The 48,202-nt window shown below is 72.4% G+C and carries 44 protein-coding genes and 1 pseudogene; 33 read left to right on the forward strand and 12 right to left on the reverse strand.

The genetic code is table 11. The features are described 5' to 3' along the window. The 10 genes and pseudogenes from CCS38_RS28415 to der all read left to right on the forward strand — a co-directional run. Window positions 1-266, forward strand: a pseudogene (locus CCS38_RS28415) (hypothetical protein); the annotation flags it as partial. Window positions 267-426: 160 nt separating this feature from the next. Continuing rightward, the gene (locus CCS38_RS28420; protein ID WP_223736195.1) at window positions 427-1,416 is read left to right on the forward strand and encodes a segregation and condensation protein A; all 990 of its coding nucleotides are present in this window, start codon (window positions 427-429) and stop codon (window positions 1,414-1,416) included. Further along, entirely contained in the window at window positions 1,413-2,108 is a 696-nt protein-coding gene (gene scpB / locus CCS38_RS28425) for an SMC-Scp complex subunit ScpB (RefSeq protein ID WP_037961689.1), read from the forward strand. Before CCS38_RS28420 ends, scpB begins: the two co-directional genes overlap by 4 nt. An 11-nt stretch (window positions 2,109-2,119) precedes the next feature. Continuing rightward, complete coding sequence (locus CCS38_RS28430; protein ID WP_223736196.1) at window positions 2,120-3,211, forward strand: pseudouridine synthase; 1,092 nt, start codon at window positions 2,120-2,122, stop codon at window positions 3,209-3,211. Between the two features lie 73 nt (window positions 3,212-3,284). After that, window positions 3,285-4,298: an ADP-ribosylglycohydrolase family protein gene (locus CCS38_RS28435; protein ID WP_223736197.1), complete on the forward strand. Its 1,014-nt coding sequence runs from the start codon at window positions 3,285-3,287 to the stop codon at window positions 4,296-4,298. Between the two features lie 131 nt (window positions 4,299-4,429). Continuing rightward, window positions 4,430-4,792, forward strand: coding sequence for a chorismate mutase (gene aroH / locus CCS38_RS28440; protein WP_031064329.1), 363 nt, complete (start codon window positions 4,430-4,432; stop codon window positions 4,790-4,792). Continuing rightward, complete coding sequence (locus tag CCS38_RS28445; protein ID WP_223736198.1) at window positions 4,789-5,874, forward strand: prephenate dehydrogenase; 1,086 nt, start codon at window positions 4,789-4,791, stop codon at window positions 5,872-5,874. Before aroH ends, CCS38_RS28445 begins: the two co-directional genes overlap by 4 nt. A 163-nt stretch (window positions 5,875-6,037) precedes the next feature. Next, entirely contained in the window at window positions 6,038-6,763 is a 726-nt protein-coding gene (gene cmk / locus CCS38_RS28450; protein ID WP_223736199.1) for a (d)CMP kinase, read from the forward strand. Continuing rightward, window positions 6,760-7,416 carry a lysophospholipid acyltransferase family protein gene (locus CCS38_RS28455; protein WP_223736200.1) on the forward strand — a complete coding sequence of 219 codons (657 nt, stop codon included), beginning with the start codon at window positions 6,760-6,762 and terminating at the stop codon, window positions 7,414-7,416. The genes cmk and CCS38_RS28455 overlap by 4 nt, the downstream gene beginning before the upstream one ends. A gap of 79 nt (window positions 7,417-7,495) precedes the next feature. Continuing rightward, entirely contained in the window at window positions 7,496-8,965 is a 1,470-nt protein-coding gene (der, locus tag CCS38_RS28460; RefSeq protein WP_223736201.1) for a ribosome biogenesis GTPase Der, read from the forward strand. A gap of 64 nt (window positions 8,966-9,029) precedes the next feature. On the opposite strand, the gene CCS38_RS28465 is transcribed toward der, so the two are convergent. Both CCS38_RS28465 and CCS38_RS28470 read right to left on the reverse strand, forming a co-directional pair. Further along, a complete protein-coding gene (locus tag CCS38_RS28465; RefSeq protein ID WP_223736202.1) occupies window positions 9,030-9,314 on the reverse strand; it encodes a hypothetical protein in 285 nt (94 codons plus the stop codon). A gap of 259 nt (window positions 9,315-9,573) precedes the next feature. Further along, window positions 9,574-10,386, reverse strand: a complete 813-nt coding sequence (locus CCS38_RS28470; protein WP_504740353.1) for a DUF8842 C-terminal domain-containing protein — start codon at window positions 10,384-10,386, stop codon at window positions 9,574-9,576. Between the two features lie 576 nt (window positions 10,387-10,962). Between CCS38_RS28470 and CCS38_RS28475 the strand changes: the two genes are divergently transcribed. From CCS38_RS28475 to CCS38_RS28500, 6 genes are all read left to right on the forward strand, one after another. Then, window positions 10,963-11,577: a LysM peptidoglycan-binding domain-containing protein gene (locus CCS38_RS28475; RefSeq protein WP_223736203.1), complete on the forward strand. Its 615-nt coding sequence runs from the start codon at window positions 10,963-10,965 to the stop codon at window positions 11,575-11,577. A gap of 146 nt (window positions 11,578-11,723) precedes the next feature. Continuing rightward, complete coding sequence (locus CCS38_RS28480) at window positions 11,724-12,275, forward strand: transglycosylase family protein (protein WP_308050887.1); 552 nt, start codon at window positions 11,724-11,726, stop codon at window positions 12,273-12,275. A 164-nt stretch (window positions 12,276-12,439) separates the two neighbouring features. After that, entirely contained in the window at window positions 12,440-13,705 is a 1,266-nt protein-coding gene (locus CCS38_RS28485; protein WP_223736204.1) for a glycosyltransferase family 4 protein, read from the forward strand. Further along, window positions 13,702-14,583, forward strand: coding sequence for a hypothetical protein (locus CCS38_RS28490; protein WP_223736205.1), 882 nt, complete (start codon window positions 13,702-13,704; stop codon window positions 14,581-14,583). The genes CCS38_RS28485 and CCS38_RS28490 overlap by 4 nt, the downstream gene beginning before the upstream one ends. A gap of 91 nt (window positions 14,584-14,674) precedes the next feature. After that, window positions 14,675-14,845, forward strand: coding sequence for a hypothetical protein (locus tag CCS38_RS28495; RefSeq protein ID WP_030624574.1), 171 nt, complete (start codon window positions 14,675-14,677; stop codon window positions 14,843-14,845). Between the two features lie 86 nt (window positions 14,846-14,931). Next, window positions 14,932-15,888, forward strand: coding sequence for a helix-turn-helix transcriptional regulator (locus CCS38_RS28500; protein ID WP_223736206.1), 957 nt, complete (start codon window positions 14,932-14,934; stop codon window positions 15,886-15,888). Here CCS38_RS28500 and ctaD read toward each other — a convergent pair. Then, the gene (gene ctaD, locus CCS38_RS28505; protein WP_223736207.1) at window positions 15,857-17,554 is read right to left on the reverse strand and encodes an aa3-type cytochrome oxidase subunit I; all 1,698 of its coding nucleotides are present in this window, start codon (window positions 17,552-17,554) and stop codon (window positions 15,857-15,859) included. The genes CCS38_RS28500 and ctaD overlap by 32 nt on opposite strands. 484 nt (window positions 17,555-18,038) lie before the next feature. Between ctaD and CCS38_RS28510 the strand changes: the two genes are divergently transcribed. Next, window positions 18,039-18,254 (forward strand): I78 family peptidase inhibitor, encoded by a 216-nt coding sequence (locus CCS38_RS28510; RefSeq protein WP_223736208.1) that lies wholly within the window; start codon window positions 18,039-18,041, stop codon window positions 18,252-18,254. Between the two features lie 125 nt (window positions 18,255-18,379). Here the strand turns inward: CCS38_RS28510 and CCS38_RS28515 are convergent, their stop codons facing one another. Both CCS38_RS28515 and CCS38_RS28520 read right to left on the reverse strand, forming a co-directional pair. Beyond that, entirely contained in the window at window positions 18,380-19,342 is a 963-nt protein-coding gene (locus tag CCS38_RS28515; RefSeq protein WP_223736209.1) for a phosphatase PAP2 family protein, read from the reverse strand. A gap of 337 nt (window positions 19,343-19,679) precedes the next feature. After that, window positions 19,680-20,864, reverse strand: a complete 1,185-nt coding sequence (locus tag CCS38_RS28520; RefSeq protein WP_223736210.1) for a glycosyltransferase family 39 protein — start codon at window positions 20,862-20,864, stop codon at window positions 19,680-19,682. Window positions 20,865-21,208: 344 nt separating this feature from the next. Here CCS38_RS28520 and CCS38_RS28525 point away from each other — a divergent pair, with 344 nt between their 5' ends. Next, window positions 21,209-22,834, forward strand: a complete 1,626-nt coding sequence (locus CCS38_RS28525; RefSeq protein ID WP_223736211.1) for an MFS transporter — start codon at window positions 21,209-21,211, stop codon at window positions 22,832-22,834. A 130-nt stretch (window positions 22,835-22,964) separates the two neighbouring features. Further along, a complete protein-coding gene (locus CCS38_RS28530; protein WP_223736212.1) occupies window positions 22,965-24,155 on the forward strand; it encodes an acyl-CoA dehydrogenase family protein in 1,191 nt (396 codons plus the stop codon). Window positions 24,156-24,206: 51 nt separating this feature from the next. Here the strand turns inward: CCS38_RS28530 and CCS38_RS28535 are convergent, their stop codons facing one another. From CCS38_RS28535 to CCS38_RS28545, 3 genes are all read right to left on the reverse strand, one after another. Further along, window positions 24,207-24,662: a cell division protein SepF gene (locus CCS38_RS28535; protein ID WP_223736213.1), complete on the reverse strand. Its 456-nt coding sequence runs from the start codon at window positions 24,660-24,662 to the stop codon at window positions 24,207-24,209. 295 nt (window positions 24,663-24,957) lie between these two features. After that, the gene (locus CCS38_RS28540) at window positions 24,958-25,884 is read right to left on the reverse strand and encodes an ABC transporter substrate-binding protein (protein ID WP_223736214.1); all 927 of its coding nucleotides are present in this window, start codon (window positions 25,882-25,884) and stop codon (window positions 24,958-24,960) included. After that, a complete protein-coding gene (locus tag CCS38_RS28545; RefSeq protein ID WP_223736215.1) occupies window positions 25,881-26,384 on the reverse strand; it encodes a GNAT family N-acetyltransferase in 504 nt (167 codons plus the stop codon). Before CCS38_RS28545 ends, CCS38_RS28540 begins: the two co-directional genes overlap by 4 nt. Window positions 26,385-26,845: 461 nt before the next feature. On the opposite strand from CCS38_RS28545, the gene CCS38_RS28550 reads away from it, so the two are divergent. The 11 genes from CCS38_RS28550 (at window position 26,846) to CCS38_RS28600 (ending at window position 39,325) form a co-directional block, all read left to right on the forward strand. Beyond that, window positions 26,846-27,724, forward strand: coding sequence for an amino acid ABC transporter permease (locus tag CCS38_RS28550; protein WP_223736216.1), 879 nt, complete (start codon window positions 26,846-26,848; stop codon window positions 27,722-27,724). Then, a complete protein-coding gene (locus CCS38_RS28555) occupies window positions 27,721-29,571 on the forward strand; it encodes an FAD/NAD(P)-binding protein (protein WP_223736217.1) in 1,851 nt (616 codons plus the stop codon). Before CCS38_RS28550 ends, CCS38_RS28555 begins: the two co-directional genes overlap by 4 nt. Continuing rightward, the gene (locus tag CCS38_RS28560) at window positions 29,555-30,448 is read left to right on the forward strand and encodes an amino acid ABC transporter permease (protein ID WP_223736218.1); all 894 of its coding nucleotides are present in this window, start codon (window positions 29,555-29,557) and stop codon (window positions 30,446-30,448) included. Before CCS38_RS28555 ends, CCS38_RS28560 begins: the two co-directional genes overlap by 17 nt. Then, complete coding sequence (locus CCS38_RS28565) at window positions 30,445-31,206, forward strand: amino acid ABC transporter ATP-binding protein (RefSeq protein WP_308050888.1); 762 nt, start codon at window positions 30,445-30,447, stop codon at window positions 31,204-31,206. Before CCS38_RS28560 ends, CCS38_RS28565 begins: the two co-directional genes overlap by 4 nt. A gap of 28 nt (window positions 31,207-31,234) precedes the next feature. After that, on the forward strand, window positions 31,235-32,215 hold the full coding sequence (locus tag CCS38_RS28570; RefSeq protein ID WP_223736219.1) for an ABC transporter substrate-binding protein: 981 nt from the start codon (window positions 31,235-31,237) through the stop codon (window positions 32,213-32,215). 41 nt (window positions 32,216-32,256) lie between these two features. Further along, window positions 32,257-33,291: an LLM class flavin-dependent oxidoreductase gene (locus tag CCS38_RS28575; RefSeq protein ID WP_223736220.1), complete on the forward strand. Its 1,035-nt coding sequence runs from the start codon at window positions 32,257-32,259 to the stop codon at window positions 33,289-33,291. Beyond that, window positions 33,291-34,616 carry an NtaA/DmoA family FMN-dependent monooxygenase gene (locus CCS38_RS28580; protein WP_223736221.1) on the forward strand — a complete coding sequence of 442 codons (1,326 nt, stop codon included), beginning with the start codon at window positions 33,291-33,293 and terminating at the stop codon, window positions 34,614-34,616. The genes CCS38_RS28575 and CCS38_RS28580 overlap by 1 nt, the downstream gene beginning before the upstream one ends. Before the next feature lie 5 nt (window positions 34,617-34,621). Beyond that, a complete protein-coding gene (locus CCS38_RS28585; RefSeq protein WP_223736222.1) occupies window positions 34,622-35,407 on the forward strand; it encodes a DUF1684 domain-containing protein in 786 nt (261 codons plus the stop codon). A 276-nt stretch (window positions 35,408-35,683) separates the two neighbouring features. Beyond that, window positions 35,684-36,583 carry a S1 family peptidase gene (locus CCS38_RS28590; protein ID WP_223736223.1) on the forward strand — a complete coding sequence of 300 codons (900 nt, stop codon included), beginning with the start codon at window positions 35,684-35,686 and terminating at the stop codon, window positions 36,581-36,583. 258 nt (window positions 36,584-36,841) lie between these two features. Further along, entirely contained in the window at window positions 36,842-37,897 is a 1,056-nt protein-coding gene (locus CCS38_RS28595) for a slipin family protein (RefSeq protein ID WP_223736224.1), read from the forward strand. Window positions 37,898-38,257: 360 nt separating this feature from the next. Beyond that, complete coding sequence (locus CCS38_RS28600) at window positions 38,258-39,325, forward strand: S1 family peptidase (protein WP_223736225.1); 1,068 nt, start codon at window positions 38,258-38,260, stop codon at window positions 39,323-39,325. A 60-nt stretch (window positions 39,326-39,385) separates the two neighbouring features. Here the strand turns inward: CCS38_RS28600 and CCS38_RS28605 are convergent, their stop codons facing one another. Together CCS38_RS28605 and CCS38_RS28610 are read right to left on the reverse strand one after the other, a co-directional pair. After that, on the reverse strand, window positions 39,386-40,171 hold the full coding sequence (locus CCS38_RS28605) for a metallophosphoesterase family protein (protein ID WP_223736226.1): 786 nt from the start codon (window positions 40,169-40,171) through the stop codon (window positions 39,386-39,388). Between the two features lie 104 nt (window positions 40,172-40,275). Then, on the reverse strand, window positions 40,276-40,869 hold the full coding sequence (locus CCS38_RS28610) for a TetR/AcrR family transcriptional regulator (RefSeq protein WP_308050889.1): 594 nt from the start codon (window positions 40,867-40,869) through the stop codon (window positions 40,276-40,278). Window positions 40,870-41,044: 175 nt separating this feature from the next. Here CCS38_RS28610 and CCS38_RS28615 point away from each other — a divergent pair, with 175 nt between their 5' ends. Continuing rightward, window positions 41,045-42,691, forward strand: coding sequence for an amidohydrolase (locus CCS38_RS28615; protein WP_223736227.1), 1,647 nt, complete (start codon window positions 41,045-41,047; stop codon window positions 42,689-42,691). A 22-nt stretch (window positions 42,692-42,713) separates the two neighbouring features. On the opposite strand, the gene CCS38_RS28620 is transcribed toward CCS38_RS28615, so the two are convergent. After that, window positions 42,714-43,352, reverse strand: coding sequence for a TetR family transcriptional regulator (locus CCS38_RS28620; protein WP_223736228.1), 639 nt, complete (start codon window positions 43,350-43,352; stop codon window positions 42,714-42,716). Window positions 43,353-43,485: 133 nt separating this feature from the next. Between CCS38_RS28620 and CCS38_RS28625 the strand changes: the two genes are divergently transcribed. Further along, window positions 43,486-44,256 (forward strand): SDR family NAD(P)-dependent oxidoreductase, encoded by a 771-nt coding sequence (locus tag CCS38_RS28625; protein ID WP_223736229.1) that lies wholly within the window; start codon window positions 43,486-43,488, stop codon window positions 44,254-44,256. A gap of 68 nt (window positions 44,257-44,324) precedes the next feature. On the opposite strand, the gene CCS38_RS28630 is transcribed toward CCS38_RS28625, so the two are convergent. Next, complete coding sequence (locus tag CCS38_RS28630; protein WP_223736230.1) at window positions 44,325-45,401, reverse strand: ABC transporter permease; 1,077 nt, start codon at window positions 45,399-45,401, stop codon at window positions 44,325-44,327. A 205-nt stretch (window positions 45,402-45,606) separates the two neighbouring features. On the opposite strand from CCS38_RS28630, the gene dnaE reads away from it, so the two are divergent. Further along, window positions 45,607-48,202 (forward strand): DNA polymerase III subunit alpha (dnaE, locus tag CCS38_RS28635; RefSeq protein ID WP_223736231.1); only part of this gene is annotated, 2,596 nt, incomplete at its 3' end.

Consider the following 48,202-nt stretch of genomic DNA (forward strand, 5'->3'; position numbering starts at 1 on the left):
AGGCCACCGGGGGCTCCGCGCGGCGGCGCGGCCGGGGCGCGAACCGCCGCCCCAGCGGCCGCGAGCGGCACGACGAGAAGATCACCGTGTACGTCTCCGCCGAGGAGCTGATGGACCTGGAGCACGCGCGCCTGGTCCTGCGCGGCGAGCACGGCCTCGCGGTGGACCGCGGCCGGATCGTCCGTGAGGCCGTCGCCGTCGTCCTGGCGGACCTGGAGTCCCGGGGGGACGCCAGCATCCTCGTGAGGCGTCTGAGGGGGCGCTGAGCGCCTTCTTGGGGCCATGCTGTGGAACTCCGGCCGCCCGGGCGGCCGGGTCCGCGCCGGGCGGGCCCCGGCGGGTTAGCCTTCCGGCACCGGTGGGCGCCGCCCGCCGGTGACCAGCCCGGCGCCGCGCGCGGCACGGGACCGCAGCGTATGGACCACGATGCCGACGACCCACGACGACCCCGCCCCGCGCACCGCGCGCCGCACCTTGGGCCATGGCCCGGGCACGGATCCGGAACCCGCTCCGGAACCCGCTCCGGAGGCCGCCGCGCCCGCCGAGCCTGCTGAGCCCGGGCCCGCGGAGCCCGCGGACGCCACCGTCACCGGTGACGGGAAGTTCACCCTCCACCTGGAGAACTTCGAGGGCCCCTTCGACCTCCTCCTGCAGCTGATCTCCAAGCACAAGCTGGACGTCACCGAGATCGCGCTCTCGCAGGTCACCGACGAGTTCATGGCGCACATCCGGGCCATGGGCCCGGACTGGGACCTGGACCAGACGACGGAGTTCCTGGTGGTCGCGGCGACCCTGCTGGACCTGAAGGCCGCGCGGCTGCTGCCCGCCGCCGAGGTCGAGGACGAGGCGGACCTCGCCCTCCTGGAGGCGCGCGACCTGCTCTTCGCACGGCTGCTCCAGTACCGCGCGTACAAGGAGGTCGCCGACATCTTCAGCCGCCGCCTGGCGGACGAGGCGCGCCGGCACCCGCGTACCGTCGGGCTCGAACCGCACCACGCCGAGCTGCTGCCCGAGGTCGTGATCAGCATCGGCGCCGAGGGGTTCGCCAGGCTCGCCGTGAAGGCGATGCAGCCCAAGGCCAAGCCGCAGGTGTACGTCGACCACATCCACGCGCCGCTGGTCAGCGTCCGGGAACAGGCCGAGGTGATGGTGGCGCGGCTGCGCGCGGCGGGCGAGGCGTCCTTCCAGGAGCTGACCGAGGACGCGCCGGACACGCTCACGGTCGTCGCCCGCTTCCTGGCGCTGCTGGAGCTGTACCGGGAGCGCGCGGTCACCCTCGATCAGCCCGAGGCGCTGGGGGAGCTGACCGTGCGCTGGGCCGGTACGGAGGACGGCGCGGAGCCGGTCGTCACGGACGAGTTCGACCGGCCGCCGGAGCCGCGGGCCGAGGGGAAGACCGAGAAGGAGACAGCGTGACCGAGCCCGGCACCGCCGAAGAGACGTACGACCTCCCCGAGGCGCAGGCCCCCGAGCCCCCCGAAGGGCCGGCCGGCGCCCTCGGGGTCGCGGCGCTCGACCTGAAGCCCGCGCTCGAAGCCGTCCTGATGGTCGTCGACGAGCCCGCCACCGAGGAGCACCTCGCCAAGGTGCTGCAGCGCCGCCGCCGCGACGTGGCGATCGCGCTGCGCGAACTGTCCGACGACTACACCCGTCAGGGCCGCGGCTTCGACCTGCGCCTCGTCGCGGGCGGCTGGCGGTTCTACACCCGCCCGGAGTACGCGGACGCCGTGGAGAGCTTCGTCCTGGACGGCCAGCAGGCCCGGCTGACACAGGCCGCATTGGAGACTCTGGCCGTGGTCGCGTACCGTCAACCGGTCAGCCGGTCCCGGGTCTCGGCCGTGCGCGGTGTCAACTGCGACGGCGTGATGCGCACCCTCTTGCAGCGCGGTCTGGTCGAGGAGGCGGGCACGGAAGGCGAAACAGGTGCGATCCTGTACAGGACGACGAACTACTTTCTGGAGCGGATGGGCCTGCGGGGCCTGGACGAGCTCCCCGAGCTCGCCCCGTTCCTCCCCGAGGCGGACGCGGTCGAGGGCGACTCCCGGGAAGGTGTGCCGTCGTTCGACGTAGACGACAACGGCGACTCCCACACGGGTCAGACGAACTAGACGGATCATTGATGCGAAGCAGCGGCAGGAACAGCAGCGGTAGGGGCAACTACCGGGGCGCGGGCAACCAACGCGACGACAAGCAGAAGCGCGCGGGGAAGCCCCGTCCCGAGGAGCGCCGCTACGACGTGGGCGGTTCCGGCTCCGGCTCGGGCGGCCCCGGTGACGGGCCCCGCAAGGGACGCGGCGCGGCGGCCCGCGGCGGCGCCAAGGGCGGCCCGAAGGCCAGCCCGCGCAGCCAGGACGGCAAGGGCGCCAAGGGGCCCCGCGGCCGCGGCTCCGCGCCGGCCCGCCCCCGCGAGTACGACGCGAAGATCGAGGAGCGCAACCGCGCGCGGTACGACAAGCCTCAGATCAAGACGCCCAAGACCTTCGGTGACCAGGAGGGCGAGCGGCTCCAGAAGGTGCTGGCCCGCGCGGGCATGGGCTCGCGGCGCGCCTGTGAGGAGCTGATCGACGACGCCCGCGTCGAGGTGAACGGCAAGATCGTCACCGAGCAGGGCGTCCGCGTCGACCCGGAGAAGGACGAGATCAAGGTGGACGGCCTGACCGTCGCCACCCAGTCCTACCTCTTCTTCGCGCTGAACAAGCCGGCCGGTGTCGTCTCCACCATGGAGGACCCCGACGGCCGCCAGTGCCTGGGCGACTACGTCACCAACCGTGAGACCCGGCTCTTCCACGTCGGCCGGCTGGACACGGAGACCGAGGGCATCATCCTGCTCACCAACCACGGTGAGCTGGCGCACCGCCTGACCCACCCCCGGTACGGCGTGCAGAAGACCTACCTCGCCGCCATCCAGGGCCCGCTGCCGCGCGAGATCGGCAAGATGCTCAAGGACGGCATCCAGCTGGAGGACGGGTACGCGCGCGCCGACCACTTCCGGGTCGTGCAGCAGACCGGCAAGAACTACCTCGTCGAGGTGACCCTCCACGAGGGCCGCAAGCACATCGTGCGCCGGATGCTCGCCGAGGCCGGCTTCCCGGTCGAGAAGCTCGTCCGGACCTCCTTCGGGCCGATCTCGCTCGGCGATCAGAAGTCCGGCTGGCTGCGCCGCCTCACCAACACCGAGGTCGGCATGCTGATGCGCGAGGTCGACCTCTGAGCAGGACCGTGAGCTTGCCACAGTGACGAGCCACCTCTTAATGTCACCATGACGATTAAGGGGTGGTTCTTCTATGGCATCCGTGGTGTCCACGGCCGCGACCGGCTCGCTCATCGGCCTCGCACTCGGTGACGCGCTCGGGTATCCGACCGAGTTCAAGAGCGTGCCGGCGATCGAGGCCGCGTACGGCCCGTGGCGCGGGCTCGACCTGCCCACGCCCGCGTACATCACCGACGACACCCAGATGACGCTGGCACTCGCCCGCGGCCTCCGTACGGCCATGGAGCGCGGCCCCCTCGATGCCGCGACCCTCGAACCGCCCGTACGCGGCGAGTACGTCACCTGGTGGCGCTCCCCGGACAACAACCGCGCCCCCGGCAACACCTGCCTGACCGCCTGCCGGCTGCTCAGCGAGCCGGGCAGCCCCTGGGCGGCCGCCAGCCGGACCGGATCCAAGGGGTGCGGCGCGAACATGCGGGTGGCGCCCATCGGCCTGGCGCCCGGCCTGACCGATCAGCAGCGGGCCGGCGCGGCCCAGCTCCAGTCGGCCCTCACCCACGGCCACCCCACGGCCCTGGCGGCGAGTGATCTCACGGCGTGGGCGGTGCGGCTCCTCGCCCAGGGCGCGGACCCCGCCGAGCTGCCCCGCCTGCTCCGGACGTACGTGCACGCCGAGCGCACGACGTACCACGCCGACTGGCTCGGCGACCTGTGGCAGCGCGCCGGTGCCGCGTCGCCCGAGGCGTTCATCGCGTACGGCTGGGACGAGTGCCGCGGCGCCCTGGACCGGCTGGACGCCGCCCTGCGCAACCCCGACCCGGAGGCCGACCCCTGCCTGGCCACCGGCGAGGGCTGGATCGCCGAGGAGGCCCTGGCCACCGCCCTCCTCTGCTTCCTCCTCTTCCCCGAGGAGCCCGTCACGGCCCTGCGCCGCGGCGCCGTCACCGCCGGCGACTCCGACTCCATCGCCTGCCTGGCGGGGGCCTTCGCCGGTGCCCACCTCGGCGCCGACGCCTGGCCCGCGGCCTGGGTGGACCGCATCGAGCACCGCGACGAACTGCTCTCCTTCGGCCGGCTCTGGGACTGAGGCGGCCGTCTCGCAGGGCGGGCGCGCACGGCGACTGTCGGTGGGTCTCGATACGCTGCGTACCGTAAAAGTGTTGCGCACGTACCTCTCGAACGGGACGTTGCGGGCGACGAGACGCAGGGAGCGAAGACGTGGCGGTACGTGCGGTCCGAGGGGCCGTTCAGCTGGAGCGGGACGAAGCGGAGCACATGCATGAGCAGGTGTCCGAGCTGCTGACCGCCATCCTGGAGCGCAACAGCCTCGTGCCGGACGACCTGATCAGCGTGTGGTTCACGGCCACGCCCGATCTGCACAGCGACTTCCCCGCCGTCGCGGCCCGCAAGCTGGGCATCACCGACGTCCCGCTGATCTGCGCGCAGGAGCTGGACATCGCCGGGGCCATGCCCCGCGTCGTGCGGATCCTGGCGCACGTGGAGAGCGACCTCCCCAAGGCGGAGATCGCGCACGTCTACCTCGGCGCGGCGGGCGCGCTGCGGAAGGACATCGCCCAGTGAGGACCGCGATCGTCATCGGCACGGGCCTGATCGGCACCTCCGCCGCGCTGGCCCTGAGCGCCCGCGGCGTGCGGGTGCACCTCGCCGACCACGACGCGGCGCAGGCCCGTACGGCGGCGGCGCTCGGCGCGGGGACCGTGGAGGAGCCCGAGGGCCCGGTCGACCTCGCGATCGTGGCCGTGCCGCCCGCGCATGTCGCGGCGGCGCTGGCGGACGCGATGCGGCGCGGCGTGGCCCGCGCTTACCTGGACGTGGCCAGCGTCAAGGCCGGCCCGCGGCGCGAGCTGGCCGCGCTCGGCCTGGACCTCACCCCGTACATCGGCACGCACCCCATGGCCGGCAAGGAGCGGTCCGGGCCGCTGGCCGCGACCGCCGACCTCTTCGAGGGCCGGCCGTGGGTGCTCACGCCGACCCGCGACGGCGACACCGAGGTGCTGAACCTCGCGCTGGAGCTGGTGGCGCTGTGCCGGGCCGTCCCGGTCGTCATGGACGCCGACGCGCACGACCGCGCGGTCGCCCTGGTCAGCCACACGCCCCAGCTGGTCTCCAGCCTGGTCGCGGCGCGGCTGCGGGGCGCCGACGAGACCGCCGTACGGCTGTGCGGCCAGGGCATCCGCGATGTGACCCGGATCGCCGCCTCGGACCCGGCCATGTGGATCGACATCCTCTCGGCGAATCCGGGACCGGTCGCGGACGTGCTCTCCGAGATCGCGGCGGACCTGGACGAGACCGTGCAGGCGCTGCGCGGGCTGCAGTCCGCCGACGAGGCCAAGCGCGAGTCCGGCGCCGGCGGCATCGCGGACGTGCTGCGGCGCGGCAACGCGGGCCGCGAGCGGGTGCCGGGCAAGCACGGCGCCGCTCCCGCCGCGTACGAGATCGTGGCCGTGCACATCGGTGACCAGCCGGGCGAGCTGGCGCGGATCTTCGCCGACGCCGGGCAGGCGGGCGTCAACATCGAGGACGTCCGCATCGAGCACGCGACCGGCCAGCAGGCGGGCTTCATCCAGCTCACGGTCGAGCCCACGGCGGCGCCCGCGCTCACCGCGGCGCTCCGCGAGCGCGGCTGGTCCATCCGCCAGTAGCCGGTCCATCCGCCGGCAGGGGCCGCGGGAAGCGTCACGGGCACCCGCGGCAAGCGTCACAAACCCCCCACTCCCCTGGGGGGAAAACGTGTCTGCGTGTACCCGGTAACCTTGTCCGAGGCCACATTCGGCCGCAGGATCCCCGCCCCGTGCACAAGGAAAGGTGTTCGTCACCGTGGAAACCGCCGCCCGGACCGCCCCGGCAGCAGTGATTGTCGCCATCGACGGCCCCTCCGGCACGGGCAAGTCCAGCACGTCCAAGGCGGTCGCCGCCAAGCTGGCGCTGAACTACCTGGACACCGGTGCCCAGTACCGCGCGATCACCTGGTGGATGCTGTCCAACGGCGTCGACATCCAGGACCCGACCGCCATCGCCACGGCCGCCGCCAAGCCCGTGATCGTCTCCGGCACCGACCCGTCGGCGCCGACGATCACCGTCGACGGCCAGGACGCCGCGGGCCCGATCCGTACGAAGGAGGTCACCTCCGCGGTCAGCGCCGTCAGCGCCGTCCCCGAGGTGCGCAGCCTGATCACGGACCTGCAGCGGACCATCGCCGGGTCCGCCGAGCGCGGCATCGTCGTCGAGGGCCGGGACATCGGTACGACCGTCCTGCCCGACGCCGACCTGAAGATCTTCCTCACCGCCTCGCCCGAGGCGCGTGCCGCCCGGCGCAGCGGTGAGCTCAAGGGCAAGGAGGCCACCGACCTGGCCGCCACCCGCGAGGCACTGATCAAGCGCGACGCCGCCGACTCCTCCCGCAAGACCTCGCCGCTGGCCAAGGCCGACGACGCGGTCGAGGTCGACACCACGGACCTGACCCTGGAGCAGGTCATCGAGTGCGTGGTCACCCTCATCGAGGCGAAGATCGCGGAGAAGAGCGCCGCGTGACCGACTCCGACCGGCTGCCGAGCGCCGGCGGTGCCGCGATCGGGCGGCGGATCGGCATCGGCCTGATGTACGGGCTGTGGCGGCCGCGGGTGCTGGGCTCCTGGCGGGTGCCGGCGGCGGGCCCGGTGATCCTCGCGGGCAACCACGCCCACAACATCGACGGCCCCATGATCATCGGCACCGCGCCCCGGCCGGTGCACTTCCTGGTCAAGAAGGAAGCCTTCGCCGGGCCGCTGGATCCCTTCCTGCGCGGCATCGGGCAGCTGAAGGTCGACCGGACGGGCGCCGACCGGACCGCGATCACGGACGCGCTGGGCGTCCTGAAGCGCGGTGGCGTCCTCGGGATCTTCCCGGAGGGCACCCGCGGCGAGGGCGACTTCGCGTCGCTCCGTGCCGGGCTGGCGTATTTCGCCGTACGCTCGGGGGCGCCGATCGTGCCGGTCGCGGTGCTCGGCAGCGCGGAGCGGGCGGGCCGGGCGATACCGGCGCTGCCGCCGCTGCGCGGCCGTGTCGATGTCGTCTTCGGCGATGCCTTCCAGGCCGGGGACGGGTCGGGGCGGCGGACGCGGAAGGCGCTGGACGAGGCGACCGTACGCATCCAGGAGCGGCTGACCGCCCACCTGACCGAGGCCAGGCGCCTGACCGGCCGCTGAGCCGCACCAACCGGTCGCCCGAGAGCCGCGCAGGCGGCCGGTGCGGCCCATCGACCACGCAGAACGAGGAACGGACTTCATGAACGACCAGATCCCCACCGGCGACGAGCACGTCGAGCACGGCGCGCTGGGCGACGCCGAGTACGCGGAGTTCATGGAGCTCGCCGCGCAGGAGGGCTTCGACCTGGCCGAGGTCGAGGGCGACATCGCGGCGGCCGGTCACGGCCCGCTGCCCGTCCTCGCCGTCGTCGGCCGCCCGAATGTCGGCAAGTCGACTCTCGTGAACCGCTTCATCGGCCGCCGCGAGGCCGTGGTCGAGGACAAGCCGGGCGTCACCCGCGACCGCGTCACCTACGAGGCGGACTGGAACGGCCGCCGCTTCAAGGTCGTCGACACCGGCGGCTGGGAGCAGGACGTGCTCGGCATCGACGCGTCCGTCGCGGCCCAGGCGGAGTTCGCGATCGAGGCCGCGGACGCCGTGGTCTTCGTCGTGGACGCCAAGGTCGGCGCGACCGACACCGACGAGGCCGTCGTGAAGCTGCTGCGCAGGGCCGGCAAGCCGGTCGTGCTGTGCGCCAACAAGGTCGACGGCCCCTCCGGCGAGGCGGACGCGGCCATGCTGTGGTCGCTCGGCCTGGGCGAGCCGTACCCGGTCTCGGCCCTGCACGGCCGCGGCACCGGTGACCTGCTGGACGCCGCGCTGGACGCGCTGCCCGAGGCGCCGCAGCAGACCTTCGGCTCCGCGATGGGCGGCCCGCGCCGCATCGCGCTCATCGGCCGCCCCAACGTCGGCAAGTCCTCCCTGCTGAACAAGGTCGCGGGCGAGGAGCGGGTGGTCGTCAACGAGATGGCCGGCACCACCCGCGACCCGGTCGACGAGCTGATCGAGCTGGGCGGCAAGACCTGGAAGTTCGTGGACACCGCGGGCATCCGCAAGCGCGTCCACCTCCAGGAGGGCGCCGACTACTACGCCTCGCTCCGCACGGCGGCCGCCGTGGAGAAGGCCGAGGTCGCGGTCGTCCTGATCGACGCGAGCGAGTCGATCAGCGTGCAGGACCAGCGGATCATCACCATGGCCGTCGAGGCGGGCCGCGCGCTGGTCATCGCGTACAACAAGTGGGACCAGCTGGACGAGGAGCGCCGCTTCTACCTGGAGCGGGAGATCGAGCGCGACCTCGTGCAGATCCCGTGGGCGATGCGGGTCAACGTCTCGGCGCGTACCGGACGGCACATGGAGAAGCTCGTCCCGGCGATCGAGACCGCGCTCGCCGGCTGGGAGACCCGGGTGCCGACCGGCCGCCTGAACGCCTTCCTCGGCGAGATCGTGGCCTCCCACCCGCACCCGGTCCGGGGCGGCAAGCAGCCGCGGATCCTCTTCGGCACGCAGGCCGGCACCAAGCCGCCGCGCTTCGTGCTCTTCGCCTCCGGCTTCCTGGAGGCCGGCTACCGCCGCTTCGTCGAGCGCCGGCTGCGCGAGGAGTTCGGCTTCGACGGAACGCCGATCCACATTTCGGTGCGGGTGCGCGAGAAGCGCGGCCGCAAGAAGTAAGCAGCAGTAACGGCGGGACGGGCCCGCTCGCACCGATGCGGTGCGGGCGGGCCCTTTCGCGCGCTCAGTGGCGGTACGGGCGGTTGTCGCGCGGCGCCGGAGGCAGCGCGGCGGGGGCGTGGCCCCGGGCGTGCTGCGGGGGCAGCGGCACCTCGCGGCGGCCGGTCGTCGCGGGCGTGGTGCGCCGCCAGATCCGCCGCAGCACCTCCGGACTCAGCTCGTCCTCGCCCGTACGGTCTCCGGGCAGGGCCCGGAAGGAGCGGCGGTACTCGGCGTAGAGCGCGTCGTAGATCGGCGTGGCCGAACCACGCTCGGTGTGGTGCGCGGCGGGCTCGTACGACGGGCGCATGCCGGGGATGGAGTGGAACGGGGCGCGGGGAGACGGGTCGTATGGGTGCACGTCTGTGCCAACGACCCGAGGCCCCGCGGGATGCGGCCTTTGGTGGCGAATCGGTTGATCGCGGGCATACGCGTACTTCCGCGGGGTCCGGAGGCCCGCAGCCGCAGGGGCCGCGCCGGCTGCGCGGTGACGCCTCGGACATCCGTACGCGGACGGGCGGCCGCCCCCCTGTGGGGAACGGCCGCCCGCGGGCCCGCCGGACGACGGCTCAGGTGCCGGCCAGCGGCATGCTCATGGCGACCAGCTGCCCGCGCGCAGCGGCCTTCTCCAGCGCCTCGCGCATCAGGTCCTCGCGCGGCTGCTGGCCGATCGAGCCGTGCGGCGCCGCGTACACCACCACCGTCCGGGACTTGTTGACCGCGGCGCGCCAGCCGTCCGAGACCGGGAGCGGCTGGTGGGCCTTCCACCAGGCGTTCTGACCGCCGCTCTCGGCGCTGTCCTGGAGCACGGCGTGCAGCTGGCCCATGGCGAGCAGCACGGACCAGCCCGTCCCGCCGGCCGGCAGCACGGCCACGTCCTCGACCGGGTGGAAGCCCTGCTCCCGCAGCAGCGGCAGGAAGTCGTCGTCGAGGCCGACCGAGCCGGGGCGGGCGATCGGGCCGCTCGGCTCCACCACGAGCGCGGGCCGCAGATCGCCCTCGACCAGGACCAGGCCGCAGGTCACACCGAGGGTCGCCTGGCGCGGGGCCGGCGTCGGCCCGCCGGAGCGCGGCGCGGGCGGGCCCGCCGGGGTCTCGGCGGGGGCCTCGCCGGTGATGGAGCGGACGGCGCCCTTGAGCTGCTCCTCGGCCACCGTGACGACCTGGGAGGGGATGCATGTGGCGTGGGCGAACGCCAGCACAGCGGTCTCCTCGCCGATGAACAGAACGGTGCTGGTGCGCTCCTGTTCGCTGTCGCCCGGGGTGCGGCAGGAGGTGCAGTCGTAAGCGCCGGGGGCGTTGTCACCGGCCAGCAGGCGGTCGGCCTCCTCGTCGCCGATCTCGGCGCGGACGTCGGAACTGACGTCGAGCATGCGGGGCACGGCTGACTCCTCGATCTGTGTGCGGCAGCCGGGCGGATCCCGGCGTGTAAAAAGACAACGGGCGATCTGTGGCAGGAGTCACGCGCGGGCGCGAACGTAATCGAACCGATCGGCGCACACCGTGAACGCCGCCGCGGAAGCCGTCACTCCCCGCCACCGCGTGTGCGAGCCACGTTTCGGATTCTGGTGAGGTGGCTCACAGGCCCGGAGATCGTCGGACCGATAAATACTGATATCGCGGAATCTAGAGGGTGACCGGAACTCGTCGGTACCTCTAGTAACGCCCGACTGGCCTGCCGCGACAGTGGATTGGTTGATGCCGGGCCCCCGGGGTTCCTACATTCAGCGGCCGTGTGCACCGAGCACCGCCCGGGGACGCCCGCCGTCCGTAACCGGCAGCACGGCAGTACCGCAGCACGGCAGTACGTACCAGCGCAGCGCCGCGCCCCACGAGGAGACGCGCGGAGCGGCGCGGCGCAGGACCCGCGGCGGGCGGGGCGGAGCGGCGCACGGGCGGGACACCCGCCCGGCGCGCGCCGCCCGGGGGAGGACCCGGGTTCTCCGAGAGGGAAATCCATGCCTTTTCCGAAGGGCTTCATGCGTCGTGAAACCGCTGCCCTGGCCGGGGCGGCGCTGGTCGCACCGCTCGCACTGCTGGCCGCCACCGCCTCCGAGGCGCGCGCCGCGGACGGCGGGGTCTGGGACCGCATCGCGGCCTGCGAAAGCGGTGGGAACTGGCACATCAGCACCGGCAACGGCTACTACGGCGGACTGCAGTTCTCCGCCTCCACCTGGCGGGCGTTCGGCGGCCACAAGTACGCGCCGAGCGCGCACCAGGCGGGGCGCGACGCGCAGATCGCGGTCGCGACCAAGGTGCAGAAGGTCCAGGGGTGGGGTGCCTGGCCGGTCTGCTCGGTCCGGGCGAACGCCTCCGGCGGCGCGCCGGCGGTCGGCGGCGGCGAGGTCTCGGCGTCCCGGAAGAGCGAGGACCGCGCGGTGCGCAGCAGCCACGCCGACCGCGGCAGCGCCCGGGGCGGCAAGGGCGGCTCGTACAAGGTGCGCAGCGGCGACACGCTCGGCTCCATCGCCGCGGCCAAGGGCGTGTCCTGGCGGACGCTGTACGCCGCCAACAAGTCCGTCATCGGCGGCGATCCGCACATGATCAAGCCCGGCCAGCGCCTCACGGTCTGACCCCCGGCCGCCAGGGTCCGCGCGTCCCCCGTTCCCGCGGACCCGCGGTGGCGGCGTGCCCCGCCCGGTCACCCGACCGGGTGGGGCACGGTCCTTCGGGCGCGTGCCGCGCGTCCGGTCCGGCGGACCGCCGCTAGCCTGCGGCGGTGCTCGAACTGTCGGAGTTCTTCCCGCGTCTTGGTGCGGCGGCCCGTCCGCGGCCGCCCCGTACGGAGCGCCGCGCGCGCACCGTTGTCCGTGCCACCCGCAGGCCCGCGCTCACGCTCGCGGTCCTGGCGGCCCTGCTGGCGGGGAGCGCGGGAGTGGGCGCGGCCGCCGACCGGGAGCCCCGGTCCGGCGGCGGGCTGGCGGGGGCGCTGGGCACGGTGACGCGAACCGTCCTCGGCGCGGCGGACTGCTCCGGCGACGACTGGCCGTGGGGCTGCATGGCCCAGTGCGAGAGCGGCGGTGACTGGAATGCGCGTACCGGCAACGGCATGTACGGCGGGCTGCAGTTCACGCAGTCGACGTGGGAGTCGGCCGGCGGGCTGGCCTTCGCGCCGCGGCCGGATCTGGCCACTCGGGAGGAGCAGATCAAGGTCGCCGAGCGGGTGGTGGACGAGCAGGGCTGGGGTGCCTGGCCGGCCTGCGCGCGGCGTTACGGCCTGCGGGCCGGGGTACCCGCGGCGGACGGACAGGGCCTCCGTACTCATCCGTGATGCGGATCGGTGGCCCGAGGTTCCCGATCGCGGCTACCGATTTGCTCACGTTTCCGGAACAAAATAGCGAAAGCACCCAACCCGAAACCTCCAATGGCGGTCTAACCGTTTGGTAGGCGGACGGCAGGCCACGTTCGCGCGAAAACCATGGGATACGGGGACGGATGCATATCTCATTCCTGATTCACAACGCATACGGCATCGGCGGCACGATCCGGACGACGTACAACCTCGCCGACACGCTGTCCGAGCAGCACGACGTCGAGATCGTGTCCGTCTTCCGCCACCGTGACGTACCGGTGTTCGAGCCCGGGGCGCGAGTCAGGCTGCGGCATCTGGTGGACCTCCGCAAGAACAGCCCCGACTACGACGGGGAGGACCCCGCCTTCCTGAACGAGGCCCGGGTCTTCCCGCGGGCCGAGGGCCGCTTCCGGCAGTACAGTGCGCTCACCGACCGGCGGATCGCGGCTCATCTGCGGTCCCTGGAGGCCGACGTCGTGGTGGGGACCCGGCCCGGGCTGAACGTCCACATCGCCCGGCAGGCCCGCCGGGGTGTGGCACGCGTGGGACAGGAGCACCTCACCCTCGATTCGCACGGCAGGGCGCTGGTCCGGCGGCTGCGCGCGGTCTACCCGCGGCTGGACGCGGTGACCACGGTGACCGAGGCGGACGCCCGCTCCTACCGCAAGCGGCTGCGGCTGCCCGGCGTACGCATCGAAGCGGTCCCCAACAGCGTGCCCGAGCCCGGTATCCAGCCCGCCGACGGCACCGGAAAATGGGTCGTCGCGGCCGGTCGGCTGGACAAGGTGAAACGGTACGACCTGCTGATCCGGGCCTTCGCCACGGTCGTCGAGCAGCGTCCGGACTGGCGGCTGCGGATCTACGGCGGCGGCGCCGAGAAGGCCGCGCTGCGCGCCCTGATCGACGAGCTGGGCCTGTACAACCACGTCTATCTGATGGGCCCGGCGAGCCCGTTGGACCCGGAGTGGGCCAAGGGTTCCATCGCGGCCGTCACTTCCCGGCTGGAGTCCTTCGGGATGACGATTGTGGAGGCGATGCGGTGCGGGCTGCCGGTGGTCTCCACCAACTGCCCGCTCGGTCCCGGCGAAATCATCGACGACGGCGTGGACGGCCGGCTGGTACCGGTCGGCAAGAAGGACGCCATCGCGGGCGCGCTGCTGGAGCTGATCAACGACGATGAGCGGCGGCAGCGCATGGGTCGGGCCGCCCTGGTGTCCTCCGCCCGCTTCGATCCCGGACGGATCGCGGGACGGTACGAAGCGCTCTTCGGCGACCTGACCACCACCACCGGCGGCGGGCGGGGCGGACTGCGCGCCACGGTCCACCGCACCAGAGGAGCTTTGCTGAGCGGCGCCTACGCCACCAAGGACGCGGCGCGCGCCGCAGTGAGAGGAGTGCGGACGGCATGAGCGCGTCGACGCAACTGCCCGCCACCGGCACCCGGCCGCCGCAGCGGATTGCCCTGCGCGCCGACTGCATCGCGGACTCCGCGGGCGGCCTGACCTTCGACATCGCCGTTCCCGGCACGGCCGGCGAGGACACCGGCACGGTCTGGAGCGCGGCACTGGTGCTCCGGCTGCGCGGCGGCGAGCCGCCGGCCGACGAGATCCGGCTGCCGCTCGGGCCGAACGGCGCGGGCCGGCTGCGGGCCGTGCTGCCCAGTACGGTCGCGCTGGCCGAGGGCCGCTGGAACGTCTACGCCGACCTCGGGGACGCCGGGGACCCGCAGCGCCTGCTGCCCGGCCTGAACGACCTGCGGTCACTGGTGGACCGGCGCCCGCTGGCCGCCATCGGCCGGCTCGGCGTCCGGATCCCGTACGCCACCAAGTACGGCAATCTCGCGCTGCGCAGCTGGCTGCGCGGCCCGCACGCGGAGTCCGGCGAGATCACCGTGGCGCCCGACGGCATCACCGTCCAGGGGCGGCTCTACGGCGCCGCGCTGGAGCCCGGCGCCGCCGCCGAGGCGCGCGCCCGGCGGGACGGGCACACGGTCACGATCCCGCTGCACGGCGACGGGCCGGACTTCGCCTTCGTCCTGCCGCACGGCCCGCTGGCCGAGCAGTGGCGGGCGGGCACCGAGCGGTGGGACCTGTGGGTGCGGACCGGCGAGGTCGCCGAGCCGGTGCGCATCTCCCGCATCCTGGACGACGTGCCGGACAAGAAGCAGATCTTCACCTACCCCGCGATGCCGATCGCCGCGCCCGGCGCACAGGTCCGCGTCGGCCCGTACTTCACGGTCGACAACGACCTGTCGGTCAAGGTCGTGGGACCGCAGGAACCGTCCTGAACCACCGGGGGACGCCCCCGCGTCCCCCGGCCTCAGACATCCCTGATTGACCCATGACAAATGGGGCACCCGGGTGGCGGAGGTGCACATCATGGTTCCTGTCCTGTTGGTCCTGCTGCTCGCGCTGATCCTCTTCGGTGCCGGTTTCGCTCTCAAGGCGTTGTGGTGGATCGCGGTGGCGGTGCTCGTCGTATGGCTGCTGGGCTTCCTGTTCCGTTCCACCGGCACGGGAGGCGGCCGGGCGCGGTGGTACCGCTGGTAGCGGCGCGCCTGAACCGATGACGGCGGCGCGGGCGGAGCCGCCGTTCCGGACCACCGTTGTCCGCAACTGCTGCCAGAATCCGGCACATGTTGGAGACCTCGGCACGCCTGCTCCGCCTGCTCTCACTGCTGCAGGCCCACCGTGAATGGTCCGGCGCCGACCTTGCCGACCGGCTGGGCGTGACGCCGCGTACGGTACGGCGCGACATCGAACGGCTGCGGGAGCTCGGCTATCCCGTGCACTCGGCCCCCGGCACCGCCGGGGGCTATCAACTGGGTGCGGGCGCCGAGCTCCCGCCGCTGCTGCTGGACGACGACGAGGCCGTGGCGGTCGCCATCGGTCTGCGCACCGCGGCGGCCGGCGGCGTCGCGGGCATCGAGGAGACCTCCGTCCGCGCGCTCGCCAAGCTGGAGCAGGTGCTCCCGGCCCGGCTGCGGCGCCGCGTCTCCACCCTGAACACCTTCACCGTTCCCCTGGTGAACGGCGCGGGGCCGCGCGTGGACGCCGCCGTGCTCACCGAACTGGCCGCCGCCTGCCGGGACAGTCAGCAGCTGCGCTTCGAGTACGCGTCGCACGACGGCACGGTCAGCCGCCGCACCGTCGAGCCGCACCGCCTGGTCAGCGCCCAGCGCCGCTGGTACCTCGTCGCCTGGGACACCGGACGCGAGGACTGGCGCACCTTCCGCGCCGACCGGATCACCCCCACCCCGCCGCACGGGCCGCGCGTGGCGCCCCGTACGCCGCCCGCCGAGGACCTGGCGGCCTATGTCTCCGAGGGCGTCTCCAGCGCCGTGTACGCGGTGTCCGCGACCGTGCTGCTGCACGTGCCGCTGGAGGAGGCCGCGCAGCGCGTCTCGCCCATGGCCGGGACGCTGGAGGCGGTGGACGGCCGCAGCTGCCTGCTGCGGGCCGGCGCGGCGAACCCGGACGCGCTGGTCGTGTTCCTGATGATGACCGGCTTCGACTTCGAGGTCCGCGAGCCGCCCGAACTCCTGGAGCGGATACGGGAGATCAGGGACCGCTTGTCCCGGGCGTCGGCCTGAGCCGCGCGTCCTCCTCCGTCAGTTCGCTGCGGGCCGTCGCCGGATGGTGCAGGTCGAAGGCCGGGGACTCGGAACGGATCTTCGGCATGGTGAGGAAGTTGTGCCGCGGCGGCGGCGAGGAAGTGGCCCACTCCAGGGAGCGGCCGAAGCCCCACGGGTCGTCCACGTCGACCTTCGGCGCGTACTTGGCCGTCTTCCAGACGTTGTAGAGGAACGGCAGGGTGGAGGCGCCCAGCAGGAAGGCACCGATGGAGGAGACGGTGTTGAGCGCCGTGAAGCCGTCGGCCGCGAGGTAGTCGGCGTACCGGCGCGGCATCCCCTCCACGGCCAGCCAGTGCTGGACGAGGAAGGTGGCGTGGAAGCCGACGAAGAGCGTCCAGAAGTGGATCTTCCCCAGCCGCTCGTCGAGCAGCTTGCCGGTGAACTTGGGCCACCAGAAGTAGAAGCCCGCGAACGTCGCGAAGACCACCGTGCCGAAGACGACGTAGTGGAAGTGGGCCACCACGAAGTAAGTGTCGGTCACGTGGAAGTCCAGCGGCGGCGACGCCAGGATCACTCCCGTCAGGCCGCCGAACAGGAAGCTCACCAGGAAGCCGACCGACCACAGCATCGGTGTCTCGAAGGACAGCGAGCCGTGCCACATCGTGCCGATCCAGTTGAAGAACTTCACGCCCGTCGGCACCGCGATCAGGAAGGACATGAACGAGAAGAACGGCAGCAGCACGGCCCCGGTGGCGAACATGTGGTGCGCCCAGACCATCAGCGACAGGGCGGTGATCACCATCGTCGCCGCGATCAGCATGGTGTACCCGAAGATCGGCTTGCGGGAGAAGACCGGGATGATCTCGGTGACGATGCCGAAGAACGGCAGCGCGATGATGTAGACCTCCGGGTGGCCGAAGAACCAGAAGAGGTGCTGCCACAGCAGCGCTCCGCCCCACTCCGCGTCGAAGACCACCGAGCCGAACCGCCGGTCCGCCTCCAGCACCAGCAGCGACGCCGCGAGCACGGGGAAGGCGACCAGGACGAGGATCGAGGTGAAGAGCACGTTCCAGGTGAAGATCGGCATCCGGAACATCGTCATGCCCGGCGCCCGCATCCCGATGATCGTGGTCAGGAAGTTCACCGCGCCCAGGATCGTGCCGAAGCCGGACAGCGCCAGCCCCATGATCCACATGTCGTGCCCGATACCGGGGGAGCGGACCATGGAGTTCAGCGGTGCGTACGCGGTCCAGCCGAAGGACGCGCCGCCGGAAGAGGTGAGCAGCGAGCCCACCACGATCAGCCCGCCGAAGAGGAAGAACCAGTACGAGAGCATGTTCAGCCGGGGGAAGGCCACGTCGGGCGCGCCGATCTGGAGCGGCATGATCTCGTTGGCGAAGCCCGCGAAGGCCGGGGTGGCGAACAGCAGCAGCATGATCGTGCCGTGCAGCGTGAACGCCTGGTTGTACTCCTCGTTGGTGATCAGCTGTAACCCGGGCCGGGCCAGCTCGGCGCGTAACACCAGCGCCAGCACCCCGCCGAAGAGGAAGAAGCCGAACGACGTGACCAGGTAGAGATGGCCGATCTTCTTGTGGTCCGTCGTCGTCAGCCAGTCCACCACGACCTTGCCGGGACGGCGGGCCGCGACGGGGCCGGCGCTCGCCTTCTGTACCACTGTTCCCATCCGCGCCACCTCGTTCGTCGACCGGGCAAACCAGGGCGTGACCGAGGGTGCGCCCCGACGGCAGGACGTACTGGAGCTCGCTTCATGATGCGCGCCCCAACGGCCTTCGCGCGAGGGGGCGTCGGCCTGTCCGGGCCCCCGGCTGGATGTGCGGGAAATGTGAGCGGTGTGTGTGTCGTCGGCGGATTACGGGACGCCCGATATTGCGTATCGGGTAAGGGGAATGCGACGTCGCCGGGCGATTGATTTCCGAGGCGCGACGGGAGTTGCGCGGGTGGGTTCGAGGAAACCGATGAGGGGGAAATCGGGCCGGTTTTTTCCGTTGCCGAAGTGATACCGGGGCGGCTCGTTCGGGTGACGGAAGTGGCGCTAAACCGGCCTCGACGGGCTGTGACAGAAGTGTGACCAATGCCGGACCCCGGGAACACTCCGGTGTGTCAGGAAGGCCCTTCCGTGCACCGCGGGAGAGGCATACGGTGGCGCCATGGCGCCAGTACCGAACCTTCCGAAAGACCCGGACGACGACCTCGAGACCTATGTCGGTCTGGAGCAGCAGCAGGCCGAGGAACAGGCCCGCGCGCGGGGCTGGAGCACCGTCAGGTCACTGCCGCCCGGCGCGATCATCACCATGGAGTACATGGCGGGCCGGCTGAACTTCGAGGTGCAGGACGGCACCGTGAGCAAGTCCTGGAAGGGCTGAGCGGCCCGCGCTTCGCTGTCCCCCCGGTACTTCCCGTACGACGACGGCCCCGGCGGCTCCGTGAGTGGAGCCGCCGGGGCCGTGCTGTGCGGGGGTGTGCGTACCGTCCCCGCACGTCTGCCGTGTCAGCTGCCCTGCGAGCGGCCGCGGACGGTCGTGGTGACCGGTGCGGTGCGCGGGGCGCGGTCCGCGTGCGGCGGTCTTCGGCTGCCCGAGGGGGTGACCGGAGTGCGCTCCGAGCGCGTGGTGTGCGGGCGGGCGGGGTGGTGCGGCCAGGTGTCCGGGGACCGGCCCTGCCGGCCGCCGGCCACCGCCGGCTCGCGGACCAGGACGCCGTCCTCGGCGACCGCCCGCTGGCGGGAGACGCCGGCGGTGACGCCCGCCGGGCTCGCCGGTACCGGGAGGGGCTGTGCCGCGCCGCCGAGCCGGTCACGCAGCCGCCACAGGGCCGCCATCAGCCGGGCCTCGGCCCAGGCCATGCCCGGCTCGCACCAGGGGAGCGCGAGCAGCACCAGGAGGCCGGCGGCCCAGCCCAGCAGCACGTCGCTGACCCAGTGGGTACCGAGGTACACCGTGGTCATGCCGACGCCGAGCGCGCCGAGCGCGGCGATCACCGAAAGGATCCTGCGGCGCAGCGGCGTGGTCGCCAGATACGAAAGGACGCCCCAGGTCACCACGGCGTTCGCGGTGTGCCCCGACGGAAATATATCGCCGCCGAGCCACATCTCATTGGTGCCGATGGCGGTCGCGTAGTGCGGCCCGAGCCGGCCCATGCCGATCTTCGCGGCACCCACGGTGACGTTGAGCATCAGCAGGGCGACGCCCAGCACCAGCATCGGGTGGAGGTTCTTCTGCCGCCAGCAGCGCCAGACCAGCCATGCGCCCACGGCGACCGCGGTGGGGCCGCGCTGGCCCAGCACCACGAAGTAGTCGAGGAAGGCGTGGATGTCCGGCCATTGCTTGTACGGCCGGAACAGCATGACCTGCCAGTCGAGGGTGACCAGCCAGGAAGTCGTCAGCACGCCGAGCACGATCGCCGCATAGACCGCCACGGTGCCGCCGAACAGCCAGTGGCGTGTTCGTGTCATATACGGCCGGGCGCGCTCGCTCGGGCGCCCTTCCCTCTGGTCGGGCTTCTCATCGGTACGCACTCAATCGACGTTACCGCGTGTGATGTAGGTGCTTGGTCAAACCGTCCGCTTTGTAATGACGATGTGATGTGGAATGCGTCTCAAACAAGCCATTCGCCAGGGCCCTGCCAAGAGAATTCACTAAATCGCTCTTTCGGCCGCGGGGCATCCGTGTGGACGCGCGTCCAAGAGGCTGAATGCATTTCTCCGGCCGCGTTTATCGTGTATTTCCCGGGGCGTCACGATGTGTTCGCCGGTCCGGCCGCGCGCGGGGCCGGAGCCGGTCGGCCCGCGGTCACGGCGGGCCCGAGCCGTTCAGCCAGATCGCGCCGTACACCGCCGAGCCCGCCGCGAGGACACCGAGGACCGCGGCGGTGTACCGGGGGCGCCACCGGGCCAGCGCGGCGGCCGGCGGGAGCAGCAGGGGGTACGCCGGCAGCATCAGCCGCGGCTTGGACCCGAAGTAGCCCTTGGCGGTCAGCGCCAGCCCCAGCACCAGGCCGCCGTAGACCAGCAGCGGCACCGGCCGCCCCTGCCGCACGCCGAGCGCGTACAGCCAGAGCACCGCGGCGACGCCCGCGATCAGCGCGAGCGCGGCGGGCCACGCCGGTCCCGTCAGCAGCCGCCAGGTGAAGGCGGCGAAGGCGAGGCCGCCGTCGAAGCCGTTGTTCCAGCCCGCCTGGACGTCGAGGTAGCCGGTGAGGCTGCCCTCGCGGGCGGCCACCCACAGGAAGAAGCCGCACCAGCCGAGCGGGGCGAGCGCCACCCCGGCGAGCAGCCGGCCGTGCTGCCGCCAGGCCACCCGGCCCTCGCGGGACCGCTCGCGCCACAGGTGGAGCGCCGCGGCGGCCCACACGGCCGCGACGACCGCTGCGCCCACCGGCCGGGTCAGCCCGGCCAGCGACGTCAGCACGCCCGCCCAGACCCAGCGGCCGGTCAGTACGGCGTACAGCGCCCAGGCCGCGAGCGCGGTGAAGAGCGCCTCCGAGTACGCCATCGACTGCACGATGCCTATCGGGACCGCCGCCCACAGCGCGGCCAGCGTCACCCCGGCCCGCGGGCCGTGCAGCCGCTCGCCCGTGGCGTACAGCGCCCACGCGGCGGCCACCGAGGCGGCCGCGCTCACCAGCAGCCCGGCACCGGCCGCCGACAGCGGCAGCAGCGCCGAGAGAACGCGCTCCAGCCACGGCAGCAGCGGGAAGAAGGCGAGATTGGAGTGCACCTCGCCGCCGGGCAGCTGGACGGCGTAGCCGTAGCCGTGCTCGGCGACGCGGGTGTACCAGAGCGAGTCCCAGCGGGCCGAAAGGAGCGTCTGCCAGTCCTTGCCGGCCGCTGCCGACCAGGCGGCGAGGACCACGAGGCCCAGCAGACGGATCGCCGCGTACGCCGCCAGGGCGGGCGCGGCACGGCGCAGCGCGGCCCCGGCGCCTCTGCCTGCCGCGGCCGGATCCGCGGTGGCGGAGAAAGCGAGATCGGTCATCAATCCGATTATCCAGGTGGCCGGGGGCCGTGGCGGCACGATGGCCGGATCGGAGCGGGCGCCGGGGGTGCGCCGGTCCGTGGCAGCAGGGGGGTCGCGCCGGTCCGTTCCAGGGGGTGCACGGGTCCCCCGAAGGAGTCGGCGGCGAATGGTAGCCAGTGCCCTGTCCAGTGGGTATGGGAACCACCGGCCCTTGCGATGAGCGTCTCATCGTGAGGTGAGCCATGTGTCCCGCCCGGCGACTCGCGTAGGCTTTCTTCACAACTCGCCCGTGCCGCCGGTTCCCCCGGGGTGTTCGTCGTGCCGTCGTGCGCGGCTGCGAGTGCTCGACAGGAGGTGCGTACATGTCCGGGACGACCACGTCCGGCAAGAAGCGGACGACTGGTGTCACCCGGCATCGCGGCGGCGGCGCGAACCGCTGGACCGTGCTGATCGTGCTCTGCGTCAGCCTGCTGTTCGTCGCCCTGGACACGACGATTCTGTACGTCGCCGTGCCGGCCGTGACCGAGGACCTGCGACCGGGTCCGGTCGAACTGCTCTGGATCGTCGACGTCTATCCGCTCATCGCGGCGTCCCTGCTGATCCTTTTCGGGACGCTCGGCGACAGAGTCGGCAGACGCCGGATACTGCTCTTCGGTTACGGACTCTTCGCGATCGCCTCGGCCGGCGCCGCCCTGGCGCCGAACCCGCAGATCCTCATCGTGGCCAGAGCCCTGCTGGGCGTCGGCGGCGCGATGATCATGCCGGCGACGCTGTCGATCCTGCGCCAGGTCTTCCCCGACCGGCGCGAGCGGGCCGTGGCCATCGGCGTGTGGAGCGCGGTCGCCGCGGTCGGCGCGGCCGTCGGCCCGGTGCTCGGCGGCTTCCTGGTCGAGAACTTCTGGTGGGGCTCGGTCTTCCTCATCAACATCCCGATGATGGCCGTGATGCTGCTGGTCGGCCGCTGGCTGCTGCCGGAGTCCCGGGGCGAGCGGAACGGCCCCTGGGACGTCCTCGGCGCGGTCATCGCGGCGCTCGGCGTGCTCGGCCTGGTGCTCGGCGTGAAGCGGATCGGCAGCGGCGAGCACGTCGTGGGCTGGACGACGCTCTGTCCGATGCTGGTCGGGGTGGTGCTGCTGGCCCTCTTCGTGCACCGGCAGCGACGCCGTGAACACCCCCTGATCGACATGCGGCTCTTCGCCCGCCCGGCCTTCGGCACGTCCGTCGGCTGCATCGTGCTGGCGATGCTGGCCCTGGTCGGACTGCAGCTCATAGCCGTGCAGTACCTCCAGCTCGTGCTCGGCATGAGCCCCCTGGAGACCGGGCTGCGGATGCTGCCACTGGTCTTCGCCGCGATGGCGGCCGGGCTCACCGGCTCGCGGATGCTGCAGGTGCTCGGCCCGCGGGTGATGGTCTCGGCGGGCTTCGTGCTCACCGCCGTCGCGGTGCTGTGCCTGACCGCGCTGGGCACGGAGGACCATCCTTGGCAGCTGTCCGCCGGGTTCGTGCTGCTCGGCTTCGGCTTCCAGTCCACGCTCTTCGGCGCGTACGAGTCGATGCTCAGCGAGGCGCCCGCCGAGGCGTCCGGGGGAGCGGCGGCCATCGGCGAGACCTCCTACCAGCTCGGCGCGGGCATCGGCGTGGCCGTGCTCGGCAGCGTCATGAACGCCGTCTACGCGCCCGGCCTGCACCGCGTCGCCGGTGTGCCGCACCGCGCGAGCCGCGCGGCCGGGCACTCGCTCGGCGAGGCGTACCAGGTGGCCGGCGGCCTCGGGGCGCACGCGCGGCACGCGCTGCGCGAGGCGGCCCGCGCGTCCTTCGTGCACGGTCTGCACGTCACGCTCGTGGCCAGCGCGGTGCTGCTGCTGGTCGGTGCGGCGATCGCGCTGCGGCTGCCGCGGCGGGTGGCCGACGCGACGGAGCGCGCCGACGGGGAAGCGCCGGGTCCGGGCCACGATGCCGAGCCGGCCCCCGCGGCCTCCGGGCGCTGAGCGCCGCCTCTCTTCCTGTGCCGGCCCGGTCGCGGGCCCTCTTGTGGCGCGCCCGTGCGCGTCGTAACGTCTGCCGTGAGCAATAACTACCACTGCTAGTTTTTCGCGCAGCCGCAGGAGGCACATCCTCATGTCCGCATCCACCCTGCCGCCCTTCGACCCGGCCGACCCGCTGGGCATCGACGACCTGCTCACCGACGAGGACAAGGCCGTCCGCGACACGGTCCGCCAGTGGGCCGCCGACCGCGTGCTGCCGCACATCGCCCAGTGGTACGAGGACGGCGAGCTGCCCGGCATCCGGGAGCTGGCCCGCGAGCTCGGCTCCATCGGCGCGCTCGGCATGTCGCTCACCGGCTACGGCTGCGCGGGCGCCTCCGCCGTCCAGTACGGCCTGGCCTGCCTGGAGCTGGAGGCCGCCGACTCCGGCATCCGCTCGCTGGTCTCCGTACAGGGCTCGCTCGCCATGTACGCCATCCGGCGCTTCGGCTCCGAGGAGCAGAAGCAGCAGTGGCTGCCGGGGATGGCGGCCGGCGAGATCATCGGCTGCTTCGGCCTGACCGAGCCCGACCACGGCTCCGATCCCGCGAACATGCGTACCCACGCCAAGCGCGACGGTACGGACTGGGTGCTCAACGGCCGCAAGATGTGGATCACCAACGGCTCGGTGGCCGGCGTCGCGGTCGTCTGGGCGCAGACGGAGGACGGCGTCCGCGGCTTCGTCGTGCCCACCGACGCCCCCGGCTTCTCCGCCCCCGAGATCAAGCACAAGTGGTCGCTGCGCGCCTCGGTCACCAGCGAGCTGGTCCTGGACGACGTACGGCTGCCCGCCGACGCGGTGCTCCCCGAGGTCACCGGGCTGCGCGGGCCGCTCAGCTGCCTCAGCCACGCCCGGTACGGCATCGTCTGGGGCGCGATGGGCGCGGCCCGCGCCAGCTTCGACGCGGCGCTGGAGTACGCGAAGACCCGCGAGCAGTTCGGCAAGCCGATCGGCGGCTTCCAGCTCACCCAGGGCAAGCTCGCCGACATGGCGGTCGAGCTGCACAAGGGCGTCCTGCTCGCGCACCACCTGGGGCGCCGGCTGGACGCGGGGAAGCTCCGCCCGGAGCAGGTCAGCTTCGGCAAGCTCAACAATGTGCGGGAGGCGATCGAGATCTGCCGTACGTCGCGCACGATCCTGGGCGCGAACGGGATCTCGCTGGAGTACCCCGTCATGCGGCACGCGACGAACCTGGAATCGGTGCTCACCTACGAGGGCACCGTGGAGATGCACCAGCTGGTGCTGGGCAAGGCGCTGACGGGGCTCGACGCCTTCCGGGGCTGAGCGGCCGGCGTCCTCTTGCGGACCGGCCTCGGCCGATCCGCAAGAGAACCCTCAGCTCTGATTGAAGAACCCGCCCTGGCGGCCGCGGCCCGTGGCCTCGCCGCCGCTCACGATCCGGTAGTCGGGCGGGGTGAGAAGGAAAACGCGGGTCGCCACGCGCTCGATGGAGCCGCGCAGCCCGAAGGTCAGCCCCGCGGCGAAGTCGACGACGCGCTTGGCGTCGGTGGACTCCATGGCCGTGAGGTTCACGATGACCGGCACACCGGACCGGAAGAGCTCGCCGATCCCGCGGGCGTCCCGGAAGCCGTCCGGCGTGATCGTGGCGATCCGGGTGCCCTGCTGCTGCGCGGTCTGGTCGGCCACCCGCACGCGGGGGTCGGTCACCCAGGAGTTGCCGCCCGTCTGTTCGGCCTCGGACCCCTCGGCGTAGTCGTCGTCGTAGTAACGCTCGTCATCGTTGTCGTCGACGAGGCCAAGCCACGCACTCGCCTTGCGCACCGATCCCATGGACGCCTCCTCTCTCCCGCGGTGTGCTGTCCGCCCCTCTATGGTCGGCCATGACGCGGATGATGTGCCAAGTGGATAGCCGCCGCATGGGGGGTTCGTGACACATCTGGTGCAATGAGGATGGCACAGCGTCAGCTTCGAGGCGACGACCGCGAACTGACTGTGCGAAGGGTGTCACACGGGGTGCGCGCCCCCTTGGCCCCCTCCGGCAGGACAGAGTGAAACATACCGGAAAGAATGGGTCCGCAAGGAGGGGACCAAGGCATATGCGCGCCGACCGGTCAGCCGATGGCCGTCATCCCTTCGCCGGCGGGTTGATCCGGGAGGCGTCGATCGCCGAACTGCTCGTGCCCCACTTCTTCAGGATGCGGTCGTACGTGCCGTCCTTCTGCAGCCGGTTCACCGCGGCCCGGAAAGCAGGCGTGAGCGCGCTGCCCTTCTTGAAGGCGAAACCCACGTCGAGACGCTGGTACTCGTTGAGGAAGCGCAGCCCCTGCTGCTGCCGCACCGCGTAGCGCAGCCCGTTGATGGTGCTCATGACGACATCGCTGCGGCCCTGCTGAAGGGAGATCCACAGCGCGCCCTGGTCGGCGTAGGTCTTCACCTCGTACGGCTGCTCGCCCGCCCGCGCGCACTTCGCGCGGTTCGCCTCCAGCGTCGCTTCGAAGGTCGTGCCCGCCGAGGTCGCCACCGTCCGGCCGCACAGCTGCGTCAGGTCGGTGACCTTCTTCAGCGGGCTGTCGTCGCGGACCGCGAAGCCCTGCCCGTCGTTGATGTACGTGACGAAGTCGACGGTCTTCCGGCGCTCCTTCGTGACGCCGAAATTGCCGGTCCCCAGGTCGTACTTGCCGCTCCCGAGCGCGGGCAGGATCGCTTCGAAGCTCGCCACCTCGCGGTCGATGCGCAGCCCGAGGACCTTCGCCGTGGCGTCGGCGAAGTCGATGTCCTGGCCGGCCACGGTCTTCCCGTCCGGCAGATAGGCCGCGCCGGGCGGCGAGCCGACGCTTGTCGCGAGGGTGAGCGTGCCGCGCTCGCGTACGGCCTCCGGCAGCAGCTTCGCGGCGGCCGGGTCCTGCGCGACGTCCTTGACCACATCGGTGGTGGGGATCTTCTCCTCGGCCGCGCCGGCCGTGTTCGCCGTCTGCTTCGGCGCGGCGCAGGAGGTCAGGGCGAGGGCCGCGGCGGCGAGCAGTACGGCGGCTCCGGTGGCGTTCGGGCTCATGGGTTCCGGGTCTCCAGGGGGTGGGCGGCCGGGAGGTCCTTCTCGAACGGCAGCGGGCCGATCGACTCCGGGTCGGCCGTCAGGTCGAAGAGCGGGCGGTAACCGGCCGCCAGGTACAGGCCCTTGGCCTCCGGCTGCCGGGGCCCGGTGGTCAGATACAGCCGCACGTATCCGCGGCTCGCCGCGTCGGCCTCCAGGACGCGCAGCACCTGCCGGGCCAGGCCCCGGCGGCGGTGTGCCGAGTCGGTCCAGATGCGCTTGAGTTCGGCGGTGGTGGCGTCGTACCGGCGGTACGCGCCGCCGGCCACCGGGCGGCCGCTCTCCAGGAGCAGGAGGAACGCGCCGCCGGGCGGGGCGAATTCCTCCGGTGGGTACTCCCGGTCCAGGTCCACGGGTTTTTGGTAGCGGGTGCTGTATTCGTGCGTCAGATCCGCCAGCAGAGGGCGGGCGAGCGGGTCGGTGACCGTGGTGTGACGCACCGTCAGGTCAGTGTTCGTCATTGTCGTGGCGCCGAAGCGCATGGCGTTGCGCCCTTCTTCGAGCAGGCCGAAGGAACAGGGGAAGAGCGGGAGAAGTGCGCCGAGGGGAGGCGCGGAAAAGTGTGTGAAGGCGCGGCGGGATCAGCGAAGACGGATCAGAACCGCGAAACGGCCCGGCCGGAGGAGGCGGCGGGCGGGCAGGGGGTCAGCTCAACAGGACGACGACCACACTCGACCGAAGTCGATGTGGTCGCGTGTGACCAGCCGCTGCCATGAGTACATGCGGCCAAGTGGAGCAGGCATCCGTTTCTGCGTCAACTGCCTCTGAGATTCGATTCTCGGAGTATGGACAGGGTTGACAGCGCGCGGTACCCACGTCATAGCCTCAAGGACCGGCCGTGCTGAGGGGCGCGACCGGTTCTCGAGCCTGTGTGAAGGCGCTCAACTCCCGTGTTCGATCTCTGCATCCACGGAGCCTTCGCATGCCTTCCGTACAGCCGGCCTCCGGCACCCTCGACACCCCTGCCCCGGCACCGCCGCCCGTGAGATCCGGCGCCGCCGAGGCGCCCCGCATCGTCCCGCGCCGCCGCACCGGCCAATGGGCCGCCGCCGCCCTCGTCCTGGCGCTGCTCGCGCTCGCCGCCACCTCCGTCGTCCGCAACGACGCGTTCCAGTGGGACGTGGTCGCCGGGTACTTCCTCACCACCGCCGTGCTGCGCGGCCTCGGCCTCACGCTCTGGCTCACCGCGCTGGTCATGGTGCTCGGCTTCGCGCTCGGCACGCTGCTCGCCGCGATGCGGCTGTCCGCCAACCCCGTGCTCAGAGGCGTCGCGTGGGGCTACGTCTGGCTGTTCCGGTCCATGCCGATCCTGGTGCAGCTGCTGTTCTGGTTCAACATCGGAGCGCTGTACCCGCACATCCTCGGCGTCAGGACCGTCAACCTCCTCGGACCGCTCACCGTCGCCCTCATCGGCCTCACCCTGCACGAGGCCGCGTACGCCGCCGAGGTCGTCCGCGGCGGCATCCTCTCCGTCGACCGCGGCCAGCTGGAGGCCGCGCAGTCCCTCGGCCTGAGCCGGTGGCGCCGCGGTCTGCGGATCGTGCTGCCGCAGGCGATGCGCTCGATCGTGCCGCCCGCCGGGAACATGCTGATCGGCACCCTCAAGGGCACCTCGATCGTCAGCGTCATCGCCGTCCAGGACCTGCTGTACTCCGTCCAGTTGGTCTACCACCGCACCTACCAGGTCATCCCGCTGCTGCTGGTCGCCACCCTCTGGTACGTACTGATCACCTCGCTGCTCAGCGTGGGCCAGTACTACGTCGAGCGGCACTACGGGCGCGGCGCGGAGCGCACCCGATGAGGCCGTCCCTGGTGATCGTGGGAGCCGGGCCGCGGGGGACCGGACTGCTGGAGCGGATCGCCGCCAACGCCGCGGAGCTGTACGGCGACCGGGAGCTGGACATCCACCTCGTCGACCCGCACCCGCCCGGCGGCGGCCGGATCTGGCGGCACGACCAGTCCCCGCTGCTGTGGATGAACTCCACCGCCGAGGACGTCACGATGTTCACCGACGACTCGGTGGAGATGGCCGGGCCGGTCCGCCCGGGGCCCACGCTGGCCGGCTGGGCGCAGCAGGTCAGGGACGGCGCCGTCGACGTGGCGCCCGGCCTGGCGGACGCGGCCGGTGCGCTCGGGCCGCGGGACTTCGCCGGCCGCCGGCTGCAGAGCGGCTACCTGGAGTGGGTGTACGCGCGGACGGTCGCGGAGCTGCCGCCGGGCGTCGCCGTGCACGAGCACCGGCAGCGCGCCGTCCGCGTCGCGGGCCCGCGCGACGGCCGCCAGCAGGTCTGGCTGGCGGGCCGCCCCGCCCCGCTCGTCGCCGACCTCGTCGTGCTCACCCTCGGCCACCTCGGCGCCGAACCACCGCCGGAACAGCGGGCGCTGGCCGCCTTCGCCGCCGAGCGCGGACTGACGTATCTGCCGCCGGACTTCACCGCCGACAGCGATCTGTCCGGGCTGCGGGCGGGCGAACCGGTACTGGTGCGGGGCATGGGCCTGGCCTTCGTCGACCTGATGATCCTGCTCACCGAGGGCCGTGGCGGCCGCTACCTGACCCGGCCCGACGGGGAGCTCGCGTATCTGCCCTCGGGCGAGGAGCCGGTGCTGTACGCCGGGTCGCGGCGCGGCGTGCCGTACCACTCCAAGATCGGGTACGGCTGGACGGGCGAACGGCCGCCGCTGCCGCGGTTCTTCGGGCCGGCGGAGGTGGACGCGCTGCTCGCCCGGCCCGGCGGTGCGGACTTCACCCGGGACGTGTGGCCGCTGATCGCCAAGGAGCTGGGATTCGCCCACTACCACCGGCTGTTCACCGCCCACCCGGAGCGCACGGCCGTCCACTGGACCGACTTCGAGGAGAAGTACGCGGCCACCGACTTCGGCAGCGCCGCCCTGCAGGCCCTGGTCGCCGCCTCCGTGCCCGATCCCGCCGACCGCCTCGACCTCGAAGCGCTCGACCACCCGCTGGACGGCGTGCGCTTCGGCAGCGAGGCGGCGCTCCAGGACGGCCTGCGCGCATACATCCAGGCCGACCTGGACCGTCGCCACGACCCGGCATACAGCCCCGACCAGGCCGTCTTCCTCGCGCTGCTCTCCGTCTACGGGCAGCTGACCCGGATCGGCGACCGCGGCCCGTGGTGGCACGGCTTCTTCAGCTACCTCGCCTCCGGGCCGCCCGGGCCCCGGCTGCGGCAGCTGCTCGCGCTCTCCCGGGCCGGCGTCGTGAAGTTCCTCGGCGCCGACGTCTCGGTCACCGCTGACGCGGAGAGCGGCCGCTTCCGGGCGCGCAGTGCGAGCCTGCCCGGCGCCGAGGTCACCGCCCGCGCGCTGGTCGAGGCCCGGCTCCCCGAACCCTCCGTCGTACACAGCCGGGACGCGCTGCTGCGCGGCCTGTACGCCGACGGGGCCGCTGCCACGCCCGGCGGACTGCTGCGCGTGGACGTCGCGGACGGCCGGGTCCTGGACCGTACCGGCCGGGCCCATCCGCGCCGCTTCGCGCTCGGCCCGCACACCGACGCGCGCGCCTCCGGGGCCTTCACCCGCCCCGGTACCAACGCCCCCTCCTTCCGCCAGAACGACGCCACGGCGCGCACCCTGCTCACCTTTCTCGCCGCCCGCACGACCAAGGACTCCCATGCCGCTGACCAGTGACGCACCCGCCGCCGACGCCCCGGAGCGCGCCGCGCCGCAGAGCGCCGACCCCCCTGCCCTGAAGGTGGTACCGGTACGCCACCCGGCGCGCTGGGTGGCCATCGCCCTCACCGCCGTACTGCTCGCCCAGTTCGTGCACGGCCTGGTCACCAACCCCGGCTGGGAGTGGGGGGTGTTCGCGCAGTTCTTCACCACGGAGACGATCCTGCGCGCGGTGGGCACCACCCTCCAACTGACCCTCTACGGCACCGCGCTGGGCTTTCTGCTCGGCCTGGTACTGGCCTTCATGCGGCTGTCGGACAGCCCGTTCCTGAAGGCGGTGGCGGCCGGCTACATCTGGGTGTTCCGCGCGGTCCCGCTCATCGTCCAGCTGCTGTTCTGGTTCAACCTCGCCTACCTCTACAAGCGGATCGACATCGGCATCCCGTTCGGCCCCGGCTTCCTCTCCTTCGAGACGGTCAACCTGGTCGGCGCCATGAGCGCGGCCGTCCTCGGGCTCGCCCTGCACCAGGCCGCCTACGCGGCGGAGATCGTGCGCGGCGGCGTCCTCGCCGTGGACAGCGGCCAGCTCGCGGCCGCCGCCGCGCTCGGCATTCCCCGGCTGCGCCAACTGCGGCGCATCGTGCTGCCCCAGGCCATGCGCGCGATCCTGCCGAACGCCGCCAACGAGGTCATCTCCCTCTTCAAGGGCACCTCGATCGTCTCCGTCATGGCGATCGGCGAACTCTTCTACCAGGTCCAGGTCGTCTACGGCCGCAACGGCCGGGTCGTGCCCCTGCTGATGGTCGCCACCGTCTGGTACGTCCTGCTCACCGGCGCCCTCTCCGTACTCCAGCACTACATCGAACGACACTTCGCAAAGGGGGCCACGCGATGACCGCGATGGTCGACATCAGGTCCGTGACCAAGAGCTTCGGGTCCGTGGAGGTGCTGCGCGGCATCGACCTCACTGTCCGGACCGGCGAGGTCACCGTCGTACTCGGCCCGTCCGGGTCCGGCAAGTCCACACTGCTGCGGACCGTCAACCATCTGGAGAAGGTGGACAGCGGCCAGGTCAGTGTGGACGGCGCGCTGGTCGGGTACCGGCGCTCCGGCAACAAGCTGTACGAGTTGCGCGAGCGCGAGATCCTCAAGCAGCGCACACACATCGGCTTCGTCTTCCAGAACTTCCATCTCTTCCCGCATCTGACCGTGCGGGAGAACATCACCGAGGCACCCGTCTCGGCCCTGAAGAAGTCCCGGAAGGACGCCGAGGCCACAGCGCGGCGGCTGCTCGAACGCGTCGGCCTCGCCGACAAGGCCGACGCCTACCCCAAGCAGCTCTCCGGCGGCCAGCAGCAGCGGGTGGCCATCGCCCGCGCCCTCGCCCTGGAACCGAAGCTGCTGCTCTTCGACGAGCCGACCTCGGCGCTCGACCCGGAGCTGGTGGGCGAGGTCCTCGACGTCATCAAGGACCTCGCGCACCAGGGCACCACGATGATCGTCGTCACTCACGAGATCGGCTTCGCCCGCGAGGTCGCCGACACCGTCGTCTTCATGGACGAGGGGCGCATCGTCGAACAGGGCCCGCCCTCCCAGGTACTCGACGCGCCGCGCCACGCGCGCACCAAAGCCTTCCTCTCCAAGGTCCTCTGACATGCCACGCACCAGAAGGAGCACGCCCGTGAACCGCCGCCGCGCCCTGACCGCCGCCCTCGCGCTCACCGCCGGATTGCTGCTGCTGAGCGCCTGCGGGAAGGGCGAGGCGGCGCCGCTGGACGCCCCGCCCGGAGGCGGCGGCAACAGCAAGTTGAAGATCAACACCGGCCCGGACCAGAATCGCATCCACGTCGGGAAGGACCCGAAGATCGCCGCACAGGTGCCCGCCGAAGTTCGCGAGCGCGGCACCCTCCAGTTCGGCCTGAGCACCGGCAGCAACCCGCCGCTGGGCTTCTACGCCACCGACGACCGCACCCTGATCGGCGTCGAACGGGACCTCGCCACCCTCGTCGCCGACACGCTGGGCCTCACGCCCCGCTTCCACGCGCTGTCGTGGGAGAACCTCTTCGTCGGTCTGGACAGCGGCAAGCTCGACGGCGTCCTCTCCAACGTCACCGTCACCGAGGAACGCAAGGAGAAGTACGACTTCGCCACCTACCGGCTGGACGAACTGGCCATGGAGGCCCGCAAGGGCAGCCACTGGAAGGTGCGCGGCGCGGCGGACGTCGCGGGCAAGAAGATCGCCGTCGGCTCCGGCACCAACCAGGAGAAGATCCTCGTGGACTGGAGCGAGGAGAACGAGAAGGCGGGCCGCAAGCCGGTCGACATCAAGTACTACCAGAACACCTCCGACTACTACCTCGCCCTCCAGTCCGGCCGCATCGACGCCTACTTCGGGCCCAACCCGACCTCCGCGTACCACGTCGCGACCGCCGGACAGACCGAGATCGTCGGCACCTTCTCCGGCGGCGGCGACCAGGTGCAGGGCAAGATCGCCGCCACCACGAAGAAGGGCAACGGGCTGGTCGGGCCCTATGCCGCGGCGCTCCAGCACGTCATCGACAACGGCGCCTACAAGAAGGTGCTCGCCCGCTGGGGCCTGGAGAACGAGGCCGTGCGGAAGTCGGAGATCAACCCGCGCGGACTGCCCAGGACCGCGCGATGACCACACCGGATCCTGTCCGCCGCAACGGAAGGGGCACACTCATGTCCGTATCCCAGCGGCTGCCGCACCTCGCGGTCGCCCTCGACACCCCTGACGCGCCGGGCCCGTTCGACGCCGCGCACTACGTACGCCTCGCCCGGCTCGCCGAGCGCGGAGCCCTCGACTTCGTCACGCTCGGCGACACCTTCGCCCGGCCGGGACCGGACGCCCTCGCCGTACTGGCCCGGGTCGCGCCGCACACGGAACACATCGGCCTGGTCCCGACGGTGACCACCACCCACACCGAGCCGTTCCACGTCGCCACCGCCGTGCAGACCCTGGACTGGGTGAGCCGCGGCCGGGCCGGCTGGCGGGCCGACGTGTCGCGCACCCCGGCCGAGGCCGCGCTCTTCGGGCGCCGCCCGGCAGCGCCCGCCGACGCGCTGTGGCGGGAGGCCGCCGACGTGGCCGACGTGGCGGGGCGGCTGTGGGACAGCTGGGAGGACGACGCGGAGATCCGGGACGCCGCGACCGGCCGATTCATCGACCGCGGCAAGCTGCACTACGTCGACTTCCGCGGCACCTCGTCCACCGGCGAGCCGTTCACCGTACGCGGTCCCTCCATCGTTCCCCGGCCCCCGCAGGGCCGGCCCGTCATCGTCGTCGACGCCACCGAGGACGCGGCCCGGGAGACCGCGGCGGCCCGCGCCGACGTCGCGCTGGTCCGCGCGGAGGACCCCGACACCGCGGCGACGGTCCGTGCCGAACTGCGCGCCCGTGCAGAGGAGTGGGGGCGGGTTCCCGACCGGCTGCGGGTGCTGGCCTCGCTGCCGGTCGAGCTGTCGGCGCCGGGGGACGCGGCCGGGCTCGCCGAGCTGCTCACCGACTGGCACACCACCGAAGCGGCCGACGGCTTCCACCTCCGGCCCGCCGATCCCGAACGCGATCTCGCCCACCTCGTCGAGGGCACGGTCCCCGTACTCCGCCGGCGCGGCCTGCTGCGCCGCTCCTACCCGGGCGCCACCCTGCGCGACCACCTCGGGCTGGAGCGCCCGGTCAGCCGCTACGCCGCCGTCCGCACCGGAGAGGCATCCTGATGACCACCTCCCGTACCCCTGCACGCAAGCGGCTGCACCTGGCCGCCCACTTCCCGGGTGTGAACAACACAACGGTCTGGCAGGACCCCAGGTCCCAGTCCCAGATCGACTTCGCTTCCTTCGTGCACCTGGCCCGCACCGCCGAACGCGGCCTGTTCGACTTCTTCTTCCTCGCCGAAGGGCTGCGGCTGCGCGAGCACAAGGGCCGCATCCACGACCTGGACGTGGTGGGCAGGCCCGAGTCGCTCACCGTGCTGAACGCGCTGGCCGCGGTCACCGAACGGCTGGGCCTGGCCGCCACCGTCAACGCGACCTTCAACGAGCCGTACGAACTGGCCCGCAGGCTCGCCACGCTGGACCACCTCAGCGACGGCCGGGCCGCCTGGAACGTGGTCACCTCCTCCGACGCGTTCACGGGTGAGAATTTCCGGCGGGGCGGCTATCTGGACCACGCGGACCGCTACACCCGGGCCGCCGAATTCGTCGCCACCGCACGCGAGTTGTGGGACTCCTGGTCCGAGGACGGGACGCCCCGCCCATTCGCGCACAGTGGGCAGCACTTCGACATCCATGGCGAATTCACCGTGCCGCGCAGCCCGCAGGGCCACCCCGTCGTCATCCAGGCCGGGGACTCCCCGGCGGGCCGGGACTTCGCCGCCTCCTCCGCCGACGTGATCTTCACCCGGCACGGCACGCTGGAGGCGGGCCGCGCCTTCTCCGCCGACGTCAAGGGGCGGCTGGCCGCGCACGGCCGTACGCACGACTCGCTGAAGATCATGCCGGGCGTCACCTTCGTGCTCGGCGACACCGCGGCCGAGGCCCAGGAGAAGGCCCACCACATCCGCCGCCAGCAGGTTTCTCCGCAGAACGCGCTGCTCACCGCGGGACAGGTCTGGGGCGTGGACCTCTCCCACCTCGACCCCGACGGCCCGCTCCCCGACTTCGACCCCGAGCCCGATCCCAAGCTCACCCAGGGGCGGACCCGGCTCGGCGACCCCCAGGAGATCGCCGACCGCTGGCGCGCGCTCTCCGGGGCCAAGGGGCTGTCCCTCCGCGAGACCGTCATCGAGGCGACCGGCCGGCAGTCCTTCATCGGCACTCCGGAGACGGTCGCGGCCGAGATGGACGCCTTCGTGACCGCCGGCGCGGCCGACGGCTTCATCCTCGTACCGCATCTCACCCCCGGCGGCCTGGACGAGTTCGTGGACCGGGTCGTACCGCTGCTGCAGGAGCGCGGCGCGTTCCGTACGGAGTACGAGGGCGGCACGCTCCGCTCCCACCTGGGACTGCCGAGGCCCGCGGCGCGCCCGGTATGGAAGGGTTGATGACCATGAGCACGGAAGCAGAGAAGGACTGGCGGGCCTGGCACGCCGAGCGCGAGCGGACCGTCTCCGGACCGACCGGCCCCCTGGCGCTGACCGGCACGTACTGGCTCGCCGACCGGCCCGGCGGCCGCATCGAGGGGGTACCGGGACGGTGGGCCGAGGACGGTGACGCGGTCCTTCTGACCGCCGGAGCCGAGGACGGGCTGCGGGTGGACGGCGTACCGCTCGACGGCGAGGCGCGCCTCGGTGCGGACAGCGGTCCGGAGACGGCCCGCGTCACGCACGGCGACCGGCGGCTGGTGGTCCTGCGGCGCGAGGGCCTGTGGGCCGTCCGCGTCTTCGACCCGCACTCCGAGGCGCTGCGCGCCTTCGCCGGGATCGACGCCTTCCCGTACGACGCGCGGTGGCGGCTGACCGGCCGGTTCCGCCCGTACGAGCAGGGGCGCACGGTCCAGGTGCCGAACGCCGACGGCCGGGAGCGGGGCCTCGGCCTCGGCGGCGAACTCGCCTTCACCGTCGACGGCGAGGAGCACATCCTGCAGGCCGCGGTGGAGCCCGACGGCTCGCTGTGGGCCGTGCTCGCGGACGCCACCAGCGGCATCGAGAGCTACCGATTCCGGTTCCTGCGGCCGCCCGCGCCCGCCGCCGACGGCACCGTCACCGTCGATCTCAACCGCACCCTGCTGCCGCCCTGCGCCTTCGCGGACCACTTCATCTGCCCGTTCCCGCCGCCGGGCAACACCCTCCCGTTCGCGCTGCGCGCCGGAGAACGGCAGCTCAGCGGCGGATGAGGCGCCCGGCCCCGCCGCGCAGGAACCGGATCGGCGGGCCGCACGTCGAAGATCCGACCGAGGGGGTCGGAACGACGGCCCCGGCAGCAGGTAACCGCGCTGCCGGGGCCATCCGTCATGCCCCGGACCGGAAACAGCCTCTTGCGCACCGCGCCCGGACACTCCAGACTCCCGTCTCAGCGCTTGTCAGGGGCACGTGGAAAACGGAACCCGTGCTGCCTGGCTGCGCCTCACGGGCCGCCCACAGGCGACCCCCGATTCCCCTCGGAGGAAGAAGTGAGGAACGAGCGCACCACCCCCCGCAGCGGCGTCACCAGACGCACCCGGCTGATCGCCGTGGCGTCCGGCCTTCTCGTCGCAGGCGCAGTGGCCGTACCCAGTGCCAGCGCCGACGTGCAACCGGCCACCACGTTCAGTGCCACGCAGCTGTCCGCGGCCGACGACTCGGTCCGCGCGGCCGACGTCGCCGGTACCGCATGGCGGGTCGACAAGGCGACGAACAAGGTCGTCGTCACGGTCGACAAGACCGTTTCCCAGGCCGAGATAGCGAAGATCAAGAAGGCGGCGGGCGTGAACGCCAGCGCCCTCAGCTTCGAGCGCACGGCCGGGAAGTTCGAGAAGTACATATCGGGCGGCGACGCGATCTACACGTCCGGCTCGCGCTGCTCCCTGGGCTTCAACGTCCGCAACAGCAGCGGCACCTACTACGCCCTCACCGCAGGCCACTGCACCGAGGGCAGCTCGTCATGGACCACCGGCAGCGGCGCGCTGATCGGCCCGACCGCCGGCTCCAGCTTCCCCGGCAACGACTACGGCATCATCAAGTACACCGGCTCCGTCTCGCACGAGGGCACCGTCGGCGGCCAGGACATCACCAGCGCCGGCACCCCGTCCGTCGGTCAGACCGTCACCCGCCGCGGTTCCACCACCGGCACCCACAGCGGCCGCGTCACCGCCCTGAACGCGACCGTCAACTACGGCGGCGGCGACGTCGTCTACGGCATGATCCAGACCACGGTCTGCGCCGAGCCCGGCGACAGCGGCGGCCCGCTGTACTCCGGCACCAAGGCGCTCGGCCTGACCTCCGGCGGCAGCGGCAACTGCTCCTCCGGCGGCACCACGTTCTTCCAGCCGGTCACCGAGGCGCTGAGCGCCTACGGCGTCAGCGTGTACTGAGCACGCACGCCCCGGCCCTTCCCCATGGCCGGATGAGTGTTCTCGGCACTCCGCACGTACTGAGGAATACTGCGCCACTGGACTGCAGCCAGCAGCAGTAGGCCCCCGCTCGCCGCGGCGAGCGGGGGCCCTTTGACGTGCGGCCGGCGTGCGGCTGACGTGCGGCGCCCGCCCGGGACTCGACCGCTCCGGCAACCGGGCATACCGTGTAACTACGTGCGACTCGGACGGCTGGGCAGCTCTGTCTAGGGGGCCGTGATGGTCGAGGAACTGGTCACCACCGGCGTGGCGCTGGCCGCGGCGGGCGCGGTGTACGTCATGGCGGCGGCCCGCGTGGTCAAGCAGTACGAACGCGGTGTGGTGCTGCGGCTCGGGCGGCTGGCCTCATCCGTACGCGAACCGGGATTCACCATGATCGTCCCGGTCGTCGACCGGATGCGCAAGGTCAACATGCAGATCGTCACGATGCCGGTGCCGGCCCAGGAGGGCATCACCCGCGACAACGTCACGGTCCGGGTGGACGCGGTGGTCTACTTCAAGGTCGTGGACGCCGCCGACGCGGTCATCCGCGTCGAGGACTACCGCTTCGCCGTCTCCCAGGTGGCCCAGACCTCGCTGCGTTCGATCATCGGCAAGAGCGACCTGGACGATCTGCTCTCCAACCGGGAGAAGCTCAACCAGGGCCTGGAAGTCATGATCGACAGCCCCGCGCTGGGCTGGGGCGTGCAGATCGACCGGGTGGAGATCAAGGACGTCTCGCTGCCGGAGACCATGAAACGGTCGATGGCCCGGCAGGCGGAGGCGGCCCGCGACCGGCGGGCCCGGGTGATCAACGCCGACGCCGAGCTGCAGGCGTCCAAGAAGCTGGCCGAGGCCGCCCAGCAGATGTCCGACCAGCCCGCCGCGCTGCAACTGCGGCTGCTGCAGACCGTCGTCGCGGTCGCGGCGGAGAAGAATTCCACGCTCGTCCTGCCCTTCCCCGTCGAACTGCTCCGCTTCCTGGAGCGCTCCGGCCTCCAGGCCAAGGCGCAGACGGAGGCGTACGAGCGGGCGCGGGGCGGGAACGGCGGCCGGGCGCCGGAGCCCGAGGACGCGCGCCCGGAAGAGCCGCGCAGCGAACGCGTGACGCGGGAGGACGTGCCCAGGGAGGCCGTGGGCCGCGAGAAGATCCCGCTGGACGCGGCGGAGGAGGAGCTGCCCGGCCTCGAACTGCCGGGGGTGGAGGTCCCGGGCGTCGAGATTCCGGAGGTGGAGGTGCCCGAGGTCGAGGGGGCGCCGCGGGACGAGGCACCGCGGGACGGCACCGCGAAGTGACGCGGTGACCGCGTGACGCGTGGGGGAGCGCGGGAGCGTCAGCGTCACTGCGCGCTGAGTCACTGCGCGCTGATCATCTGCTGTTCACCGTGTGTGCTCTATACCGGACAGGGGAGGGGCATGCACGGATATCGGTGTGCAGAAACCGTGGACGAACGGTGAATCGTCGTACGCAAGACCGGAACCCGGTCTTGTGCGCGCCTGTGACGGGTGGGAATACTCGGCGGCGCGCATTGGCATGGACGCGACCGTCGGTCCGTGCACGTCCGTGTCCGGAACTCCGGACGCAGACCCTCACCCCCAGGGCCCGCAGCTTCCCCCACGATCCGGCGGGCCCTTCCCCCCACGGGAGGTCTTGAGTTGAAGCACCGACGCATACCCAAGCGGCGCGCCGCACTGGCCGGAGCGGGCGCCCTCGCCGTCGCCGCCAGCGCCGCCTTCGCGCTCAGCGCCAACGCCAGCCCCGCGCCCACCTCGAAGCCGCTCTCGCTGACATCCACCGCGGCCGGCAAGCTCGCCGCGCAGCTCACCGACGGCACGGCCGGTTCGTACTACGACGCCAAGGCCAAGAAGCTGGTCGTCAACGTCGTGGACGAGGCCGCGGCCGACACCGTACGGGCCAAGGGCGCCGAGCCCAGAATCGTCCAGCACACCCTCGCCCAGCTGAACGGCGCCCGGCAGACCCTGAAGACCAAGGCCACCATCCCCGGCACCTCCTGGGGCGTCGACCCCAAGAGCAACAAGGTCGTCGTCACCGCCGACCGCACGGTCAAGGGCGCGAAGCTCGCGAAGCTCACCAAGGTCGTCGACAGCCTCGGCAGTAAGGTGCAGCTCAACCGCAGCAAGGGGGAGTTCAAGCCCTTCATCGCCGGCGGCGACGCGATCTGGGGCGGTGGCTCGCGCTGCTCGCTCGGCTTCAACGTCGTCAAGGACGGCCAGCCGTACTTCCTCACCGCCGGCCACTGCGGCAACGCGGTCCAGAGCTGGTCGGACTCCCAGGGCGGCGGCGAGATCGGCGCCACCGAGGACTCCAGCTTCCCCAGCAACGACTACGCGCTGGTGAAGTACACCGCCGACACCGAGCACCCCAGCGCGGTCAACCTCTACAACGGCAGCAGCCAGGACATCAGCGGCGCCGCGGAGGCCACCGTCGGCCAGAGCGTCCAGCGCAGCGGCTCCACCACCCAGCTCCACGACGGCACCGTCAAGGCCCTGAACGCCAGCGTCAACTACCAGGAAGGCACGGTCGACGGACTGATCCAGACCGACGTCTGCGCCGAGCCCGGCGACAGCGGCGGCGCGCTGTTCGCGGGCGACAAGGCCCTCGGCCTGACCTCGGGCGGCAGCGGCGACTGCTCCTCGGGCGGCGAGACCTTCTTCCAGCCGGTCACCGAGGCCCTGCAGGCGTACGGGGCGCAGATCGGCTGACACCCCGCACCACGGCCCGACGGCCCGGTCCCCGTTGCGGGGGCCGGGCCGCTTGCCGGTTCAGGGTGTGGCCGCAGGCCCTTGCCGCCCGTCCAGCGGCCCGAACGCGGCCAGGGCTTCCTCGGCGGTGTGGGGCTGCCGTACGTACATCTCCGCCCAGCGGGCGGCGCCCGGAAAGCCGGACTCCCGTGCGATGCGGACGCACGCCGCGTCCCGGTCGTACTCGGTGCGGCGCAGCGCGACCGCGCCGCCGCCGGGGCCGAGCAGCGCCCAGTGCGCGCCGGGCCGCCCGTACGGCATCCCGACGCTCCCCGGGTTGACCACCAGCCGCCCGTGCGTGATCCGGACGAACGGCATGTGGGTGTGGCCGCAGACCACCGTCCGTACGCCGTCCGGCACCCCGGCCAGTACCTCGGCGAAGCGTTCGGGGCGGGAGTCGGCGAGTACGACCTCCGTGTCGTCGCGCGGGGTGGCGTGGCAGAAGAGGACCGGGCCGAGGCCCGGCACGTCCAGCGTCACGGTCGCCGGGAGCGCGCCGAGGTGTGCGATGTCGGCGGGGGCGAGCTGCCCGGCCGCCCAGGGCGTGATCGCGTCGGGGGCCGGGGCGCGGTGGTCGTGGTGGCTCGCGACCAGCTCGCGTTCACCGTTGCCGGCCAGCCATACGGCGCGGTCGCCGAGGCCGTGCAGCAGGTCGAGGGTCTGGCGGGGGAGCGGCCCGGACAGCAGGTCGCCGGTGAGGACGACGGTGCGCGCCGCGCGCACGTCGGGCTCGGCGAGTACGGCTTCCAGCGCGGGGGCGACTCCGTGGATGTCGGACAGAACGGCTACCGCGGCGGTGTCGGTCATGGGGTGAGCGTGGCATGGGGCGAGGGATGCGGGCGGCGGTTCGGCTGTGAGCTGAGCGGTGCGGTACCGGGGCGGCGGGGCGCGGCGCCGGCCTTCCGGACGGCTCAGATCCGTTCCACCAGCCGGGCCGCGGCCGACTTCGCCGTGGCCAGGGCCGTGGCCCGGTCCGCGCCGTGCTGGCCCAGCACCACCCGCGTGCTGAGCCCGTCCAGCAGGGCGAGCAGTTCGGAGGCGCGGCCCGTGCAGTCCCCGGCGGCGAAGCGGCCCTGCGCGACCCCCTTCGCCAGCAGCGCGGCCAGGTCGTCGCGCCAGCCCCGGTCGAGCTCCTCCTGCGTCTCGCGCAGCGGTTCGTTGGCGACCGTACGGGCCCACAGCTCGATCCACAGCATCCAGCGCGGGTCGCGCGGCCCGCGCGGCAGGTACAGGCCGACAAAGGCGTCCAGCATCCGCACGGCGCCGAGCCGGCGGGCGAGCAGCGCCCGGCGCTCCTCGGCGAGCTTCGCCTCGCTGAACCGCAGCGCCTCCAGCAGCAGCCGGTCCTTGCTGCCGAAGTAGTACAGGATGTGGCCGCCGCTCGTGCCGAGCCGCCGGGCCAGCGCGGACATGGTGAGCGCCGCGAGGCCGCCCTCGGCGATGGCCTCCATCGCCTCCTCCAGGATCCGGTCGGCCGCGACCTGCCCGTCCCGCCGTCGTGCCACCGCCCGGCCTGCCTTTCCTCCGTGAACGTCGGGGTTTGTGAACGTCCGCGCCCCTGTCGTCCCGACCTTATCCCGGCGATTCGCCGCAAGGTCTTGACCTGCGCGGGGCACCGGGCGCATTTTGAATGCCGTTCAAGAAATTAGAACACCGTTCAAAACCCACGGGAGCCGCAGCATGTCTCGTCCGCCCGCCGAGCTCGTCCTCCGCAACGCCCGCATCCACACCGTGGACCCCGCGCTCCCCGAGGCCGAGGCACTGGCCGTGCGCGACGGCCGGATCGTCTGGCTCGGCCCGGACTCCGAGGCCGGTGAGTGGATCTCGGAACGTACCCAAGTGCTCGATGCCCGAGGCAAGTTGGTGCTCCCCGGCTTCATCGACGCGCACAACCACGTACGGCTCGGCTCCGACGACGCCTGCGTACAGCTGGCCGGGGCCCGCACGCTCGACGAGGTGCACGACCGCATCCGTACCTGGCGCGACGCCCACCCCGGCGCCGAGTGGATCGAGGCCGAGGCGCTGGACTACTCGGCCCTGCCCGGCGGCCGGATGCCGCGCGCCGCCGACCTCGACCCGGTCACGGGCGACACCCCCGCCTTCGTCCTGAGCTACGACGTGCACACCGCCTGGCTCAACACCGCGGCCCTGCGCCGCCTCGGTATCACCAAGGACCGTACGGACCTGCCGTACGGGCGTGCCGAGACCGACCCGGAGACCGGCGAACCCACCGGATTCGTCAAGGACTTCGCCGTCCGCGGACTCTCCCGGGACGGCCACCGCGCGCTGCGCGACCTCGGTGTGCCGTGGGCCTCCCCCGACCGTCAGTACCGCCGCCTCGCCCGCAGCCTGGACGACGCGATCCGCTTTGGCATCACCACGGTCGTCGAACCGCAGAACTCGCTGGACGACCTGGCGCTGTTCGAGCGCGCCAGGGAGGAGGGCCGGCTGCGGTCCCGTATCGTCGCCGCGCTCTTCCACCCGCGCGGCACCACCGGCGCCGACCTCGTCGAATTCGCCCGCGCCGCCGAGAAGTACGACGACGACCGGCTGAATGTCGGCCCGCTCAAGCTCTACATCGACGACGTGGTCGAACCGCGCACCGCCGCGCTGCTCGCACCGTACGCGGGCTGCCGGCACCACCGGGGCGAGACCTTCTACCCGCCCGAGGAGTTCGCCGAGCTGCTGACCGAGCTGGACTCCCTAGGCTTCCAGTGCTTCGTGCACGCGACGGGGGACCGCGGCATCCGTACGGTCCTGGACGCGGTCGAGCGCGCCCGGGAGTTCAACGGGCCGCGCGACGCCCGCCACCAGATCGTGCACGTCGAATGCCTCGACCCGGCCGACACTCCGCGCTTCGCCGAGCTGGGCGTGGTCGCCTGCATGCAGCCCCGGCACGCGGCCCCCGAGATCGCCGGACCCGGCCAGGACTGGGCGGAGAACGTCGGCGCCGACCGCTGGCACAAGGCATGGCCGCTGCGCAGCCTCCAGGAGGCGGGCGCGGTCCTGGCCTTCTCCAGCGACTGGAACGTCGCCGAGATGGACCCGATGATCGGCATCTACACCGCCGTCACCCGGCAGCCGCTGGGCGGCGGCGAGCCGTGGGGCCCGCAGGAAACCATCGACGTAGAGACCGCCGTACACGGCTACACGATGGGCTCGGCGTACGCCAACTTCCTGGAGAACGAACGGGGTTCCCTCACCGTCGGCAAGCTCGCCGACTTCGTCGTCCTCTCCCGCGACATCCTGCACACCGCCCCGGAAAACATCCCGGGGACGGTGGCGGAGGTCGTGGTGGTGGGGGGAGAGGTGGCGCACACGGCGTAGCCGGCCGCCTGCCGCTGCCGCCCTACCCGCGCCGTTCCGTCAGCCACGGCAGCCCCGCCGCCACCAGTCGAATGCCCCGCACCGCCAGCTCGGCCGGCGCCTCGTCGGTTTCCCCCGCCGCCCACACCTCGACCGCGGCCCGCAGCGCACCGTCCGCCGCGGCCGCGGTCAGCCGTACCTCCAGCGGCCCGGCCGTCGTCGTCCGGGCCAGTACGTCGATGAGAGCCAGCTCCGATTCGTGGTGCGCACGGTGCCAGACGGCGCGCAGTGCCGGGTTGTCCTGCATCGCGTGCAGCAGACCCCGGGTCCACTCCAGCGCCTCCTCGGCCCGTGCGTCGGCGGGCGTCAGCGCCTCGCGGGCCGCCCGCTCCAGTACCTCGCCGAGCGGCAGTTCCGGCTCGCGCGCGGCCAGGTCGGCCAGCCCCTCGGCCCAGTCCCGCACACCGCCCGTCAGCAGCGGTGCGACCGCGTCCTCCTTGGTACGGAAGTAGCGGTAGAAGGTGCGCGGGGCGACCCCCGCGGCGCGGGCGATGTCCTCCGCGGTGACGGCGGCGCCGCGCTCGGCGAACAGCGCCGCCGCGGTACGGGCGATCTCCAGCTCGGTCGCGGCCTTGCGCCGCTCGGTGAGGGAGGACGGACGGGAGGGAGGTGCGGTGGGCATGGCCGGAGTCTACGCCGCGGTACGCCGAGGTGGCATGAGGTGCAAAGGTGGCACAGTGTGCCATTGAGGCGTACGGTGACGGAGTCGCACGTGCTCGACGGAGAGCCGCGCACCGACGAGAACGGAGAACGTCATGAACCGCTACGAGGGCCGCCGCGTACTGATCACGGGCGGCGGGTCCGGCATCGGACAGGCCACCGTCCACCGGGTCCTCGCCGAGGGCGGCCGGGTCGTGGCGGCGGACGTCAGCGAGGAGGGTCTGAAGGCCACCGCCGAACGCGCGGCTGCCGACGGCACGGCCGGCCGGCTCACCACCGCGGTCCTGGACATATCCGACGAGGCCGCGGTCGTCGCCGGCGTGGCCACCGCCGTGGAGGCGCTCGGCGGCCTGGACGTGCTGGTCAACGCGGCCGGCATCCTGCGGTCCGAGCACACCCACAAGACCACCCTGGACTTCTGGAACAAGGTCGTCTCGACCAACCTGACCGGCACGTTCCTGATGATCCGCGAGGCGCTGCCCGCCCTGCTGGCGGGCGAGCAGCCGGTGATCGTCAACTTCAGCTCGACCTCGGCCTCTTTCGCGCACCCGTACATGGCGGCGTACGCGGCGAGCAAGGGCGGCATCCAGTCCATGACCCACGCGATCGCGAGCGAGTACAGCAAGCAGGGGCTGCGCGCGGTGTGCGTCGCGCCGGGCTCCATCGCCAGCGGCATGACGACGGGCCGCGGGCCCGGCCTGCCCGAGGACGCCGACATGAGCCTGTTCGTGAAGCTCGCGCCCGCCATCGGCGAGGGCTTCGCGGGCCCGGAGACGGTCGCGGGCGTCATCGCGATGCTGGCCTCCGAGGACGGCGCCTTCGTCACGGGCACGGAGATCCGGATCGACGGCGGTACGCACATGTGAGCCGCGGGGGGTACGCGGGCGGGTGCGGGCCGGAGTGCGCCGCTACTGCCGAGGCCCGGAGTGCTCCGCTACTGCTGCGGCTCGCTCCGTTCGACCGCGCCCCGCCCCAGGGAGAGGGCCGCGAAGACCAGCGTCAGCACCGCCGCGATCACCGCCCACGCGGCGAGCACCAGCAGCGGCCCCGCCATCGCCCGCCCGTCGAAGTACGCGATCGAACGGGCCGCCCAGGTGCCCGCGCCCGGCGGCAGCGCGGGCCCGATGGCGTGCCAGAACGGCGGCAGCAGCGGATACGGATAGGCGCCGCCCGCGCTGGGATTCCCGCCGATCACGACCACCAGGATGGTCAGCCCGATACCGAGGATCCCGGCGATGCCCTGGAAAGCGAAGGTGGTCGCGCCCACCGCGAACACGATGAGGGCGCCCAGCCCCCACAGCGCCACGACGCTGCCCGGCAGCGCGCCGAGCGCCGGGCCGATGACGAGTGCACCGGCCAGTCCGGCCAGTACCGAGTACACCAGCAGGGTCCCGAGCCGGATGACGGCCCGCCGGCCGTTGGTGGGGCGGGCCCCGTAACTGATCGCGAGGATCGCGGCGCACAGGTAGCCGCCCACGCACCACCCCACCACCAGGTAGAACGACGACAGTCCGCGGGCGTCCTGCGGGTCCGCCGGGGCCACGTCGGTCGTCCTGACCGTCCGCCCCTCCGCCTGCTCCGCCTTGGTGAGGACCTTCTGCAGGGCGTCGGAGAGCGCGTTGCCGCTGCCGCCGGCGACCAGCAGCTCGTCCTGCTTGCCGCGCGGATTGACCACCAGCGCGCCGTCGGTCTCCCGGTCCTTCAGCTGCCGTACGGCCTCGGCCCGCGACCCGGCAGGGCGCGCGTCGAGCGGCGAACCCCGCATCCCGTCCAGCTTCGCGACCAGCTGTCCGCGCTCCTGCGGGGGCGCGACGACCGCGAACGCCACGTCCCGGGGCTTGGGGGAGTGGAAGGCGCCCGCGTACGAGGCGATGAACGCGACCGTCAGGGCGAGCACCCCGACGATCAGCAGCGCGGCCCGCGCCGACACCGCGTCCTTCAGCTCTCCGGCGAAGGTGGTGCGGGCGTCGCCGCCGTCCCCGGTCCCGGTGCCGCCGTCCGCTGTGGCCATGTGCCGCTCCTCATACCTGTAGCGATTCGTCCCTTATCTTCCGGTTTCGCATGAGAGATATGCGGCCGGGCGGGCCTGCCCGGCGCGTCGCACGAACACGTCCGTACGAATGTGTTCGCACGGACGTTCGAAGAAAGCGTTATGGTGTGAGTGAGACGGGGGATGCAAGGTCAGCCAGGGGGTGCTCAAGCGGTAGGAGGTGCGAATGTCCCGGTTCACGCACCTGCACACCGCATCGGGATTCTCCGTGCGGTACGGCGCATCGCACCCGGAACGGCTCGCCGAGCGGGCGGCCGAACGCGGCATGGACGCCCTCGCCCTCACTGACCGCGACTCCCTCTCCGGCGCCGTACGCTTCGCCAAGGCCGCCGCCGAAGCCGGCATCCGCCCGCTGTTCGGCACCGAGCTGGCGATCGCCGAACGACAGCCGGACCCCGCCCCCACGACCCGCCGCCGCACCCCCGTACGCGGCGGAGCCTTCATCGACGAATCGGCCCCCCGCGCCGTCTTCCTCGCCCGCGACGGCGCCCGCGGCTGGGCCACCCTGTGCCGGCTGGTCTCCGCCGCCCACGCCACCGACCGCGAACGCCCCCTCCTGCCCTGGGAGGACCTGGCCGTCGAGACGGACGGCATCACCGTCCTCCTCGGCCCCGACTCCGAAGTCGGCCGCGCACTCGCCGCCGGCCGCCCCGACCGCGCCGCCCGCCTCCTCGCCCCCTGGCGCGAGCTGTACGGCGACGCGCTGCGCCTCGAAGCCGTCCACCACGGCCGCACCGGCACCGGACCCGGCTCCCTCCGGCTCGCAGCCCGCACCCTCGGCTTCGCCGTCGACCAGGGCATCCGGGCCGTCCTCAGCAACGCCGTCCGCTACGCCGACCCCGGCCAGGGCCCCGTCACCGACGTCCTGGACTCCGCCCGCCGCCTCGTCCCCATCGACCGTCACCGCCCCGAAGCCCGCGACAGCGGCGAACGCTGGCTCAAGGACGCCGACACCATGGCCCGCACCGCCGAACGGATCGCCGAAGCCGCCGGCCACCGCCGCGACACCGCCCACCGTCTCCTCGCCATGACCGAGGAGACGGCGGGGGAGTGCCTGGTCGACGCCCAGGACGACATCGGACTCGGCACCGTCCACTTCCCCGAACCACGGCTCGTCGGCGCGGAGCACCGTACGGCCTCCCGCGTACTCGGCTCCCGCTGCGCCGCCGGCATGGTTCGCCGCGGCTACGACCGCGGCCCGGCCGCCCGCACGTACTGGGAACGCCTCCACCGCGAGCTGGACATCATCGACCACCACGGCTTCGCGTCGTACTTCCTCACCGTCGCCCAGGTCGTCGAGGACACCCGGCGCCTCGGCATCCGCGTCACCGCGCGCGGCTCCGGCGCCGGCTCCCTCGTCAACCACCTGCTCGACATCGCCCACGCCGACCCCGTCGAGCACGGCCTGCTGATGGAACGCTTCCTCTCCAAGCGCCGCGCCGTCCTCCCCGACATCGACATCGACGTGGAGTCCGCGCGCCGCCTGGAGGTCTACCACGCGATCTTCGACCGCTTCGGCGCTGAACGCGTCGCCGCCGTCGCCATGCCCGAGACCTACCGCGTACGGCACGCCGTGCGCGACGTCGGCGCCGCACTCGGCATGGACCCCGACGAGGTGGACCGGATCGCCAAGTCCTTCCCGCACATCCGGGCAAGGGATGCACGGGCGGCGCTGGAAGAACTGCCGGAGCTGCGGGGGCTACGGGACAACCCGCCACCCGCGCCGTTCTGGGACCTGGTCGAGGGCCTGGACGCGCTGCCCCGCGGCACCGCCATGCACCCCTGCGGCGTACTGCTCTCCGACGCCACGCTCACCGCACGCACCCCCGTGGTGCCCACCGGCGGCGAGGGCTTCCCCATGTCGCAGTTCGACAAGGACGACGTCGAGGACCTCGGCCTGCTCAAGCTCGACGTGCTCGGCGTACGGATGCAGTCCGCCATGGCCCATGCCACCGCCGAGATCGGCCGCGCCACCGGGCGGCCCGCGCCGGACCTCGACGACCCGGCACAGGTACCGCCGGGCGACCCCGCGACGTACAGCCTGATCCGCTCCACCGAGACCCTCGGCTGCTTCCAGATCGAGTCGCCGGGCCAGCGCGACCTGCTCGGCCGGCTCCAGCCCGCCGCCTTCCACGACCTGGTCGTGGACATCTCGCTCTTCCGTCCGGGGCCGGTCGCGGCCGACATGGTGCGGCCCTTCATCGAATCCCGGCACGGCCGCAGGCCCGTCCGCTACCCCCACCCCGACCTGACGGAATACCTGCGCGAGACATACGGCGTCGTGGTCTTCCACGAACAGGTCATGCACATCCTGGACCGGATGACCGGCTGCGGCCTGGACGAGGCGGACCGGGTGCGGCGCGGGCTGTCCGACCCCGAGTCGCAGGGCCGCATCCGCGTCTGGTTCGCGGAACGGGCCGCGCGGCACGGCTACTCCTCCGAAGACATCGCCCGCACCTGGGAGATCATCGAATCGTTCGGTTCGTACGGCTTCTGCAAGGCGCACGCGGTGGCCTTCGCCGTACCGACCTACCAGTCCGCCTGGCTCAAGGCCCACCACCCGGCCGCCTTCTACGCCGGCCTGCTCACCCACGACCCCGGCATGTACCCCAAGCGCCTCCTCCTCGCCGACGCCCGCCGCCGCGGCGTCCCGATCCTCCCCCTGGACGTGAACCGGTCCGATGTCGCTTATCGAATCGAACTGATGTCTGGGCGGAGTGGGGAGAATACGGGACGTAGTGCTGGTGGGGTGGGGCGCGGCC

Source organism: Streptomyces purpurogeneiscleroticus (genome assembly GCF_020024005.1).
GTDB classification, from domain to species: domain Bacteria; phylum Actinomycetota; class Actinomycetes; order Streptomycetales; family Streptomycetaceae; genus Streptomyces; species Streptomyces purpurogeneiscleroticus.

Bases quoted from the DNA above. Each gene is read 5' to 3' on its own strand.
- CCS38_RS28420 (WP_223736195.1), top strand. From the start codon at position 427: ATGCCGACGACCCACGACGACCCCGCCCCGCGCACCGCGCGCCGCACC.
- CCS38_RS28430 (WP_223736196.1), top strand. From the start codon at position 2,120: ATGCGAAGCAGCGGCAGGAACAGCAGCGGTAGGGGCAACTACCGGGGC.
- CCS38_RS28435 (WP_223736197.1), top strand. From the start codon at position 3,285: ATGGCATCCGTGGTGTCCACGGCCGCGACCGGCTCGCTCATCGGCCTC.
- der (WP_223736201.1), top strand. From the start codon at position 7,496: ATGAACGACCAGATCCCCACCGGCGACGAGCACGTCGAGCACGGCGCG.
- CCS38_RS28465 (WP_223736202.1), bottom strand. From the start codon at position 9,314: ATGCGCCCGTCGTACGAGCCCGCCGCGCACCACACCGAGCGTGGTTCG.
- CCS38_RS28475 (WP_223736203.1), top strand. From the start codon at position 10,963: ATGCCTTTTCCGAAGGGCTTCATGCGTCGTGAAACCGCTGCCCTGGCC.
- CCS38_RS28485 (WP_223736204.1), top strand. From the start codon at position 12,440: ATGCATATCTCATTCCTGATTCACAACGCATACGGCATCGGCGGCACG.
- CCS38_RS28490 (WP_223736205.1), top strand. From the start codon at position 13,702: ATGAGCGCGTCGACGCAACTGCCCGCCACCGGCACCCGGCCGCCGCAG.
- CCS38_RS28495 (WP_030624574.1), top strand. From the start codon at position 14,675: ATGGTTCCTGTCCTGTTGGTCCTGCTGCTCGCGCTGATCCTCTTCGGT.
- CCS38_RS28500 (WP_223736206.1), top strand. From the start codon at position 14,932: ATGTTGGAGACCTCGGCACGCCTGCTCCGCCTGCTCTCACTGCTGCAG.
- ctaD (WP_223736207.1), bottom strand. From the start codon at position 17,554: ATGGGAACAGTGGTACAGAAGGCGAGCGCCGGCCCCGTCGCGGCCCGC.
- CCS38_RS28510 (WP_223736208.1), top strand. From the start codon at position 18,039: ATGGCGCCAGTACCGAACCTTCCGAAAGACCCGGACGACGACCTCGAG.
- CCS38_RS28515 (WP_223736209.1), bottom strand. From the start codon at position 19,342: ATGACACGAACACGCCACTGGCTGTTCGGCGGCACCGTGGCGGTCTAT.
- CCS38_RS28520 (WP_223736210.1), bottom strand. From the start codon at position 20,864: ATGACCGATCTCGCTTTCTCCGCCACCGCGGATCCGGCCGCGGCAGGC.
- CCS38_RS28525 (WP_223736211.1), top strand. From the start codon at position 21,209: ATGTCCGGGACGACCACGTCCGGCAAGAAGCGGACGACTGGTGTCACC.
- CCS38_RS28530 (WP_223736212.1), top strand. From the start codon at position 22,965: ATGTCCGCATCCACCCTGCCGCCCTTCGACCCGGCCGACCCGCTGGGC.
- CCS38_RS28535 (WP_223736213.1), bottom strand. From the start codon at position 24,662: ATGGGATCGGTGCGCAAGGCGAGTGCGTGGCTTGGCCTCGTCGACGAC.
- CCS38_RS28540 (WP_223736214.1), bottom strand. From the start codon at position 25,884: ATGAGCCCGAACGCCACCGGAGCCGCCGTACTGCTCGCCGCCGCGGCC.
- CCS38_RS28545 (WP_223736215.1), bottom strand. From the start codon at position 26,384: ATGACGAACACTGACCTGACGGTGCGTCACACCACGGTCACCGACCCG.
- CCS38_RS28550 (WP_223736216.1), top strand. From the start codon at position 26,846: ATGCCTTCCGTACAGCCGGCCTCCGGCACCCTCGACACCCCTGCCCCG.
- CCS38_RS28555 (WP_223736217.1), top strand. From the start codon at position 27,721: ATGAGGCCGTCCCTGGTGATCGTGGGAGCCGGGCCGCGGGGGACCGGA.
- CCS38_RS28560 (WP_223736218.1), top strand. From the start codon at position 29,555: ATGCCGCTGACCAGTGACGCACCCGCCGCCGACGCCCCGGAGCGCGCC.
- CCS38_RS28565 (WP_308050888.1), top strand. From the start codon at position 30,445: ATGACCGCGATGGTCGACATCAGGTCCGTGACCAAGAGCTTCGGGTCC.
- CCS38_RS28575 (WP_223736220.1), top strand. From the start codon at position 32,257: ATGTCCGTATCCCAGCGGCTGCCGCACCTCGCGGTCGCCCTCGACACC.
- CCS38_RS28580 (WP_223736221.1), top strand. From the start codon at position 33,291: ATGACCACCTCCCGTACCCCTGCACGCAAGCGGCTGCACCTGGCCGCC.
- CCS38_RS28585 (WP_223736222.1), top strand. From the start codon at position 34,622: ATGAGCACGGAAGCAGAGAAGGACTGGCGGGCCTGGCACGCCGAGCGC.
- CCS38_RS28595 (WP_223736224.1), top strand. From the start codon at position 36,842: ATGGTCGAGGAACTGGTCACCACCGGCGTGGCGCTGGCCGCGGCGGGC.
- CCS38_RS28605 (WP_223736226.1), bottom strand. From the start codon at position 40,171: ATGACCGACACCGCCGCGGTAGCCGTTCTGTCCGACATCCACGGAGTC.
- CCS38_RS28615 (WP_223736227.1), top strand. From the start codon at position 41,045: ATGTCTCGTCCGCCCGCCGAGCTCGTCCTCCGCAACGCCCGCATCCAC.
- CCS38_RS28620 (WP_223736228.1), bottom strand. From the start codon at position 43,352: ATGCCCACCGCACCTCCCTCCCGTCCGTCCTCCCTCACCGAGCGGCGC.
- CCS38_RS28625 (WP_223736229.1), top strand. From the start codon at position 43,486: ATGAACCGCTACGAGGGCCGCCGCGTACTGATCACGGGCGGCGGGTCC.
- CCS38_RS28630 (WP_223736230.1), bottom strand. From the start codon at position 45,401: ATGGCCACAGCGGACGGCGGCACCGGGACCGGGGACGGCGGCGACGCC.